This is a genomic window from Micromonospora sp. NPDC005174, from assembly GCF_040608495.1.
Taxonomy (GTDB): Bacteria; Actinomycetota; Actinomycetes; order Mycobacteriales; family Micromonosporaceae; genus Micromonospora.
In genome coordinates this window covers 1-57,188 of record NZ_JBEXIJ010000013.1, presented here as the reverse complement: position 1 = coordinate 57,188, position 57,188 = coordinate 1, and the positions used below count along the sequence as shown (strand labels likewise).

The following is a 57,188-nucleotide window of genomic DNA, read 5'->3' as shown; positions in this document are numbered from 1 at the left end:
GCTTCGACGGCCTGGAGGTGTGCCGGCGTATCCAGGCGGTCCGGCCAGTTCCGGTGCTGATGCTCACGGCCCGCGACGACGAGACGGATCTGCTGGTCGGGCTCGCGGTCGGCGCGGACGACTACCTCACCAAGCCGTTCTCGATGCGCGAGCTGGCTGCCCGCGTACACGTGCTGCTGCGCCGCATGGAACGGGCCGCGACCCCCGCGCCACCCGCCATCCGCCTCGGTGACATCGAGATCAACGAAGCCGAGCGGCGGGTTCGCCGCGCCGGTGCTGACGTGCACCTCACGCCCACGGAGTTCGACCTCCTGCTGCACCTTGCCGGGCGACCCCGCACGGTCCTCCCCCGGGAGCGGCTGCTCGCCGACGTGTGGGGTTGGGCCGAGGGCACCGGCACCCGCACCGTGGACAGCCACGTCAAGGCGCTGCGCCGAAAGCTCGGCGCCGACCTGATCCGGACCGTCCACGGCGTCGGGTACGCCCTGGAGGTGCCCGCGTGACCGGCCGGCTCGTGGACTGGCTGGAGCGGGTGCTTCCCCGTCCTCTCGATCCGGTCCGCTCGATAAAGATGAAGCTCGGCGTGCTGCTGGTCGCCTCCTGGGCCGTGGCCATCGGCTACTTCTGGTACGGCATCGGCTGGCTCCCACCGGGCACGGCGATCACCGCCATCTGCATCGCGCTGGTCACCTCGCAGGTGCTCGCCCACGGGATGACCTCGCCGCTGCGCGAGATGACGGCCGCCGCCGGGGTGATGGCCCGCGGCGACTACACCCGTCGGGTACGCGCCACCTCCCGCGACGAGGTGGGCGAGCTGGCCCAGGCGTTCAACAAGATGGCCGAGGACCTGCACGCGGCGGACCAGCGACGGCGTGAGCTGATCGCCAACGTCTCCCACGAGCTGCGCACGCCGATCACTGCCTTGCAGGGCGTCCTGGAGAACATGGTGGACGGGGTGGCCGAGCCGGAACCGGCGGCCCTGCGCGCGGCGCTGTCCCAGACCGAGCGGCTCGGACATCTCGTCGCCGACCTGCTCGACCTGTCCCGCCTCGACGCCGGGGTGGTGCCGCTGCGCCGGGTCCAGATCGACGTGGGGGACTTTCTCGACGAGGCGGTGGAGCACGCCACCGCGAGCGCGGCCGGCGCCGGGCTGGACGTCGACTTCCGGCTCCGCGAGTTGGCGACGCCGTTGACCGTGCACGCGGACCCGTGGCGGCTGCACCAGGTGTTCACGAACCTGCTCGACAACGCGGCGCGGCACAGCCCAGCCGGCGGCACCGTCCGGGTGAGCGCCGAGGAGCACGTCGGCGAACTCCACTTCGAGGTGAGCGACGAGGGACAGGGCATCCCGACGGCCGAGCGGTCCCGGGTGTTCGAGCGGTTCACCCGTGGCGACCGCGCAGCCGACGGTGGAACCGGCCTCGGCCTGGCCATCGCCCGCTGGGTCGTCGAACTGCACGGCGGTCGGATCGCGGTCCTCGACCCGGTTCGCGCCGTCAAGGGCCCCCGGCCGGGCTGCCGCATCCAGGTCACCATCCCGAACGACAGACCACACCGAGGAGAGGTCGCATGACCACCCCTGGCAGCAATCCGCCTGCGACCACCGGCCCGGCGACACCGCCGACCGCCGGCCCGGCGACATCGACCATCGGCCCGGCGACACCGCCGACCGCCGGCCCGGCGACATCGACCATCGGTCCGGCGACGCCGCCGCCCGCCGGGCCAGCGGGACGACCGACGCCCGCGTGGCCCCAGCCGATGGCTGCCCTACCGGTCGTGCCCCGGCCACCGTCACTGATCGCGCGGCGCTGGCCCGGCCCGTCCGGGGCCGCGCGTCCGCTGGCCCTGGCGGCCCTGACGGTGGCGGCCGTCGTCGGCGCCTCGACGCTCACGGTGGTTCGCCCCGGACTCGGTTGGCTGGTGGCCGCGCTGGCCGCCACCGCCGCGCTCGGCACAGCCACCGTCGTGCGACCCCGGCCGCAGACCGCGCCGCCCACCCCGGCGACTCCACCCACCGCGACCACTCCGGCGGCCACCGTCCGTCCCGATGCCACGGGGGCATCGGGGCGGGCGGCCCAGGTCGTCTGGGCTGCCGCGACGGTCGCCCTGGTGGGCGTGGGCACGGTCCGCGCGGCCGGCTGGCTCTTCGTCCTCTGCCTACTCGGCGCCGCGGTCACCGGCACACTCGCGGTGACCGGCGGGCGGAGCCCGCTCGGAATGCTGCTGGCGGCGACGCTGCCGCCGGCCGCGACGGTACGGGCACTCCCCTGGGCGGTACGCGGGCTGCGCGACACCCGACCGGCCGGCTCGGGCATCGGCGTCGGACGGGTCCTGACCAGCCTGACCGTCTCCGCCGGCCTGCTCCTGCTGTTCGGACTGCTCTTCTCGTCGGCCGATGCGGTCTTCGCCGACCTGGTCACCGGTCTGCTGCCCGACATCTCGGTGCCCGGTGTCACCGGTTGGATGTTCCGTCTGCTGCTGATCGGCGGTGGTCTGCTCGGCGCGGCGTACCTGGTCAGTCGGCCGCCCGACCTGGAAGGGCTGCGGCCGGGACCGTCCCGTCCGGCTCACCGGCTGGAGTGGACCCTTCCGCTGGTGCTGCTCGACGCCCTGTTCGCCGCTTTCGTACTGGTCCAGTTGACAGTGCTGTTCGGCGGCGCGGGACACGTGCTGCGCACGTCGGGGCTCACCTACGCGCAGTACGCGCGGAGCGGGTTCTGGCAACTGCTCGCCGTCACCGGGCTCACCCTGCTGGTGATCGCCGTCGCCGCCCGTCGTGCACCGAAGGCCACGCGTACCGACCGACTGCTGGTCCGCGCGCTGCTCGGGGCGCTCACCGCGCTCAGCCTGGTGATCGTGGCCTCGGCGCTGTACCGGATGCAGGTCTATGCCGACGCGTACGGCGCCACCCGACTGCGGCTCGTCGTGGCGACCGTCGAGCTGTGGCTCGGTCTGCTGTTCGTGCTGGTCGGCGTGGCGGTGGTACGGCTACGGGCCACCTGGCTGCCCCGCCTGGTGATCGGCACGGCGGTGCTGGCGCTGCTCGGGTTGGCCCTGGTCAACCCGGACCGACTCATCGCCGACCGGAACGTCGACCGGTACCTGGAGACCGGCCGGTTGGACGTCGGCTACGTGGCCGACCTGTCGGCGGACGCCGTACCGGCCCTGGCCCGGCTGCCCGAACCGGTACGGATCTGCGCGCTGAACCGGCTCGCGACCGACCTGCCCCGGGACGGCCTGTGGGCGACGAACGTCGGACGGGAGCGCGCCCGCCGTGAGCTGGACAGAATCCCGGTGACCGGCCCCGCGTCGCACTGCTTCGGCCTGCGCTACCAGTGAGCGGCGACGCTTGACAATCGCGCGAGGCGGGCAAGACTGCCGGGGTGGCCAAGCAACTCCCTGACGTGGGGTCGGGCGGTGCGGTCCCGCCGCCCCGGCGGGCGCGGATCGTGTTGGCCGACATCACGCGGCAGGACACCCGCGCCGAGCGGACCCGCGCCGAGCTGGCCCAGCAGACCCAGGTCGGCGAGGCGCTGGTCCGTGGCCTGGTCCGGGCCCAGCTCGCGCTGGCGTTGCGGCTGTCGTTGGTGGTCGTCATCGGGCTGGGCGGGTTGCCCTGGCTGTTCGCCATCGCACCATCGCTCGGCCGGACCACGGTGGCCGGCGTCAACCTGCCGTGGCTGCTGCTCGGGGTGGCCGCGTTCCCGTTCCTGATCGCGGTGGGCTGGGCGTACGTGCGGCTGGCCGAACGCAACGAGCAGGACTTCACCGACCTGGTGCAGCGGCCGGAGCACTGACGTGGGCAACGACTACGTGGTTCCGGCCATCGTCGCGGTCACCCTGGTCACCGTCGGCATCGGCTTCTACGGGCTGCGGCTGGCCCGGACGACGTCCGACTTCCTGGTCGCCTCGCGGGCGATCAGTCCGACCTGGAACGCCGCCGCCATCGGTGGGGAGTACCTGTCGGCCGCGAGCTTCCTCGGCATCGCGGGCCTGGTCCTCAAGTACGGCGTGGACGTGCTCTGGTATCCGGTCGGCTTCGCCGCCGGCTACCTGGCTCTGCTGCTGTTCGTGGCCGCGCCGCTGCGCCGCTCCGGCGCGTTCACACTGCCCGACTTCTGCGAGTTGCGGTTGGGGTCCCGCCGCCTGCGCATCCTCGCCACCACCTTCGTGATCTTCATCGGCTGGCTCTACCTGGTGCCGCAGTTGCAGGGCGCCGGCCTCACCCTCGCCACGGTCGCCGGCTCCCCGTACCCCGTGGGTGCCCTTCTGGTCGCGGCCGTGGTCACCGCCAACGTGGCGTTGGGCGGGATGCGGGCCATCACCTTCGTCCAGGCGTTCCAGTACTGGCTCAAGTTGACCGCTCTCGCCGTACCCGTGATCTTCCTGGCGCTGCAGTGGCAGGCCGATGCCCGCCCGGCGGTGACGCCGCCGGACGGGCCGACGTTCCGGACCGCGACCACCGTCGTGGTCGAGCACCGCGCGACCCTCACCCTTGCCGATGGCGACATCCGTGAGGTACGCCCCGGCGACGAACTGTCCTTCGCGGCCGGCGACCCGGTGCCGGAGGTGTCCGGGGTGGCCACCGACGCGGCGGACTGGCTGCTGCCCAGCGCCGCCGGCTCGGACGACCGGGGCCTGTTCGGAACGTACTCGCTGATCCTGGCCACGTTCCTGGGCACGATGGGCCTGCCGCACGTGCTGGTCCGCTTCTACACCAACCCCGACGGCGCGGCGGCGCGCCGGACGACGCTCGTGGTCCTGGCACTGGTCGGTGCGTTCTACCTGCTGCCCACCCTGTACGGGGTGCTGGGCCGGATCTACACACCGCAACTGCTCGTCAGCGGGCAGACCGACGCGGTGGTGGTCCTGCTACCCGGCGCGGTCCTCGGCGACGGGCTGGCCGGGCGGCTGCTCGCCGCACTGGTCGCGGCGGGAGCGTTCGCGGCCTTCCTCTCCACCTCGTCGGGCCTGCTGACCAGCGTCGCAGGGGTGATCTCGACGGACGTCCTCGGCCGTGGCTCGGTGCGCGGCTTCCGGTTGGCGACCGTCATCGCCGGAGGTGTACCGGCGGTGCTGGCCCTGCACGTCTCCGGCCTGGACGTCTCACAGGTGGTCGGGTTGGCCTTCGCCGTCGCCGCGTCGAGCTTCTGCCCGCTGCTGGTGCTCGGCATCTGGTGGCGAGGGCTGACCGACCTGGGCGCGGCAGCCGGGGTGCTGGTCGGCGGCGGGGCGGCGATCGGCGCGGTGCTGGTGACCGTCCTCGGCCCGCCGCTGTCGGGTTGGCCCGCCACCCTCACCGCACAACCGGCCGCCTGGACGGTGCCACTGGCGTTCACCGTGATGGTCGTCGTGTCGATGGCGACCCGCCGTCGCGCACCAGCAGACGTAGCCGCCACCATGCTCCGCCTACACACCCCAGAGTCCCTGCGCCTCTAACCCCCTACCTCCCCGCACCCCGCACCCCCACCCCCGCACCCGCCCCCACCCCCGCACCCCGCACCCGCACCCGCCCCCGCCCCCGCCCCCGCCCCCGCGATCTTGCAGTTTCTGCGGCGACAAAGGCGACTTTTCTCGCGAACAGACAACCCAAACTGCAAGATCGGCGCGGGGAGTGCGCTCGATCCACTCGGGATTCCTGGAGTAGGGGTGTCTCGGCGCATGGGTTACCGCAATATTTCGCAACACGAGTGGATCAAGACCGGCGAGCGTCGGAGGATCATCGCGAGTCCGCCCTCTGCGGGACGGTGAAATTGGCGATCGGCGGATAACGTCGGGCCCATGACTGGTGAGCATCCCGCGCTCGTGCTGCGTGGTCTGGCAAAGCGGTTCGACGGCACGGTCGCGGTTGCCGGCGTCGATCTGGACGTACCGGCCGGCTCCTTCTACGGGCTGCTCGGCCCGAACGGCGCCGGTAAGACCACCACCCTGTCGATGGCGGTCGGGCTGCTGCGCCCGGACGCCGGGTCGGCGTGGGTGCTCGGCCAGGACGTGTGGCGCGATCCGGTCGCGGCCAAGCAGTTGCTCGGCGTGATGCCCGACGGTGTACGGCTGTTCGACCGGCTCAGCGGTGCCGAACTGCTGGCGTACAACGGGCTGCTGCGGGGGATGGACCCGGCGGTGGTCGACCAGCGGGCCGCCGAACTGCTGGACGTCCTGGCGCTCGGCGACGCCGGCCGGACGCTGGTGGTGGACTACTCGGCAGGCATGAAGAAGAAGATCGGGCTGGCCTGCGCGTTGCTGCACGGCCCGCGGGTGCTGGTGCTGGACGAGCCGTTCGAAGCGGTCGACCCGGTGTCGGCCGCGCTGATCCGCGACATTCTCACCCGGTACGCGGCCGGCGGCGGCACGGTGGTCTTCTCCAGCCACGTGATGGAGGTCGTCGAGCGGTTGTGCTCGCACGTGGCGATCCTGGCCCAGGGCACCATCAAGCGGGTCGGCACGATCGCCGACGTTCGCGGGGGCCGTTCCCTGGAGCAGGTCTTCGTCGAGGTGGTCGGCGGGCGCACCGCGACCGGTGACGAGTTGTCGTGGCTGTCCAGGTGAGCGCGGCCACCGCGCCTGCCGCGCCCGCCACTCCGGCGCGAACGGTCTCCGCGCGACACTTCGTACGGCTCAAGCTGCGGGTGATGGGCAACAACTTCCGGGGCCAGGGCTGGCGGATCGCCATGTTCGTCGGCGGGGCGCTGGTCGGCCTCTGGTTCGCGGCCAGTGGGTTCTTCCTGTTCGCCGCGCCCGGCATGACGGGCAACGGGCGGTACGCGGTGCTGGTCGCCGCCGCGGGCGGTGGCCTGCTGGTGCTCGGCTGGCTGCTGCTGCCACTCGTCTTCTTCGGGGTGGACGAGACACTGGACCCGGCCCGGTTCGCGCTGCTACCGCTGCCGCGCCGCACCCTGGTCGTCGGGTTGTTCGCCGCCGCGCTGGTCAGCGTGCCGGTGCTGGCGGCGTCGATCGCCTCGCTGGGGCTGGTGCTGACCGCGTGGGCGCTGGGCGGTTGGTCCGCCGGCCTGGTGGCCGTGCTTGGCGTACTCGCCGGGTTGTTGCTCTGTGTGGCCGCCAGCCGGGCGGTGACCAGCGCCTTCGCGAGCATGCTGCGGTCCCGCCGGGTGCGGGACCTGGCGGCCGTGCTGCTGGCGGTGACCGCCGCGCTGCTCGGCCCGTTGCAGGTCTTCGGCCTGGCGGCGCTGCGTCAGACGGACTGGAACCGACTGACCGGGCCGGCCTCGGTGCTCGGGTGGACGCCGTTCGGGGCTCCGTGGACCGCCGGTATCGACGTGGCACAGGGACGGGTGTGGGCGGCCCCGCTCAAACTGCTGATCACGGTGGCGACGATCGCTGCCCTGCTGGCCTGGTGGTCGCGGTCGTTGGAGTCGGCGATGGTCGGCTCGGCGACCGCTGGCAGGGCGCCGGCCCGACGCGAAGTCGGCGGGGGCGCGGTCGCCCAACTGTTCCCCCGGGCCACCGCCTGGGTACGGCGGGACCGGTTCGGCGCGCTTGTCGCCCGGGACGCCCGTTACTGGTGGCGGGACGCCCGCCGCCGAGCCAACCTGATCACGATCGCGGTGGTCGGCATCTTCGTGCCCGTCCTGGTCAACGTCATGGGTGGAGACTTCGCGTCCCCCGAGAACGGGGGGTTCACGGCGGCTGCCGGCGACAGCTCACCGGTCGTGGTCACCCTCTCCCTGCTCATCGTCGGCATAGTCGCCTCGGCCACCCTGGCCAACCAGTTCGGCTTCGACGGCAGCGCGTACGCCGCGAACGTCGTGGCCGGCGTCCCCGGCCGGATCGAGCTGCGCGCGCGGATGACCGCGTTCTCGCTGTACGTCCTACCGATGCTGGTGCTCGTCGCGGTGGTGCTGTCGGTGCTGCTCAGTCGACCCGCGTGGATCGGGCTCATGGTGGGCAGTCTGGTCGCCACCTACGGCGCCGGGTTGGCGGTGAACAGCTTCGTCTCGGTGCTCGGGGCGTACTCGCTGCCGGAGACGAGCAACCCGTTCGGAATGAACAGCGGCGCGGGCATGGCAAAGGGTCTGCTCACCCTGTTGGCCATGGTCACCACGGCGGTCGTCGGTGTGCCGATGGTGGTGGCCGCCGCACTGCTCGGCGACGCCTGGCTCTGGCTGGCCCTCCCGTTCGGCACGGCGTACGGGCTGGGCACAGCGCTGCTCGGCGCGTACCTGGCCGGTGACGTCCTGGACCGGCGTCAGCCGGAACTACTGGCCACCGTCACGCCACGGCGCTAGTCGACCGGGCCGCGAGAGGCTCGGGCGGCGAGGAATCCGGTCCAGGCCGACGGGCTGAACGTGAGCACCGGGCCGGACCGATCCTTGCTGTCCCGCACCAGTACGACACCCGGCAGATTGTCCGCCACCTCGACGCAGTTGCCGCCGGAGTCGGTCGACCGGGTGGAGGTGCGCCAGCGCGGCTCGATCATCGTCACGGTGTCACCTTCAGCTTCCGGATCAGGTCCAACGACGCGCCTGTGGACAATGCTTCGCCGAGCAGACTATCCCATTTGCGATCAATCAACCGGAGCGTCTCGGGGTCGTCCACGACGTGTCCGCGAGCGGCATTTTCCAGGTAGAGCACCCTGTCTCCGTCGGGCAGATCGGCGAACACGAAGCCGCCACCGAATCCGACATGCTCGCCGACGCTCAATCTGGCAAGTACGTGACCACGGTGCGTAGTAAGCCCTGGAATCCTCCCGTGTCCACGCCGCGCCGTCCAGGGTGGAGAGCGCGCGGCCCGGCCGGTGGAGGCGACGACCCGGCGGCCGGTCCTGCGTCGGGCCACCCCGGTCAGTCCCCCGAGCGGGGCGGCCCTCGCATCCACTGGGAGGAGGCAGCCGTGCTCGGGTTCAATCCTGGTCGGGGCGGGGCGCGGTGGTCGTACTCGATGAGGAACGTGGCGGCGACGGCCGTGCCGGGCGCGATCGAGCCGGCACGCGGCGGCGCGTCGTGGCGTGCCCGGGAACCTCACACCCCAACGAGCGTGATGCCTGTGGGTCATCAAGATGACTCTCAGGCATCACGCTCAGAGAGGTGTTGTCTCCTGCCGGCCGCCGGAGGTGTGGGGTGAGTCGGCCGCATCTGCCGATGCGGCCGCTGTGGCGCTGCCGGGGCTGCGGCGCGCCGTGGCCCTGCCAACCGGCGCGGCTCGCGTTGCTGGCCGAGTACCGGGACGACCGCACGGCGCTGCTGTTCTACCTGGGCACGTTGATGGCGGAGGCGGGCGACCAGCTCGCCCAGCTGAACGGGCGACCGGCCGACCTGCACGCGCGCTTCCTGGGTTGGGTGCGAGGCCGGGGCGGCACAATGTTTCACGTGAATCATGAGCCGGGTGCCGAGATCCACCACACCGATCCGTTCGCGGTGCCGACCGGACAGCGGTCACCGACCCGCCGGCTGCGGGGTCGGCTCGCCGCGCCGGTCACGCTCTGGACGGCACCCGGTCCGGCGGGGCTGACGGTCTCGTCGACACTCGTCGCGGAGGGAGAGCCGGACCGGCTGCTCGGGCTGATCGATCCGGAGTCCGACCTCTGGGCCGCCGTCGAGGAGGCGGGTCGCTTCGCCGTCGCGCCGCTCGGGCCGCCACATCGGCAGCTCGCCGATCGCTTCGCCGGCCTCTTTCCCGCGCCGGGAGGGCTCTTCGCCACCGGTTCGTGGACCGACACGCCCTACGGTCCGGTGCCGTCCGACGCCGGCGGCTGGGCGGGGTGCCGGCTCGACACCGCCCGGGAGTACGGCTGGGGGCTGCTGGTGGAGGCCACCATCGAGGCCGTCGACCTGAGCGCGGACACCATGCCGCTGCTGCACTACCGGGGGCGGTATCACGAGCTGCCGGCCTGACCAGGGGCTCTCGACGCGCGACCGGTCACCGGGGTGACGTGGGTCACTCGGCGCACCCAGCCAACCGCTCGGCGCACTCGACGACCGGCGTCGATCTCGACCTTCCTTGTCGGGGAGCGTGCTCTCTACGGTGCGCGGAACTACCCCCGACGCCTGTGAAGGTGGTGATCCATAGATGTCCACGGACACACCCGCCCCGACCGCTTCCCAGCCGGACAAGTACCTGGCCGTGCAGCAGTCGGACGAGTTCGCCGGACTGCGCCGCGCGCTACGCGGCTTCGTCTTCCCGATGACCGTCGCGTTCTTCCTGTGGTACGCGCTCTACGTCATTCTCTGCGCCTATGCCCGGGACTTCATGGGCACGAAGCTGTTCGGCAGCAACATCAACGTTGCGCTGGTCTTCGGCCTGCTCCAGTTCGTCTCCACGTTCGTGATCGCCTGGCTCTACTCCCGGTACGCGGACCGGAAGATCGACCCGGTCGCCGACCGGATCCGTGCCGAGATCGGGGAGGTGACCCATGATGACGGTCCACGCGGCTGACCTGCTCCTCGCGGCCGAGGCTGGTAACCACACGGCCCGCAACCTGACCATCACGCTGTTCCTGGTGTTCGTGGCGGTGACCCTGGGCATCACCATCTGGGCCAGCCGGCAGACCAAGACGGCCACCGACTTCTACGCGGGCGGCCGGTCCTTCTCCGGATTCCAGAACGGTATGGCGATCGGTGGCGACTACATGTCGGCCGCCTCGTTCCTCGGCATCGCCGGCATCATCGCGCTCTACGGCTACGACGGCTTCCTCTACTCGATCGGCTTCCTGGTCGCCTGGCTGGTGGCCCTCCTGCTGGTCGCGGAGCTGCTGCGCAACTCGGGCCGGTACACGATGGCCGACGTGCTGGCGTTCCGGATGCGGCAGCGTCCGGTGCGTACGGCGGCGGCGGTCTCCACCATCACGGTGTCGATCTTCTATCTGCTCGCCCAGATGGTGGGCGCCGGCGCGCTGGTGGCGCTGCTGCTCGGCATCAAGCCGGGCACGACCTTCCTCGGCATGGACGCGGCCACCGCCAAGGTGGCGACCATCATCATGGTCGGCGCCCTGATGATCATCTACGTGACCGTGGGTGGCATGAAGGGCACCACGTACGTGCAGATCGTCAAGGCGTTCCTGCTGATGAGCGGCGCGCTGCTGATGACGGTGCTGGTCCTCGCCAAGTTCCACTTCAACCTGTCCGAGCTGCTCGGCGCCGCCGCGGCGGCCTCCGGCAAGGGCGACAAACTTCTGGGACCGGGCCTGCGGTACGGGGTGGAGGTCGCCGGGAACTCCACGCAGACGTTCTACAACAAGATGGACCTGCTGTCGCTCGGCATCGCGCTGGTGCTCGGCACGGCCGGCCTGCCGCACATCCTGATCCGCTTCTACACCGTGCCGACCGCCAAGGCGGCCCGCAAGAGCGTGCTCTGGGCGATCGGCATCATCGGCACCTTCTACCTGCTCACCCTGGCCCTCGGCTTCGGCGCGGCGGCGATGGTGGGTGGTCCGGCGATCATCGCGCAGGACAAGGCCGGCAACACGGCCGCGCCGCAGCTGGCCGAGGCGCTCGGCCTGGAGTTCTTCGGCGGTGAACTGGGTGGCGCGGCCCTGCTGGCGATCATCGCGGCGGTCGCCTTCGCCACCATCCTGGCCGTGGTCGCCGGGTTGACCCTGGCCTCCTCGTCCAGCCTGGCGCACGACTTCTACGCGAACGTGCTGAAGAAGGGCGAGACGTCGGAGCGCCAGGAGGTACGGGTCGCCCGGATCTCCGCCCTGGTGATCGGCGCGATCTCCATCCTGCTGTCGATCTTCGCGCAGAACCTCAACGTGGCGTTCCTCGTGGCGCTGGCCTTCGCGGTCGCCGCCTCGGGCAACCTGCCGGCGATCCTCTACAGCCTGTTCTGGCGGCGGTTCAACACCTCCGGAGCGGTGTGGGCGATCTACGGCGGTCTGGTCTCGGCCGTGGTGCTGGTGTTCTTCTCACCGGTGGTCTCGGGCGCGGCGACGTCGATGTTCCCGGACCACGACTGGCAGTGGTTCCCGCTGTCCAACCCGGGCATCCTGTCCATCCCGTTCGGGTTCCTCTGCGGGTTCGTCGGCACGCTCATCTCCAAGGAGCACGACGAGGACAAGTACGCGGAGCTGGAGGTCCGCGCCCTCACCGGCGCCGGCGCCCACTGATCGACGTACCGGCCCCCTGTTGACGCCACGCGTCAACAGGGGGCCTCTCGCTGTTCAGGAGGGTCGGTAGGCTGACCGGCATGAAGGTTGCTGAGCGCTTCGGTTCCGGTCACCGCGTTCTCGTCACCGGCGGCGCCGGGTTCGTCCCGTCGCACCTGGTCGACTCCCTGATCGCCCGGGGCTGCACGGTGGTGGCCCTGGACAACTTCGTCACCGGGTCCAAGGAGAACGTCGCCCACCTGCTGGACCGGCCAACCTTCACCCTGGTCGAAGCCGACCTCTCCGACGGCCTGCCGACGCACCACCCGGCGCTGGCCGAGCGCTTCGACGCGATCCTGCACATGGCCTCGCCGGCCAGCCCCACCGACTTCGCCCAACTGCCGGTGGAGATTCTCCGGGTCGGCTCGGTGGGCACCCTGCACCTGCTGGAGCGGGCGGTCGCCGACGGTGCCCGGTTCCTGATGGCCTCCACCTCCGAGGCGTACGGGGACCCGAAGGAGCACCCGCAGCGCGAGACCTACTGGGGCAACGTCAACCCCATCGGCGTCCGTAGCGTCTACGACGAGGCCAAGCGCTTCTCCGAGGCGGCCACGATGGCGTACCACCGGTACCGGGGGCTGGACGCCGCGATCGTGCGGATCTTCAACACGTACGGCCCGCGGATGCGCCCGGACGACGGTCGCGCCATCCCCACCTTCATCTCCCAGGCGCTGCGCGGCGAGCCGATCACCGTGCACGGCACCGGCAACCAGACCCGGTCGATCTGCTTCGTCGAGGACCTGGTGCGGGGCATCCTGCTGCTGCTCGACTCGACCGAGACCGGCCCGGTCAACTGCGGCACCGAACACGAGATGTCCATGCGTCAACTCGCCGAGTTGATCGTGTCGCTCTCCGACAGCAGCTCGCAGGTGACGTACATCACGCGCAGTTCGGACGACCCGGAGATGCGCCGCCCCGATCTGACTCTCGCCCGTGAACTGCTCGGATACGAGCCGACGGTGACGCCCGAAGACGGCCTGCGACGCACGATCGAGTACTTTCGGGCGCGGCTAGGGTAACCAGCTCCCGGCAGGCCGCCGATCGCTGAGTGTCACCTGAGGGCGGTAGTGGCTCCCGCTACGTACCCTGAGTTGCATGTCAGCGACCCCTGCCGGCGTTCCTCACCCGCATCTGCACCGCAGCGCCGGGCGCGCCTCGGTGCCCGGCCCCGACCGGGGCGCCTCCGGACGTGCGCGTCCGACAGAGGCGCGCTGGTATCCGTCGTACGACGAGCAGCAGCCCGGCCCGGGCGGGCCGTCGGGGCCCACGAGACCTGGCGGGCCCGGTGGCGCCGGCGGGCCGGGACGGCGTGGCCCCCGGCCGCGGTGGGGCCGGATCGGGCTGGTGGCCGGTGTCGCGGTGCTGGTGCTGGCGCTGCTCGGCGGCCTGGGCGCGTGGCTGTACGCGCGCAACCTCAACAACGATCTGGCCCGCACCGACCCGTTCGCGCAGATCACCGGCGGTCGGCCGGCGAAGCCCGTCGACGGCGCGTTGAACATCCTGCTGGTCGGCAGCGACTCCCGGGACCCGGACGCGCCGGTCGACTCCAAGAGCCAGTGGCGGGCCGACACGATCATCGTGATGCACATTCCGGCCGACCACCAGCAGGCGTACCTGGTCTCCATCCCGCGCGACCTGTACGTGCCGATCCCGGAGAGCGCCGGCGCGGACTGCGGCTCCGGCCAGCGCGCGAAGATCAACGCGGCGTTCGCCTTCGGTGGTCTGCCGTTGGCGGTCCGCACCGTGGAGTGCTTCACCGACGTCCGGATCGACCACGTGATGGCGATCGACTTCGGCGGCTTCAAGGAGGTCACCGACGCCCTCGGCGGCGTGGACCTGAAGGTGGAGCGGACGATCACCTCGATCCACAAGCCGTACCGGACGTTCACCAAGGGCACCAACCACATGGACGGCTCGGAGGCGCTGGACTGGATCCGGCAGCGTAAGCAGTTCCCCGAGGGTGACTTCGCCCGGATGCGACACCAGCAGGAGTTCCTGCGGGCGCTGATGGACAAGGCGGCGAGCACCGGCACGCTGGCGAACCCGAAGAAGCTCAATGATTTCCTCAAATCGGTGACCGCGGCGGTGACCGTCGACCAGGACTTCTCGTTGACCGATATGGCGGTGCAGTTCCGCAACCTGCGGGGTGAGAACCTCACGTTCCTGACCAGCCCGAACTCGGGCAGCGACACGATCAACGGCGAGTCGGTGGTGGTCTCGAACCGGGAGAAGGCACTGGCGATGTACCAGGCGATGTCGGCCGACACCATGGCGGACTGGGTGAAGGCCAACCCGCCGAAGAGCACCGACGGCGGCTGAGCACCGGGGCGGCACGGGCGGTCGGCCGGACGCGAGACGGACTCACCGTTTCGGCCATCGAGTGGAGCCGATCGCCCGGTTGACTGAGCCTGTCGTCCTGATTGAGTGCAGATGAACTCGCAAAGTCGAATTGATGTCCGTACAGTGGTGCCGCCCCCTCCTGATCACGAGCTGGAGCACGAATGCCGGTTCAGGCCAGCCGTCGCCCTCCGTCCACCAGATCCGCCGCGCCGAGCGGCCGGATCGCCGCGTCCATACCGGTGCAGCCAGGCCCGTCCGGCGGTGGTCCGGGCGGTCGTCCGCCGGGTGGTGGCGACAAGCGGACAGGCGGCAAGGGGCCGTCGAAGAAGCGTCCCCGGCGCAAGGACCCGCTCTGGGCCCGCCTGACCGTGATCTTCGGTGCGGTGCTGATGCTCAGCAGCGGGGTGGCCATCGTCGGCACGAAGGTGCTGATCGGTCAGGCCACCGGCGACATCGCCCAGCGCAACCTGCTCGGCGACGCCAGCAAGTCCGACGCCGAGGGTGGCGCGAGCCTGGACGGCCCGATCGACATGCTGCTGCTGGGCGTGGACGCCCGGGAGCGGTGGGCCGCCGACGACGTCCGGTCGGACAGCATCATCATCCTGCACATCCCGGCCTCGCACGACCAGGCGTACCTGATCTCGATCCCCCGGGACACCGAGGCGCAGATCCCGCCCTTCAAGAAGAGCGGCTTCGCCGGCGGCACCGACAAGATCAACGCCGCGTTCCAGGCCGGCGCCCGCAACGGTGGCGGCTGGGAGGGTGGCGCCCAGCTGATGGCCCAGACGATCAAGCGCCTCACCGGCGTCAGCTTCGACGGCGCGGCGATCATCAACTTCGGTGGCTTCAAGAACGTCATCGACACGCTGGGCACGGTCAAGATCTGCGTCAGCCACGAGGTCAAGTCGAAGCACATGTCGTTCGTCGACGGCAAGCCGATGTGGAACGCCGACGCCAAGAAGACCGGCAAGTCGATGACCCCGGTGGTGCACAAGAAGGGCTGCCAGGAGATGGAGGGCTGGGCCGCCCTCGACTACGCCCGGCAGCGCTACGGCCTCCCCGGCGGCGACTACGACCGGCAGCAGAACCAGCAGCAGCTGATCAAGGCGATGGCCCGCAAGGCCACCGACGGCGGCATGCTGACCAACCCGGCCAAGATGAACTCATTGATCAAGGCGGCCGGCAAGGCCTTCGTCCTGGACACCGGCGGCGTGCCGATCGAGGACTTCATCTTCACCATGCGTGGGGTCACCGCGAACGAGCTGACGATGCTGAAGACCAACAACGGCAGCTTCAACGGCAACAGCAACAACCGTGAGGCGTTGAACGCGGAGACCATGCAGATGTTCGAGGCGGTCAAGCAGGACAAGCTCGCCGAGTTCGTCTTCAACCACCCCGAGGTGATCTCCGGCCGCAAGTGACGGTGGCGCGGCTCTCACGCAACACACCCAGCAGGGGGTCCTCGATACGGAACGAGGACCCCCTCTGCGCGAGTTCGACCCGGAGGCTCGGGTTCAGGGCTTGGTCAGCAGTTGAGCACGCCCTGGGCGAGTTGCAGGAGGTGATCGGCTGTTGGCTGTTCGGGCATGTTCTGCATGGTGGGGAACTCACGCAGGTTGGTGATCGCGTCGACCCAGTGTTGTTTCTGTTCGATGGTGAGTCGGTCGCGGTTGCGTTCGATGAAGGTGTTGGCGTCGGTGAACCGTCCTGCCTTGATGTCGCCGATGACGGTGAGCACGGATGCGCTGATGTCGGTGGTGCCGACCGCGGTGACCATGGCGGCCAAGCGTCCGGTGCTGAGGCCGCCGTCGAGGTCGGCGTCGAGCAGTCCGACGGTGTCGAGGTTGCCCACGGCGGTGAGCAGTGTTGTGGGCTGGTCCGCCGGGTCGGCCAGGGCGTAGTCGAAGACGATGTCGGCGTGGCCTGTCGCGCCGAATTCGAGGACCGGCGCGTAGCGGCTCAGGTCCGGCTGGTCGGGTACCCGTTCGATCATCTGCTCGACGCGGGCGAGGTTGTCGCGCATCTGCTCAGGTGACCAGCGTTGCCGAGCGGTGTCGAAGACACGGCGGGCGGTGGCGAGGTCAGCGGCCCAGATCAGCTCACCGAGGGTGTCCTCGACCCGCGCGACCGCCGAGGTGGGACGGGAGAGTGTGACAGCGCTGCGCAGGACATCCGCGGTGATCCCCGGCCAGAGATGCACGGAGGCGGCCGTACGCTCGTCTCTCCGGGAGGCGGTTGCCTTCCAGTACATGTCGAGACCGATACCCGCATTGTCGGGCCGTTGCGTGGTCGGGTGCAGGATCGTGGCACCGTACTGCTGCACCACGGTCAGCAACTCGCTGGTGATCATGGCGCGGGCGACCACCACCGGTAGTCGGTCGCGTTGAGCGAGCTGCTCGAGCATGTAGTTCAACCCGGCGACGTCGGACGCGAGCGCGGGCTTGCCGGGATGCGGGGCGCCGAGCACGACCACGGGGTGATCGACATTGGCCACCTGCGCCAAGTCCATGATCAACTTGCGCAGCGCAGGCGCGGCAGACTCGCCGATCACGTACACGTTAGGGTGCTGCTCGGTGACCCCATCGGACAACCGCACCGACCAACTCGGCGGTAGGGTGACCGCGGCAATCCCGTCAAACGGATAGACGGCGCGTTCGCTCAAATGGGCCACTCCGTCATCGTCGACGAAACCGTCGATCTCGTCGTTCACGACGTCCCAACCGTCGTCATAGTCGGGAGTGAACAGCACCCAACTCTCGCCCCCAACGGTGAACAGCTGCCTCTGGCCGCCGGGCGGCTCAACGAACAGATCCCTGGTCGGCGCGACAACGTCTCGTCCGAGGGCCGTGGCGAGCTGGCGGGCGAACCCGTCCGGCAGCTCACCGGCCCTGCAGGAGAGCAACGCCACCGGCGCGCCCGGTGGGAGCCGCCGATCCAGCAATGGTGCCAACTGCTCGGCGGTCAGACGCACCTCCCGCACCGAGCCGCCATCCATTGGCGTCGAGGCAGCAGCATCCTGCCCCACACCATCCAGATCGCGCACCGGCACCCGGACCGTCCCGTCCACTGCCGGGTGAACCACCACCGGCACACTGGCACCCTCGCCGAGAAGCTCAATGTCGCCGACCTGCGCCAATTCATGATCAGGCAACAGAGCCCAGCCACCACGAGCGCCTGGCAAGGGCTGCCACATGACCGGCTGCGCGTCATCACCCAGCCATGAGCCATCCCCGACCGAGTCCACACGGGACACCCCCGCCAGATCCCCCTGCGACAGTTGCGGTTGCTCCGAACCGAGGAGGAGACCGAGGCGCCGGCCGGTAGTCGTACCGGCGACCGGAGCCGAAGGCACAGGACCGATGGTCCGTAGTTCGCCTAACACCGACTCCAATTCCTGCGGGCCGAATACCCTACCGAGAGGCCGGGCAATCGGGAAACCGTCGGCATTGCGGGTGAGCAACTCCCATCCGCTCGCCGACAGCCATCCTCCTCCCCCGGATATCGCCTGGACCGACCACTGATTGCCCCTCGGCTGGACCACCGACACACCAAGAGTCCTGGGCAACATCCCGAGATGGTCGACCGGTGTCCTTGCGAGTGCGATCACGACCCCGTGGGCAATGGCCGGCGTCCCAGCACCGGCTGGCTTCCATTGTTCCAGCAAGCTTGAAAGCGCAACGGGGTTCGCAGGTCGGAATTCCCCGATCATTGGCTGGTAGACGAAGGTGGGTTGACGCATATTGCGCTCGGCGATCGGCGAAAGCATTTGCCACTCGCGTTGGTCAGGTATCTGCCTCGGAAAGAAGAGACCGTCGCGGTAACTCTGGCGCACCGTGATCGGCATCTGCCAGGCGGTACGCCGCCATAACTCTCTCACGCGCAGGCGGGCTGCCGTCGCTTCGGCCGGCAGCAACTCCAGTATTCGCTCCAGGGCAGCTGCGTCTTCTGAATTATCCAGGTCCCAGCGTAGGAAGTGTTCACCCAGTGCCGAATACTGAGGAACACGATTGGAAGGCCCGGTGGCTCTGTCCGCCAAGGAACGGCTGAGTTCGGTGCGCAGCTGCACTCCACCGAGACTCAGATCGCCGTCGAAGATTCTGACCTCAATGTGGTCGTCCTTGCCGGGCCGATTCGCCGCGTGGGCATCGGAAAGCGGCGTAGCGTTGAGAGCGATGTCGCGGTTGTTGACCCCGCCGTCGCGGCGAAGGTCAAAGTAGGGCCACACGGGTTGCTCGTTGAACCGCGCGGGTGGGGCGAGCGGCGCGGCGTAAAGTGTGCCGCGGTGCAGGCGCTGGCCTGGCATGGTGGCCAGCCGGTACAGGATATCCTGGTGCCCCCGAAATGCGTCGATCAGCCGTTGCATGACAGCCACGTCGCGTTGGTAATCTCCAACGCCGAGGTGCACGTGGCCCCCGACCTTGGCGCTCGACCTCCCGCCGTGGCGGCGGATCACGGCGAGCGCCAATGCGACATCGCGCCAGAGTCGCGAGCGCTCTTCATCGGAAGCTCGCTGGTACGGAAGGATCGGCGACACCAATTCACCAGAAACAGAGCCGTCCAATTCGAGATTCCAGCCGGACCGTCGCGAATTGTAGCCCTCGTCTCGCGCAGAGTGTGCGGCCCTGACAAGCGATTGCTTAGTCAATCCCAAGGCACGCAGGTCATTGACCATCCGGCCTCGACGTACGGCAACCTCCTGCTCAGGCATCCCAGGCGCCAAGGCGAATTCCAACTCCAGCCCGAATGACCTGATCGACTCACCGGCCGGTCGCTCCAGCGAGGCAGGCAACGTCGAATCGCGAACCATCCACCAGACAAGTTCATCCTCGGTGGGCAGGAATCGCGGGTCGTCCATGTCCCGACCCAGAAGTCCCCAGGGGTCCGTTGTGTAGTGGCGGGGTTCAGTCGGCCGTTGCGCGCCGACCGACACCCATTGCCCGGGCTTCCTCTGGCTGTTCACAGCCGCCAGATCGCCCTGAAACAGCGCCACTCTGTTGCCGGGCGCCGGCACGAACGCCTCCCGGCCGGTATCGCGGAACGCGCGGCGAAGTTGGTCTAGCACCGCCTCACCAGCCTCGCCGTGAGGTGTGTTGATGATGATCCGCACCGGCCTGCGAGGCTTGTTACGTCCTCCGGGGAGGAAACCCAGCCGCCGCTCGTTACGCGTCAGCTCGTCGATTGGCCCTACGTCCACCCCCCTGTCCGTGAATCGAAGGAAGAGCGTCCGCACGTCGAGCCGTGCGTCCGCCACCGCCTGGAAAGGGACCGAACCATCAGCCGCCACCAGCCCGACCACGTGTCCACGCATCGGATTCGGTCGCGCCCGTTGATCTGCGAGCGACTGCGGTGCTGTCGAACTACTGCCCGTCAGCTGCGCCTGTTGTGGCCCCAGGGTCGGCTGCCTGGCACCGAACAGTTGGTGGTCGTACTGTCGATCCACGCCTCGCCGTGATCCGCCGAGCATCCGATCGGACAGACCGCCGGAAAGGATGCGTTCAGCCACGGCGCTGACGATCCCGCCGACGTCGGTCTGTCGTATCGGATGCGCGTCGCGGGCGTCGAGAATCACCGCGGCCGAGGCATTGCGGTTCTGCCGGACCAGCAGCTCATTGACGCTGACAACCAGGTGCTGGTCCGCGCTGGACGGGTCCGCCGCAGGCATCCGTCGCGCGGGTAGCAACCGGACCGTGACTGCGTGCTGGTCCACGCCAGCACCCGAGGTCGCGTCCGTCGTCGCCGAAGGCGTCTGCGGTCCGCGGCGGACAACGTCGACGGTGACCGTGTCTCGGTGTAGACCGAGCTCCGCGAGGCCCCGCCGGATGAGGGGCATCAAATGATCAAGTACCGCTTGAACACGAAGAGCCGGGGACGGCGCGGCGGCGTTGCCGGCATCTGGCGTAGTTCTGCTCCAGCCACCGTCGACCTGAACGTCGATTGGACCGCTCCGACGCGCGGCGGCGACGGTTCGGGCGGAAAGGGTGGCCAATAGGTCTCGGGTAGCGGCGTCCAGGTAGGCACCGTCTCCTGAGGGGTCCGACTGCACCGACACGATCACCGGAGGGACGTCCACGGCCTGCGACGTGAGCGTCGACGGCGCGATGTCGTGCGACAGCGGAATGAGCGCCAGACCGGTCGTGTCCAGGGGCAGCCGCCCCAGACGACCCGTTTGGGGGTCGACGACGGCGACTCCGCGCCCATCGCGGATGCCGACGAACACGTGGCTGACCTGACCCTCAGGTCGGCGCACGGCGATCAGCGCCCGCGACTCGGGGGCAGCCGCCCGCAGTGCCTCCACGGCCGCCTCAATGGTCGGAATTTCGTACACCCGGTGCTGATCATCGGCCAGATCCAGCACCTGCTGCTGATAGTTGAGCAGGTCGCCGCCGTCCAACGGCTCGGTGGTGGCCGTCTCATAGACCCGCCCCTCGCGCAACGAGAGGTCCAGGGAGAGCGCGGCCATGATGCAGTTGGTCGCGTACTCGCCGCCGGCGGCACGACCCGGGTTGATCTGTCCAAGCCAGGGGTACGCCGTGCGCAGTGACTCGTTGGTGTAGTCCGACGGCACTTCCCGTGTCTCGACGTCGGCGCCCGCAGAGCCGAAACGTGTGGTTCGCATGTCCCACGCCCGCGTCTGAGTGGTTTGTTGCTCCGCCGGAGGCTCCAGCCACAACACCACGGTGCGCTGGTTGGCGGCGGCCGCAGCGCGTTGCGCGGGGTGCGGGCTTCCGCTGACACCATCGCCTCTGCCCTGGTGCTGGACGGTGATCAATGAGCGCGCCAGGCCTACGCCGTCCAGGTGCTCTCGCGCGGACGCCGCGAGAGCTTCGGCCACGGCTTTCGCCCGTTGCGCTCCGGCGTCGCTTCCGCTTTTGTTCCCGCCGCCCTCCACGAGGACATTCGCTGAAGCGCCGCTGGCGACAATTCGCTGCACGATCCGCCGCGCGATCTCTTCCACCTGGGAACGATGATCACCGATCAGCTCACTGCTGCGTCGCTTGAACGGGAACGAGCCGGTGATGTGTTGATCATTATCGGCTGCAGTCTGGGCGGCTGCCGTGGAACGGGCAACGTGACGGATATGCGTTTCCAAGCGGCTGAGATACTGCTCGATATCAGCCACACCGCTATATCCGCTGCGCCCGTAGGCGCGGAGTTCCATCAAAATGAGGCGATCACCGGCGCGGGCCAAGTCCGCCGCGCTGACATGGGTGCGAATGCCGAGAACCTTGTCCTGAGTGAGCTCGGGATTACGCGGCGACGGCGGAAGTAGCACGTTGTCGATAAGACTACCCAGACTATAGGTGTCATCCGCTCCCAGCACGGTTCGGCTGAAGAGGCGGCCACCTTCGGTCTGGCTCAGATACAGTCGAATTTGGGGAAACGCTGACAAGGCGTGCGCGGTGAGCTGGTTCCTCACACGGCTCGCATTTGCCTGCACCCAGTCCTGCGCCCGTTCGGAAAGTAGACCCCGGATGGCCGTCAGGGAAGTTCGGGAGGCCGCCAGCAAATAATTTTTGACCAACTGCCGCCGAGATTCCGCATACTGTTCGGAGAGGTCCAGTATGGGAGCGAGAACGTGCGTGTACGCCAGGGCCGACAGACCGCGAAGCTCCATTATGTCACGCGCCAACGAAGAATCGCTGACCTGCGTCCAGTTACCGGTCGCGTTGGGGGCGCTCATAGCCGCTCGGTAGAGCGCCGACACCTGATCGGCGAAGCCAAGCGCCGCCCCGACTAGCGCCTTGCGGCTTATATCCCAGGTGTGCTGCTCACCAAATTTCAGCAACTGATACACGCCCGCCAGCGGAACACCTACTGTGTACTGCATATACATGTTGCTTAGTGGATCATCCGAACCGTCGATAAAACTTTGAGTGCCTCTTAAATTGTAGACGTCGAGAACGTCGCTATCTACGGCCTGGAATCCGTTGCTCTCACTGAACAACGTCTTCAGCCTGGGGTACCCCTTAACGTCAGCCATCCGCTGCAACGTCCGCGTAAAATCGCGCCACACCTCGTCGCGTCGCCGGTGGCGAGTCTCTCCGTCGAGAACGTTGTACGGCTTTGACACCAACTCGATGATGGTGTTGGAGCCAGAGGACTCAAGGTGGATGTCGAAATTGGGCGAGGTCGCAATCTCCTGAACGCCTTCGTCTTTGACTAGCCTGACCGGAGCAGAGGTCCGGTACGCTGTTTCCGCTTCAAATCCGATGGCGCCGGCGCGGCGGTCGGGTGACAACACGGTGAGCGGATGTTCGTTCGGGACTTCGATGTTGTCGGTGAGGGGCAGGAAGGCGACATCGGTGATCACCTGCGGGGGCCGGGCGGGGCCGCCGCGCTGACCGTCGAGGAATCTGACGCCGTACGGACCGTGCACCACGTTGAAGGCGTGTGGCGCGCGGGCGTCCTCGCCGTAGATCAGCACGAGGCCACGGGCACCCCGCGGGGCGGCGGCCATCAGGTCGTGGACGGCTTCGAGGCTCCCGGACGAGTAGGCCCGGCTTTCCCCGTCGGGCAAGCCAAGCCTCTGCGCCTGATAGTTCGCCAGGTAGGTCTCCGGCAGTCCCCGATCTTTCGGTCCGGTCGCGGTGTCCACGCCGCTGGCCTGGTGACCATGGCCGTCGATCAGCGACAGATCGACGGCGATCGTGGTGATCACGCAGTTCAGCGTGAAGGCGTCAGCAGTCGGAGCCGCCTCCCGCTCAGGATTGACGCTTCTCAGCCAGGGATACGCCAGCGCGGAACCGTCGACCAGGGCGGTCGCCTTCTCCGACACGTCCGCGTGGGCAATGCTCAGCGCGGCCGGACGCCGAGGCAGAGTCGCGGCCCGCACGCCCGACGAGGTGTCGTGCAGGAGCCCGACGCCGCCGGGAAACCGCAGTGCCAGCACGGTCGTGGCGGTATCCGCGCCAGGCGCATCGACGGTGACCAGCCTGGCCTCGCCGAGCTCCAGGGCCGCCAGTGCCCGCCACAGCCCGATCACCCCGCCCTGCACGAGCGACGCATCCTCGGTCGAGGCGGCCAGTTCCTCGACACCAGCGATCCCGCCGACCTGGTCGGTGAGGGTGTCGAGCATCAGCGGTGGTATACCCAACTCGACCTTGTCGGCATCGATAAATCGGACCTGGCTGGGCATCGGTGGGCCGATCAGCAGCTGCGACAGGCTGGCGTCGAGCTCACGGCGAGTCGCCGAATGTTGGGTGAGTAGGTGCGACTCCGGCAACACCAGTACGTAATCCGCAACGGCCGGGGTCTGCGCGGAGCTCCCTTGAGCGTCGATCGCCAATATCCGCTCGTCTTCCTCCCCGGCGAGCGTGTTGTCAGAAACAAGAACGGGCAGGCCCAGTGCATTTGCACGAGCGAACGCACCGGCCTTGTCGAGTCCCACGGCGACCGACAGCGCCGACCCGTCCACCATCCGTGCCAGCACGCCCGGCGGTTGCGCCAACAGCATGTCCCGGACCGCTGCGGAGTTGACCGATTCCTGTGCCACGTGCAGCAGGTGCGCGCCGGGCACTGACTGGGCGTCGAACACCTCGGGCGGCACCGAGCCCTGTTCCAGGCTCACGTACATGCCCTGCGGTAGCCACGTGGCCACGAATTCGCGACACTCGAGCGCCATCGTTACTCCTGCTTGCCCATATGTGAAGGAACGGCCGGCCGATCCTCGACGGCCACCAAACCCTGCGCCACCCAGAGGCAGTTGACAGATTCGTAGCCACCGTTACTGAGAGTAAGCCGAAGGTCCAGACGAACAGTTGATTCATCAATATGATCGGTTACGCTCTGTGATCGGCGTAGTGCCGCAGGACCAAAGTGTTCTGCCGTGCTGCCTTAGATCTGCGCGTATTCGCCATCGACTACGGCAGGGAAAGTAACCGAGAGTTTTCACCCAGCCGCGTTCGCGTAAAGCCCGACGATCGCCCCCTCACGTTCCGTAGCCTGAGGTGAACAGACCTCATGTATCGGCTGCGGGGAGACGGTCACGTCCAGGTGGGGGCGGAACGCGGCCGGCCGGGCACACCCGGCCGGGCCACACCGCGCCCGCTGGCCACGCTTCCTGCTCGGCATCGGCCTCGCCCTCGTCCTGCTGGCCGGGCTCGCCGTGGTCGGCCTCAGGACACTGACCCACCGGTACGACCGCACGGTGACCAAGGAGCAGTTGCTCGACGCCGACGCCCGCACCGACCGGACCGACCTGGACGGGGCGCTCAACTACCTGCTGATCGGCACCGACCGACGCGCCGGCAGCAGCGAACCGGACCAACGCTCCGACACCATCCTCATCGTGCACGTGCCGGCCGGGCGGCGCGAGGCGTACCTGGTCTCCATCCCGCGTGACCTGCTGGTCGCCATCCCGCCCGCGAACGGCTTCGGCGGCGGCCCCGACAAGATCAACGCCGCGTACGAGCACGGCGGCGGCGGGCCGGCCGGCACCCGACTGCTCTCGACCACCCTGAGCCGGCTCACCGGCATCCGGTTCGACGGCGCCGCGCTCATCGACTTCTCCGGCTTCCGGAAGGTGATCGACCTCCTCGGTGGGGTGCAGATGTGCGTCGACACCGAGGTCCGCTCGATCCACACCAACCGGGTCTTCTCGACCGGCTGCCAGCGGATGGACGGGGCACAGGCGCTGGACTACGTACGACAGCGCTACGGCCTGCCCGGGGGCGACTACGACCGACAGCGCCACCAGCAGCAGCTCCTGCGGGCGATGCTGGACAGCGCCGGCGACGCCGACCTGCGCAACAACCCGGTCAAGCTGGACCAGGTGCTCCGCGCGGTGGGTGGCTCGTTGACCGTCGACACCAACGGCGTACCCCTGGAGGATCTGCTCCTCGCGCTCCGCGCGCTGCCGCCCGACGGGATGCGCGGCGTCCAGGTGCCCTCGTCGCCGCAGACCATCGACCAGGTCTCGTACGTGGTGCTCGACAACGGCGGGAACGGGCTGTTCGAGGCGGTCCGGGGCGCCCGCGTACCGGCCTGGGCACAGGCCAACTTGCGCTGGGTGACGCGGTTGTGACAGTGGCGACGGCCGGGTCGGTGCCGATCCGGCCCGCGAGGATCTAGTGTTGCTTCCTGTGTTCGGACCCCAGGTTCCCACCGTGCCCGTGACCGAGATCACCGACGACACCTACCTGCTCGACGTGCGGGAGGCCGACGAATGGGCGGCCGGCCATGCCCCCACCGCCCACCACCTGCCGATGATGGAGCTGCCCGCGCGACTGGCCGAGGTGCCCACCGACCGGGACATCGCCGTCATCTGCCGCTCCGGCGGACGTTCCGCCCAGGTCGTCGCCTACCTGGTCAACAACGGCTGGGGGCAGGTGCGCAACGCCGACGGCGGGATGCGCCAGTGGGCTGCGGTCGGCCGAGGAGTGGTCGACGCGAACGGGCAGCCCGGCCAGGTCATCTGAGGCGGGCGGGATGGGCGGACCACTGGTCTTCGCGCACCGCGGCGCCTCGTACGACCTCCCGGAGCACACCCTCGCCGCCTACCTGCGCGCCCTCGACGAGGGCGCCGACGGGCTGGAATGCGACGTCCGGCTGACCCGGGACGGGCATCTGGTCTGCGTACACGACCGCCGGCTGGACCGTACGAGCAACGGCCGCGGCCTGGTCAGCGCGCGCACCCTCGCCGAGTTGGAGGCACTGGACTTCGGCTCGTGGCATCCGGGCAGCGCCCCGAGCGGTGACCTGCCGCCGGACGAGTCACACACCCGGCTGTTGACCCTGACCCGTCTGCTCGACGCGGTGCTCGCCGCCGGGCGGCCGGTGCGGCTGCTGGTGGAGACGAAGCACCCGTCCCGCTACGGCTCGCAGGTGGAGCGGCGGCTGGTCGACCTGCTGCGTCAGTACGGACTGGCCGATCCGGCACCGGACGACCCGGTCCAGGTGACCGTCATGTCGTTCTCACCGCTGGCGGTGCGGCGGGTCCGGGAGCTGGCCCCGGCGCTGCCCACGGTGCTGCTGCTGGAGGTGCTTCCGCCCTGGCTCCGGCTGGGCCGGCTGCCGTTCGGCGCCCGCATCGCGGGGCCGGGCATCGGCCTGCTCCGGGCCCGCCCCCGCCTGCTGCCCGCGCTGCGCGCCGCCGGCAACCAGGTGTACGTCTGGACGGTCAACGACCCGGCCGACATGGAGATGGTGTTGGCCGAGGAGGTGGACGGCATCATCACGGACCGTCCGGCGCACGTCCTGGCCCGGCGGGACCGCTGATCGGGCCGCGACGCCGAGCCGGCCGTCCGGCGTGCCGACCGCCGGCAGCACCTACGCCTACGCCTGAGCGACGACCGGGGGTGCCGAAAGCCGGGCCGGCGGGGCACACTCGGCACATGCCGGAGCGTATCGATTTTCCCGCTCTTCTCGCCGGCCACACCGTCGTGATCGAGATGATCAACGCTGGGGAAGCGGGCCTACCGGTCCTCATCCAGCTACTCCGGTTGACCCAACCGGCGCTGGGCGCGAGCGGAATGGCGTTCGTCGAGTTCGGTCCCACCGGCGGGCGGGTGATCGCGGCGACCGGCGCGGCGGAGTGGGCGGTCGGCCGCCCGCTCGCGGTGGACGACCCGGACACCGTCCGTCTGCTCTCCGGCCCCCGGGTGAGCCAGGTCCGGGTTACCGACCTGAGCGGCAAGCTCGCCGCCGAGCTGGCCGGCAGCGGACTGCGCCGGATGGTGGTCGGCCGGGCCGAGATCGGCGGTCACACCGCCGGCAGCCTGCACGCCTTCTATCCGGGCGACGACGAGCCGGGCGCCGAGCAGCAGGGAGTGATCGCGTACCTCGCCTCGTGCGTCGCGCACATGTACGGCGACCAGAGCGGGCTGCCGGTGCACGGCGACGGGCCGGTGGTGGCGGCACTCGCCGACGGGCTGGCGGTGGTCGACCGGGACGGCCACGTCCGGCTGTGGAACCCGGCCGCCGTGCAGGTCACCAGTCGGACGGCAGAGCAGGCGTTGAACGGGCCGTTGCCGTTTCCGCTGCCACCTTCGGGCCAGGTCCGCGACCACCGGCTGCCGGACGGGCGCTGGCTGCGCATCACCTCCGGTGACCTGCCCGGCCCGGGCGCGCTGCGGGTGGTCACCTTCCGGGACATCACCGACCAGCAGCGCCGCGATCACGACCGGGAGCTGTTCGTCGCCGTGACCAGCCACGAGCTGCGCACGCCGGTCACCGTCATCAAGGGGTACGCCGACACCCTCACCGACCACTGGGAGTCGCTGACCGACGCCGACCGGCGGCAGGCCGCCCGGGTGATCGGGCAACGGGCCAACGAGCTGGCCCGGCTGGTCGACCGTCTGCTCTCCTCGGCGGCCGAGACGGGACCGGGGGACGAACCGCCCACCCCGTTCGACCTGGGTGAGGCGCTGCGCGCCGCCATCGTGGACCTGCCGGCGGAGCTGCGGCACCGGCTGACGCTGCGCCTGCCGGCCGACCTGCCCAAGGCGCTCGGCCACCGTCCCAGCCTGGCGACCGTACTGACCGAGTTGGTGACGAACGCCGGCAAGTACTCGCCGCCGGGCTCGCCCATCGAGGTCACCGCCGGGGTCGACGGCCAGTTGGTCGCGTTCCGGGTGAGTGACCGCGGCATCAGCATCCGGCCGCAGCACGTGGAACGGGCGTTCGACCGGTTCTGGCAGGGCGAGTCCGGTGACCGACGCGGCTATCCCGGAGCGGGGCTCGGCCTGTATCTCGTCCGCCGGATCGTTGAACAACAGAATGGATGGGTATCCCTACGTCCGAGGACCGACGGCGGTACGGTCGCAGAGGTGCGCCTACCGCGCGGTTGACCAGCGGTGGCACGACGTGGAGGCGACGGTGGCAGCGGCAGCGGCGAGGGACCGGGCGTGGTGCGTGGTGGTTCCCCATCACCCCGTCGGCGCACGGCTGGCCCGGCATCGGCTCGCCGACGATCTGGCCGACGTCGTACCCCCGGTGCTCCTCGCGGATCTCATCGCGGTGCTCGCCGAGCTGGTGGGCAACTCGGTCCGGCACGCGCGTCCACTGCCCGGCGGCGTGGTCCGGGTGGCGTGGCGGCTGCGGCCGTCGGGCGAGGGCCCACGGATCCAGCTGCGGGTGACCGACGGCGGCGCGGGCACCGGCCCCCGTATCCGCATCGCCGGCCAGGACGCGGCGGACGGGCGCGGCCTGCACATCGTGGCCGGCCTGGCGACCCGCTGGGGCGTCGAGCGTGACGGCATGGGCCAGCGCGTCTGGGCGGAGTTCGACCTGACCTCGACGACCCAACCCGATCTGGTCGCCACAGCTTGACCTGAGGCAGTAAGCCCGGTGGCGAACCACGTGTGAGTGGCCCGCCACCGGCGAGTCCCGAACGACCCGGCTACCGGTTCGCCTTCGCGTCAGACTCAACTACCTCGCAGGTGGGACCTTTCACCAATCAGGGTGCTTCGTCATGGTTCACCTCCTCAGGACCACACCGCGCGCCGACATCACCGCATCTAGTGATCCACGGATGAGGCGCGGGTATGTCAATTTTGATCTTATCAGCATCAGCATCAGCACGGCATGTGCGCGGGAGGGGCGAACCCGAGCCCCGGAGGTGGCGCATCCGAGTTGGAATGAAGTGACAGTTCACTCCACTATGCAAGCCTGATGCCACCAACCGCCCCTCGGATACCTAGGCGAATATCGCATGTTGCGCTTGTTCAGGAATCGCGAGTTCGTCGCGCTCGTCGGCACCGAAGTACTCTCCGTTGTTGGCGATCAGTTGTCCAGGGTGGCGCTGGCGTTGCTGATATTCGAGCGGACCGGATCGGCGGGGCTGAGTGGCCTGACGTACGCGATGACATACCTGCCCACTGTCGCCGGTGGACTCCTGCTGTCGCCCCTTGCCGATCGACGGCCACGTAGAAGCGTCTCAGTAGCGATCGACGCCCTGCGGGCGGTGATTGTGCTGACCATGGCACTCTCGGGCCTCCCGCTCGCTGCGTTGTGCTGCCTGGTTGCCGCATCGTCGTTTTTGTCTGGCCCCTACACAGCGACCCGTCTGGCGCTTCTCCGCGATGTCCTGCCACGAGAGCAGTACGGGCCGGGCATGGCGCTTCGGCAATCACTCTCACAGGGCGGGCAACTCGTCGGTTTCTGCTCCGGTGGCTTCATCGCCACAGCTTTCACACCAACGGTGTGTCTCCTCGTCGACAGCCTGACCTTCATCGCGGCAGCGTTGATCGTCCGCGCGTCGGTCACCTTCCGTCCCGCCGTTGCGACCGCCGGGGCAACGGGCACTGTCACCACGACTTTCGGCACGATCTGGCGCTCGCCGGCTCGACGAGCGATCTTTTTGTCCACCTTTATGGGACTTTTCCTCACGGCACCGAAGGCGCTTTCTGTGCCATGGGCGTCCGATCTGCACCTGAGCAACCGCTGGGTCGGCCTCTTCATGGCCGCAGAAGGGTTGTTCTCTGTGGTCACGCTCGCGATCTTCGCTAGGTTCGTGACCGCCGACCGGTACGCAAGACTGTTTCCGATCGCCTGCCTCGTCCCCGGCGTACCGCTGCTCGCCGCACTTACCATCCGCGATCCCTATCTGACCGTGCTCGCCTTTGGAGTAAGCGGGGCGGCGTGGTCCGTCCTCGTCGTCATAGCGGCGTCCTCGCTGGCCGAGTTGCTTCCCGACGACCAACGGGGTCGGGGCATGGGAATCGCCGCTTCAACGAACGCGACGGCACAGGGAGTGGGCGCGTTCATTGCCGGGCTCGCCGCGGACGAGATCGGTGTGGGCCTCTCCATCACACTCCTCGGTATCCTCAGCATCCTTTTCGCGTTCGCACCCGCGACCCTATGGAACCGTGCCGCGGTCCAGACGAAAGCGTTCGCCGGCTGAGGTCCGACCCGGCGACCATTTCGACCACATTGGCGTGCTAACGGGTAACCCCTGGTCGGCGTCGACTACTGCCGCTCTGGTACTAGGCTGTGACGCCGTGAGCAAGCGTCGAAAGAGCCAGCGAGTAGCCAGCGACACCACTCCCCGCCGGGACAAGGTGCGGGACATCTTCGTGCCGCGACCGTTCGAAGGGCTGGTCGACGAGTCCGAGTGGATCGCGCTGCGCGAGCTGGTGCCCGCCGCGTCCGCCCCGCTGCGACTGGCGCCCGCCCTGGTCGAGGAGTTCGGCGACCGGTCGGTCACCCTGGCCACGGTGCTGCCGATGGCCACGCCGGCCGTGAGCAAGCCGGACGGCCAGGTGCTCATCGGCCTGCAGCGGCACCAGCAGTCCGGCGACGTCTCCCGAGACCTGGCCGACGCGTTGCTCAGCGCCCTGCGGGCCGAGCCGGGCGGTCAGGTGTCCGTGCCGCCGCTGCCCGGCCCCGGACCGCGACTCCAGGACATCCTCGTGGATGGTCCGCTGGAGATCACCATGCACGACGGGTTCGAGTTCTGGCTCGATCCTGGCGCGGCCGACGATCCGGGCGTCCAGGCGTCCCTGGAGCGGGCCAACGCCGCCATCTACCCGACCGTGCGGATGACCTCCGCGAAGGCCGCGTACTGGTGCCGGGTGCCCGAGAAGTCACACGTGCGCTGGGTGCTGCCGGACGACGAGGATGCCGCCCTCGACGCGCTGGCCCGGCTCGGCGCCGCCGGCACGCTGACGCTCGGCGACCAGACCAAGTTCGCCGGGATGTTCCGCGCCCACGGCCGGCTCGTTCCCGTGTGGGACCTGCCGGAGGAGACGCCGGCCGCCGAGTGGGAGGACCCGGTCGCGCAGTTCGCCAAGCGGTACGCGGAGGCCCTTGCCAGCACCGAGGTGTTGGACGCCGCCGGCCGCCGCGCCCGCCAAGGGCTGCTCGGCCGTCAGCTCACCCTGCGCTGACCCCGCCGCGCAGCGGTTCGCGGTCCATCGGACAGGACATGCAGCGGGGGCCACCCCGGCCGGAGCCCAGCTCCGAACCGGCGATCGGGATGACCTCGATGCCGGCCCGCTCCAACTGGGCGTTGGTCTCGGTGTTGCGTTCGTAGCCGACGCACAGCCGGGGCGCCAGGGCGAGGGTGTTGTTGCCGTCGTCCCACTGCTCACGTTCGGCGGTGACCGGGTCCAGGCCGGTGTCGATGACCCGGAGCTGGTCCAGGTCCATCGCGTCGGCGGCGGCCCGCAGGAACGGCGCCGGGCCGTCCACCCGCGGGTCCTCGCCGTCCGCGCCGGCGATGACGGTGTACGCCGAGAGGGTGCTGGCGATGTTCGGATACATCAGTACGGCGTCGACGTCAACCATCGTGCAGACGGTGTCCAGGTGCATCGTGGCGCGTTTCTGGGCGATCGGCACGACCAGGATGGCGTGCGCCAGCCCGGCGGCGAAGACCTGCCGGCCGAGACGTTCCGCGCCCGCCGGGGTGGTCCGCTCGCCCACGCCGACCGCCAGCACGCCGGGTGCGAGCAGCAGCACGTCCCCGCCCTCCAGATGTTCGAGGTCGGGGCGGTAGACGAACTCGGTGCCGGCGAACCGTGGGTGGTGTCGGTAGATGGCGTCGGTCAGGCTGGTCTCCCGACGGCGGGCCGGCATGGCGAGGCTGGTGACACCGACGCGGTCGCCGATCCACAGCGACGAGTCCCGGGTGAAGAGCAGGTTGGGCAGCGGGTCGATGACGAAGTCGTGCCGGTCCATCAGGGTGTAGACGAGCCCGCCCGGCCGCTCCGAGCTGATCCGCAGCTCCTCGTGGGCCAGTCCGGCGGTGAGGACGTCGGCCAACGCGACCGGGTCCAGATAGGCCAGGTGGTCGGCGACCCTGGTGCGCAGCGTGTCGCCGAGCCGCCGCGAGCGGAGCACCTGCTCGGTCAGTTCGGCGCGAGCGTCCTCGACGGCCAGTGTCTCGGCCAGCAGGGTGGCGAGGTAGAGCACCTCGACCCCGCGCTCGCGCAGCGCGGCCGCGAAGGCGTCGTGCTCCTCCTGTGCGCGGCCGACCCAGGGGATCGCGTCGAACAGGAGCGAGTCGTTGTTGCGGGGGGTCAGCCGGGCCAGTTCCGGGCCGGGCCGGTGCAGCAGCACGGTGCCGAGCCGGCCGACTTCACTGTCGACGTAGTGGGTCACCACCGCAGCGTAGGGCAGGGTTTGGCGGCATCCGAGAAAAGAACTGTGGATGAATATGGCATTCATCCACAGTCACTCCGGCGCTCCGGCTTGCAGAACACCGGGAGTGGCAACGTAGGGTAGTGAGAAGATAACTTCGAGGGACCTTTTGCCGGAGGTCGACGACGATGACTGTCTTTCCCGCACGACGAGCCGTACCGACCGCCCGGGCACTGCCGCCCATCGCGGTGCCCCACCCCCGCGTCGAGGCGCCAGGGGCTCTCGAACCGGTCCGCCCCACACCACTCGAATGGGCCCGCCGGCGTCGCGCCGAGCGGGGTGCCCGTCGGTTGGAGGCGGCCGGTGCACGGGCGCTCGGCCAGCTCGACCACCTCGGGCCGTCCTGGCACGTCATCGAGTGGCCCCGCACCGACGTGGCGGACGTCCTGCTCGACCGCTCCCAGGAAGACCGCGCCGGGTTCCTCGCCATCGGGCCGAGCGGTCTGTTCGCGGTCACCATCGCCGACCACGGCCGGGCCCGGGTGCTCGTCGCCGGGGACGTCGTGCAGATCAACGGTAAGCGGCCCCCGTACGTCACGGAGGCCCGGCGCGACGCCAAGCGGGCCAGCAAGGCCCTCTCCGACGCGGTCGGGTTGACCATCCCGGTGACGCCCGTGCTGACCTTCGTGGGTTCGGGCGTGATCAGCGTCTACGGACTTCCGAAGGACTGCCTCATGGCCACCCACCGGGAACTGGACCGGCTCCTCGTGGCCGGCGGCAACCGGATCAGTCCGACCACCGCCGAGAAGCTGGCCCGGGTGGCACAGCACCCGAACACGTGGCTGAACGGCACTTACCGTCCATCGGCCGACTACCGGTGGTACGAGGAGGGCCGAACGGCCGCTGACAAGGCGGCCCACCGCCGGTAACGTCACCGGCGACGCCACGCGGCCCCGGTCCCCCACCGGCCCCCGCGCCGTCGCCGGCCGCCCGGGTTCTCCGCTGCGGCGCGGTGACCTGGCTCGCTCGGTGATTCCGTCGTCGACCGGCTAGCGTGGACATTCCGTCGTTGTACATAGGAGGCGCGGTGGCCCACGTCGAACTCTCGCTCTCGGAAGTGTTGGTGCCGTCGGCGCGAGCCTCGACAGAGCTGGAGTTGGACAATGTCGGCCAGTGGTCCTCGACGGTCGGCCGGGCCGACGAGCCCTGCCTGCTGATCGACGCCGACACCCGCGTGGTGGCCATCTCCACGGCCGGCTGCCAGCTGCTCTGCCTGGGCGAACCGGCCGGCCTGATCGGGCGCCCGCTGCTCGACGGCGGCCTGCACCTCCTGGATTTCACCGCCAATCGGGGCGAGCTGACCGAGGCCGAGATCGACAAGATCCCGCCCCTGCTGGCGCTCTCCTCCGGCCGCCTCGCCCGTGGACTGCTGCGGGTGCAGGCCGCCTCCGTCGGCTGCCCTGACGCGACCGTCGACGCGATCTCCACTCCGCTGCTCACCGACGGTGCCGTCGCCGGATCGCTCACCTTCTTCTCCGAGGTTTGACCAGCGGCGGGATGTGTCGTTCGCCGCACGCGGCGAAGCCCGGATGGGCTGGGATCCACGCCGTAAGGTGCCCTCATGCTCGATATCGCTCTACTGCCCGGGAAGTACGCCGTGTGCCGGCTGGGTGCCGGCACCGCCCTCCCGGACGTGTTGTCGAGCGGACTGGGCCGCGCTGACGTGGTCACGGTGAGCTGGACCGCCGACGGGATCTCGCTCATCTGCCCTGCCGACCGGGTGCCCGCCGACGCCGTGGTGGAGACCACCTGGCGTTGCCTACGCGTTGCCGGCCCGACGGGCGTGGCTGGCACGGGGACGCTCGCGGCGCTTGTCGACCCGCTCGCCGCGGCCCGGGTCAGCGTGGTCACCTTCTCCACCTTCGACACCGACTACGTGCTCGTGCCGGCCGTCCGGCTGACCGAGGGCACCGCCGCGTTGGAACGCGCCGGACACCGCATCCTCGGCTGACCTTCACCCGGCCGGCCGCTCCCCCTACGATGGGCTCGGCCACCCCGGCCGCGACGTGTCCCGATGTCCCGAGGATCGGCCCGTGCCGTTCACCCCACCCCGTCATCCCGCTGCCCCCGGCGCCGCCGCACCCGCGGCGGCCGCGCTGCTGGCGCTCCTCGCGCTCGGAGCGCTGACCGGCTGCGGGGCACCTCCCGAGCTGCGCGACCCCGCCGGTGTGCCCACCGGGGCCGGCAGCCCGACGGCGTCCGGCCCGACCGGCGTCCCGACGGGCACACCCTCGTCCGCGCCGACCGCGCCGCCCCCCACCACCGGCTCGGCCACTCCGGACCCCGGCCTGGTGGCCACGGCCTGCCGGAACGGGCCGACCGGGCAGCGGGTGGTGCAGTTGCTGCGCGGTCGGGCGTCGGTGCTCCCGGACAACGTCGGGGTCCGGGTCCGCAGCGGGCCGCTGTGCGCCGGCGACTGGCAGTACACCGTGCTGGAGGTGACCGGGCACGAGGAGCTCCAGGTCGTCACCCAGGGTCGGCCGGAGGCCCTGGAGCTGATCACCGCCGGCACGGACGTGTGCACCATCGAGGTCCGGGCCACCGGGCCGGTCGGCATCCGTACGCTCGCCTGCGATGCTGCTTCGACGCTCGGGCCGGGTGCGTAGTCTGGGCGGCATGCCCGGAACACCGCCTACGCGCTTCGTCTACCTCGGCCCCGAGGGGACCTTCGCCGAGCAGGCCCTGCGCACCATCCCCGCCGCCGAACACGGCACCCGTACGCCGGCGCGCAGTGTCGGGGAGGCTCTGGACAGCATCCGGGCCGGGGAAGCCGACGCGGCGCTCGTACCGCTGGAGAACTCGATCGGCGGGGCGGTCGGCGTCACCCTCGACGAGATGGCCGAGGGCGAGCCGCTGGTGATCACCCGGGAGGTGATCCTGCCGGTCGAGTTCGTTCTCGCCGCGCGTACGGGTACCGCGCTGTCGACGGTCCGCTCGATCGCGGCACACCCGCAGGCGTCCACCCAGTGCCGGGGCTGGCTGCGGAACCATCTGCCCGACGCTACGGTCGTCGACGTCCTCTCCAACGGCGCGGCAGCGGCCGGTGCCGGGTCCGGCGAGTACGACGCGGCGATCTGCGCGCCGATCGGGGCGGCCCGGCACCGGCTCGCGTTGCTCGCCGACAAGATCGCCGACCATCCGGACGCGGTGACCCGTTTCGTGCTGGTCTCCCGTCCCGGCCCACCCCCGCCGCCGACCGGCGACGACCTCACCTCGCTGGCCGTCTACATCGCCCACGACCGGGTCGGCGCGCTGCTGTCGGTGTTGATGGAGCTGGCCGTACGGGGGGTGAACCTGACCCGCATCGAGTCCCGCCCGACCGGGGAGGCGCTGGGCCGGTACGTCTTCTTCCTCGACTGCACCGGGCACGTGGCCGACGTACGCCTGGGTGAGGCGTTGCAGGGGCTGCGCCGGGTGTGCGCGGACGTCCGTTTCCTGGGGTCCTATCCCCGACACCGTTGGGTCGAGGCGGGCGAGCGGCGGGTGCCCGCGCCGGCCGGCCTCTCGGACGTCGACTACGCCGACTCGACGGCCTGGTTGGCCCGACTGCGCGCCGGCGAGATGAGCTGAGCGGGCGGGGAGCCGGGCCCTGCGGGCGCGCCCGGTAAGCGCGCCCCTTCCGGGTCGGCGCTCAGCTCAACAGACCCCCGAGCAGACCACCCTCCTGCTGCTGCTGCTGACCGCTGCCCATGACGGGCGGCTCCTCGGACGGCTGCACCACCACGAAGCCCTGACCCGCGAAACTCATCGTGAACGACTCGCCGGTGCGGCGACCCAGCAGCGTGCCGAGGCCAAGCTGCTCGGCCCGGTGGTAGCCGGTCTGGAGGTTGGCCGACCAGCAGACGGCAGCCTGTGGGTCGACGTACGTCGGGGCGTCCACGTTGAGCACCACCGGGGTGCCCTTGGTCGTGATCGCGATTCGGCCGTACCCGCTGAACACGCAGTTGAACAGCCCCGACGAGGAGGCCATGCCGGCGCCGCCGACCATCCTGATGTCGTACTGGAGGGTCGAGTCGAACGCGAGCACGCTGGAACCGTTGATGGAGAGCGCGTCGCCCGGCTCCAGGTCGATGATGTGCACGTCCTTGGCCAGCTCGGCGAGGAAGACGTCACCCTGGCCGGTGACCTTCATCAGCGGGACGCCCTCGCCGGTCAGCTTCTGCTTGAGGAACTTGCCGAGGCCACCCGAGCCCAGGGCCTGGAACTGGACGTTGCCCTGGTAGGCGACCATCGAGCCGACCCGGGCCATCGCCTCGCCGTTGAGCTCGATCTTCAACATCTTGGAGTTCTGCAGGCGCATGCCCGCCTGCGCCGACTCCTTCTCCAGGTTCTCCGCCGAGAACAGCTCGCTGCGCATGAAAGGTGCCTCCTGAAAGGGTCGTGGTCGCTGCACCGACCGTAGGTGACCACGGCAACCGGAGGCGATCGGTTCAGCGAGGCGCGTACGGGACCCGCCGCGTCAGCCCCAGCCCAGGGCGTGCAGCCGGGCGTCGTCGATGCCGAAGTGGTGGGCGATCTCGTGCACCACGGTCACCGCCACCTCGTCGACGACGTCCTCGTCGGTGTCGCAGATCCGCAGGATCGGGTGCCGGTAGATGAAGATCCGGTCCGGCAGTACGCCGGAGTAGTCCCAGCCCCGGTTGGTGAGTGCGTGCCCCTCGTAGAGACCGAGCAGGTCGGACTCACCCGGGGGCGGGTCGTCCTCGACCAGGATCACCACGTTGTTCATCAGGCCGAGAAGTTCCTCGGGCACCTCGTCGAGGGCGTCAGAGACCAGCTCCTCGAAGCGCTCGCGTGTCATCTCCACCGGCACGCCGTTCATTCTGCCCGACGCGGGACCGCTCGGCCGGGTCGCGCTCGGCGACCCGGGCCGGGGTCACGTGTGCGGGTCGCCGGGTCAGGAGGCCAGGCGGGCGGTGAGGGTGATCTCGGCGCCCGGCGAGAGCAGGCGGGAGATCGGGCAGTTGGCCTTCGCGGCCTCGGCGAGCTTGGTGAACTCGGCCTCGTCGACGCCGGGCACCTGGCCGACGGTCTCGAGGTCGATCCGGGTCACGCTGAACCCGGCGTCGGTCTTGTCCAGGTGGACCTTCGCGGTGGTCTCGACCGAGGTGGGCGTCGTGCCGGCGTCGGCGAGGGCCTTCGAGAACGCCATCGAGAAGCAGCCCGCGTGCGCGGCGGCGATCAGCTCCTCGGGGTTGGTGCCCTCACCCTCCTCGAAGCGCGACTTGAAGGAGTAGTTGCCGGAGAGGCCGCCCTTACCGGTGCGGACGGTGCCCGAACCCTCGGTGAGATTGCCCTGCCATTGTGCGGAAGCGGTACGGATAGGCATGTTGAGAACGCTAGCGGAAAGGTGACCAGCGGGCGACCGACCGGCACCGACGACCGCCCTGCGATTCCCGTCACCCCGGCCGGCGACGCCGACGGATCGTGGCGACCATGGGCGGACCCGCGGCGTCGACGACAGCGCCGCCGCGAAGGGCTGTGCCATGATTCGACGCAGGCCCGTGACCGGCGGAGGGATGGCCGATGCCCGAGGATCTGCCCATTCCGCGCCAGGGCGAGCCGTCCGACGCGCCGGCCGTGATCGAGTGGGGTGGCGACGAGCCCGCGCGGGCTCGTCGATTCGGTAACCCCCTGGCCGGCCTGACCCGGGATCCTCGCCTGCCGCTGCTGCTGGCCGGCCTCGGCGCGGTCGCCGGGGTCGCGTCGATGCTCGGCGAGTGGGTGGTGACGACCATGCCCAACGCCGGTCCCGACGGGACCAGCACGATCGAGGTGCCTGCCGGCGTGTCCGAGGTCGGCGGCTTCGGGATCGCCTATCTGGCCGGACTACTCGGCCTGGCCTGCGCCGTGGCCCTGGCGTTGGGGGGTACGGCGACGGTCCGTACCAACGCGCGACTCGCCGGGATCACGCTGGCCGGCGCGCTGCTGGCGTTGCTGGTCGCCGCCACGGCGACGTTCGACGACCTCAGCGAGCGGACCCTGCTCTACTCCGCCCAGGAGGGCTTCCGGGTCGAGTACGGCCGCGGCCTCGTGCTGGCATTCGTCACGTGTGTCCTCTTCGCCGCGGCTCTGCGCCTGGCGTGGGCCGTTCCGGCCAGCACGTCCGCCGGGCAGCCTGACGATGACGCTAGCGCCGACGTGCCTGCGATGCGATCCTGGCGCCGCCATCGGGACCCGGTGCCGGGCGACGGTGGCCTACCCGCGCCCGCCGACCTGACGGTGCAACCGGCCACCCCCTTCGCCCGCCCCGAACACTCGTCCTGAGCGCCCGCACGCCATGCCACCCCGGGGTAGGGGTGGACACCTTCCGGGTGCCGTGCGTTGGTGCCCGATTCGCCGGGAAGCCATGGTTGCGACCCGTTCCGCGAGGTACGGTTGCTGCCCGCCGTCACGCCGGGTCTCCACCAGGACCGCACGGTTGGCTGCGACGGCGGTGGGCGAAGGAGGAACGATGACCCGCCCGGGACTGCCCAAGCTGATCGCGACCGACCTCGACGGGACGCTCGTCCGCAGCGATGACACCGTCTCCGCGTACACCCATGGGGTGCTCGACCGGGTGCGGGCCGCCGGAATTCCGGTGGTCGGCGCAACCGGACGCGGCCCCCGACTGACCGAGCTGACGCGTAACGACATCCGCGCCGCCGACTTTCTGGTGATGGCCGGCGGCGGACGTGTGGTCGACCAGAGCGACCCGACGGGCCCGGTGGTGCTCCGCGACGAGCGCCTGCCCGCCGAGGTGCTGGCCCGGCTGCTCGCCGATCTGGAGGCCGAGGTCGGCCCGCTGACCGTGATGGTCGAGGCGTCCGACGAACACGACGCCCCGCTCTGGGGTGACTACCACGAGAGCTGGCCCTACCAGGACCGGTTCGAGGCGCGCAGCCGCGCTGAATGCCTCTCCTGTGACGTGATCAAGGCGTTCGCCCGGACCGCCGACCACCACGTCGACGAACTGCTGGCGGTGGCCCGTCGGATCGTCTCGCCGCAGGTCGCCACGCTCACCCAGGCCGGGCTCGGCTTCATCGAGATCTGCCCGCCCGGGACGGACAAGGCGACCGGGCTGACGGTGGTGGCGCAGAGTCTCGGCGTCGACCCGGCTGACGTCCTGGTCTTCGGTGACATGCCCAACGACCTGCCGATGTTCGAGTGGGCTGGCTGGTCGCGGGTGGCGGTGGCGAACGCGCACCCGGACGTCCGCGCCGCCGCCGACGAGGTGACCCTGCGCAACGACGACGACGGGGTGGCGGTGTACCTGGACCGGCTACTGTCCCGGTGATGGGAGACACCCCTCGGCTGGTAGCCACCGACATCGACGGCACGCTCATCCGCGACGACCACACGCTCAGCCCCCGCACCGCCACCATGCTCGCGCGGCTCACCGCGCGAGACACGCCGGTCGTCCTGGTCACCGGCCGCCCGGTCCGTTGGCTGCAGATGGTGTACGACCAGCTGGACGCGCCGCTGCCGGCGGTCTGCGCCAACGGTGCGGTGGTCTACGACCCGGTGCGGGACGAGGTGCTGCGGGCCGATCCGCTCGCGCCGCAGCACCTGGCCGAGGTGGCCGAGCGCCTGCGGGCCGAGGTGCCCGGTATCCGCTTCGCCGTGGAGATCATGGACAGCCGCGAGATGCGGCACGAGACGGAGTACCCGCTGCGCTGGGACGCCGACTCGAACGCCATCCGGCCGATCGAGACGCCGGAGGAGTTGCTCTCGCTCCCGGCGGTGAAGCTGCTCGCCCGCGCTGGCGAGCAGGATCCGGACGCGTTCGTCGCGGTGGTGGCGGCGGCGCTGGTGGGGCTGGCCGAGGCGACGCACTCGTCGTCGTCGGGCCTGGTGGAGATATCCGCGGCCGGGGTGACCAAGGCGGCCGGGCTCGACTGGTACTGCGACCGGCTCGGTGTGGCCGCGGCGGACGTGGTGGCCTTCGGCGACATGCCCAACGACGTGCCGATGCTGAGTTGGGCGGGGCGCGGCGTGGCGGTGGCCAACGCGCACCCCGCCGTCCTCGCGGTCGCCGACGAGGTGACCGGTACGAACTCCGAGGACGGCGTGGCCGCGTACCTCGAGAAGGTCTTCGGGGTCGAGTGACCCGTCAGAGGTACTGACCGGTGTTGTGACCCTCACCGCCGCCCGGCTGGCCGATGCCCGGGATGCCGGGGACGACGCCACCGGGGCCGCTGGGCAGCGCCTGGCGGCCGCCGCGCATCTGCTCCAACTGGACCCGAGCGGCCATCTGCTGGGCGACCAGGGCGGCCTGGATGCCGTGGAACAGGCCCTCCAGCCAGCCGACGAGCTGGGCGTGTGCGATGCGCAGCTCGCTCTCGCTGGGCGCCTTGTCCTCGGTGAAGGGCAGCGAGATCCGCTCCAGCTCGTCGCGCAGCTCGGGCGCGAGGCCCTCCTTCAGCTCGACGATGGAGCGCTCGTGGATCTCCCGCATCCGGTGGCGGCTGGCGTCGTCCAGCGGGGCGGCCTTGACCTCCTCCAGGAGCTGCTTGATCATGCTGCCGATCCGCATCACCTTGGCCGGCTGCTCGACCAGGCGGGTCGGGTCCTCGCCCTGCCCCTCCTCGGTCTGCACGGTGCCGATCGGCCGCCCGTCCGGACCGACCACCACCACGGTGCCGGAGTGGCCGGAGTCGTCGGGGCCGGGCTGGTCGTTCTGCTCAGCGGTCATGGGGTCCATCTTCACCCAGGCGGCGTGACCCATGCCGCCCGGGACCGACTCCCAGGACCGAACCACCCGCGCGGGGCGCGCTACCGTCTCGCCATGCCTGCCGACCCACGCGCCGTGCTGACCCGGCCCGCGCCGGCGGCGGACCTGACGGTGGCCTACGGCGACCACCCCGACCAGATTGCCGACCTGCGCCGCCCGGCGGGTGGCGGCCCGGCCCGACCGCTGGTCGTGGTGGTGCACGGCGGTTTCTGGCGGGCCGAGTACGACCGACGGCACACCGGGCCGCTGGCCGCCGCGCTGGCGGCCCAGGGGTACCCGGTAGCGCAGTTGGAGTACCGACGTACCGGGCAGCCGGGCGGTGGCTGGCCGGGCACGTTGACCGACGTCCTGGCCGGGGTCGCGGCGCTGCCGGAGTTGGTCGCCGAGGCTCTGCCCGGCCGGGTGAGCGCGTCCGCGCCGATCCTGATCGGTCATTCCGCCGGTGGCCACCTGGCGCTGTTCGCGGCGGCCAGCGCGCCGTCGACGGTGCGGGGGGTGCTGGCCCTGGCTCCGGTGGCCGATCTCGCCGAGGCGTACCGGCTGGATCTGGACTCCGGGGCGGTGGCCGCGCTGCTCGGCGGCGGCCCGGCGGAGGTGCCGGAGCGATACGCGGTAGCAGATCCACGATCATTGGTACCGATGCGGATACGCACAGTAGTTGTGCACGGCTCTCTGGATCAGCAGGTACCGGCCTCGCTGAGCCGGGATTTCGTCACAGCGACTCGTGCCGCAGGATCCGATATTTCCCTTGTCGAGCTGCCCACATGCGAGCATTTCGGGCTGATCGACCCGGAGTCTCCGGCGTGGCCCCGGCTGCTCGATGCATTGCGGTCCTTGCACGATGATCACTAGCCATTGACGCAGCGTCGCCCGAGCAGGTAGAACGCCGGTGGGGCGCTGTTCGCCCTGCAACGCTCCTGGGAAGGAATTCGGTGTCGCAGATGAATCGCAGGCGGGCGCTCCAACTGTTGGCCGCGCTCGGTACGACCGGATTCGCCGCAGCGTGCGGCTCCGACACCGACGCCCAGCCGACGCCCACCAAGGGCCCGATCAAGATCGGTCTCATCGCACCGAAGGCCGGCGGCTTCAAGTCCATCGGTGACGACATCACCAACGGCTTCCAACTCTTCCTCGACCTGCACAACCAGCAACTGGGCGGCCATCCGGTCGAGCTGCTGACGGCCGACGAGGGTGAGACCGCCAAGACCGGTAAGGCCGCCGTCGACCAGCTTCTCAAGCAGAACGTGCTGGCGCTCACCGGCGTGGTCAACTCGTCGGTGATGGTCGGCATCCGCGACACCGTCGAGGAGGCCCGAATCCCGCTCATCGGGTCCAACGCCTCGCCGAGCAGCCTGCAGAGCGTCGTCTACATCTGGCGTACCTCGTACGTGCTGGACGAAGCCGGGCGGGCGCTGGGCCGCTACCTGCGCGACCAGCTACCGGCGAACGGCCGGATCGCGATCATCGTGCCGGAGAACGTGGGCAGCCCGGACGTCGTGCGCGGCTTCCGGCAGGAGTTCGGCCCCACCGACCCGCGCATCGCGGACCCGGTCACCAACACCAACCCCACCCCGAACCCGGGCAAGACCACCTACGCGGCGGACATCGAGAAGGCCCTGCGTAAGAACCCGACCGCCGTGTTCTGCTTCTACGCGGGCGCGGCCGCCGTGGAGTTCATCAAGCAACTGCGCGACCAGTTCTCCGGACCCGTCTACGCCCCCGGCTTCCTCACCGAGGGCTCCGTGCTGGAGAGCCTGGACCGGGACGCGCTGGGCATCCAGACCGCCCTGAACTACTCGGCCGACCTCAACAGCACGTCGAACCGGGTCTTCGCCTCGGCGTACCGCAAGAAGCACCAGACCACCCCGACCACCTACGCCATGGCGTCGTACGACGCGGCACAGGTGCTCGACCAGGCGATCCAGCTGACCGGCGGGGCGCCCACCCCGCAACAGGTCAACCTTGCGCTGGGCCGGATCGGCCAGATCGACAGCCCGCGCGGCATCTGGCAGTTCAACCAGCCGCGTACCCCGCAGCAGAAGTGGTACCTGCGGGAGGTCCAGCGCGACGGTCAGGTCATGTCGAACGTGCTGATCAACGAGCTGGCCACGCTGGGCTGAGCGCCCACCAGGCGAAGCAGCAGGGGCCGGCCTCCGACGGGAGGCCGGCCCCTGCCGTACGCGGCAGTGTTCGGGTCAGTGCCGCAGTTCGGCGATGCAGCACTTCACGCTGCCGCCGCCCTTCTTCAGCTCGGCCAGCTCCACCGGGACCGGGGTGTAGCCGGCCGCCTTGAGCTTGCCGGCCAGCCGGGTCGCCTCGCTGTTGAGCACCACGTTCGCGCCGTCGCTGACCAGGTTGAGCCCGAAGGCCATGGCGTCCTCGTCGTCGGCGATCACCGCGTCCGGGAAGAGCTGCGTGAGGACCCGCTGGCTCGCCGCGGAGAACGCGCCGGGGAAGTACACGACGTTCGCGTCGTCGAGCGCGGCGAGCGCCACGTCCAGGTGGTAGAAGCGGGGGTCGATCAGCCGCAGCGACACCACCGGCCGTCCCAGCGCCTCCTGGGCCTCCGCGTGTGCCGGGATCTCGGTACGGAAGCCGTGCCCGGCCAGGATGAGCCCGCCGTGCGCCTCCGGCACGTACGCGAAGTCGCCCTCGCCCTCGTTGGTCTCGCTCGGCGCGACGAACCGCCAGCCCTGCTGCTCGTAGAACGCGTGGTGCGCGGCGGCCTCGCCGGTCCGCTGCTCGTGCTTGAACCGCGCGCCGTAGACGCTGCCGTCGACCACGAAGGCGCCGTTGGCGGCGTACACCATGTCGGGCAGCCCCGGCTCCGGCCTGAGCAGGTGCACCTCGTGGCCGAGTCCGACGAGCGTCTCGCGCAGACGGTCCCACTGCTTGACGGCCAGTTCCCGGTCCACCGGGGTGGTCACGTCCATCCACGGATTGATCGCGTACTCGACCGCGAAATGCTCGGGCGAGCACATGAGATATGTCCGCTTTCGCGGGACTCGCTGCTGGTTCACGGTCACCAACAGTAGGTATCGTTGAACTTTCGTAACAGCCACAACCATTGCTTTTCAGAGGCGGAACGTTGCAGATAGACGCCGTTGACCAGCGGATCATTGCGTTGCTCGTCGCTGATGCCCGTGCCTCGTACGCCGACATCGGCACCCGGGTGTCACTCTCCGCCCCGGCGGTCAAGCGCCGGGTCGACCGACTGCGCGCCACCGGCGTCATCCGGGGATTCACCGCCGTCGTCGACCCGGCGGCCGTCGGCTGGACCACCGAGGCGTTCGTCGAGCTGTTCTGTGCCGGCCGGACCACCCCCGCGCAGATCGGCGTGGCCGCCCGCCGTCACCCCGAGGTGGTCGGCGCGTACACCGTCTCCGGCGAAGCGGACGCGCTGGTGCACCTGCGGGCCGCCGACATCGCCCATCTCGAGGCGGCACTCGAGCGACTACGCGCCGAATCGTTCGTGACGTCCACCCGCAGCACCATCGTGCTGTCCCGGCTGGTCGAATCCCCCGGCGTCGGGCCGTCCACCGGCGCTTGACCTCAACCGAGGTTCAGGTGTTGGACTCGTGGCTTCCTGGCACGACACGAGGGAGATTCCATGCGGGCGATCTGGTTACGTGAGTTCGGCGGTCCCGAGGTCCTGACGCCCGGCCCGGCGCCGGACCCGACGCCCGGCCCCGGCCAGGTGTCGATCGACGTCGCGCACGCGAACGTCACCTTCGTCGAGACGCAGCAGCGCTCGGGGCGGCCCGGGCCGAACCGGTACACCCCGCCGATGATCCCTGGCAACGGTGTCGGCGGCATCATCACCGCCGTCGGACCGGACGTCGACCCGGCCCGCATCGGGCAACGGGTGGTCACCGCCACCGGCGGCGCCGGCGGATACGCCGAACAGGTCGTGGTGGACGCGTCCGCGCCCATCGACGTGCCGACCGGGCTGGCACTGGACGCGGCCGTGGCCCTGCTCGCCGACGGGCGTACCGCCACCATGCTCGTCGAGGCGGTCGGCGTCCGTGACGGCGACCGCGTGCTGGTCGAGGCCGCCGCCGGCGGGGTGGGGAGCATGCTCGTCCAGATCGCGACGCGGGCCGGCGCACGCGTGGTCGGTGTGGCCGGCGGACCGCGCAAGGTGGCACTGCTACCCGGGTTGGGCGCCGAAGTGGCGGTCGACTACCTGCAGCCGGAGTGGGCCGACCGCGTCCGCGAGGAGGTGGGCGAAGTCGACGTGGTGTTCGACGGCGTCGGCGGTGCGGTGGCCCGGACGGCGTTCGAGCTGCTGACCCCGGGCGGCCGGATGATCAGCTACGGGTTGGCCAGCGGCGAATGGTCCCCCGTGACGCCGGATGCCGCCGCCGAACGCCGGATCACGCTGATCCGGCCGGACGTGCCACCCGCGCGACTGCGGGCGTACACCGTCGCGGTCCTGGCGGACGCGGCGGCCGGGCAGCTCCGGCCGCTCATCGGCCAGCGCTTCCCCCTCGAACGGGCCGCCGACGCGCACGCCGCCATCGAGGGGCGGGCGACGGTCGGCAAGACCCTGCTCGACGTGAGCTAGAGATACATCCCGGTGCGGTGCTGGGAATCGTCACCGCGGACCGACTTGTCGCCCTCGCCGAAGAAGCGCTTGCCCCCGAACTCGCCGTGGAGACGATCGTCCAACTCGTCGGCGAGACCGGTCATCACCTGCACCGCCAGCATGAGATGGGTCGCCTGGAAGTTACGGCCGAAAACCGGGATCGAGGCCCAGACCGTGTCGTCGGCGCAGTACAGCCGACCGATCGGCATCCGGTTGGTCAGCTCCGACAGCTTGACGTAGAGCCGTTCGGTCGGCTCGACCTCGGTGAGGATCGGGGAGAAGACGTCCACCAGGGGCGGGTTGTCCCGCACCCGTACGAAGACCATCGCCGAGCCGGCCCGGATGGTGATGTCGCCGTCCGAGTCGATCTGCAACTGCTCGGCGTCGGACTTCAGCATCGTGGACACCACGGTGCGGACGCGCTCCGGCAGGTCGAGCACGTCGTCCCGGTCGGCGGCCGCCTCGGCCAGCGCCTCCTGGAGGTCACTCTCGACGTCGGCGTCCGGCCCGAACTCGCTGCGCGCCGTGCCCAACGGCTCCACGGCCAACGGCTCACCCTCGGCGTCGTGCACGAGGTAGACGAGGAAGGCCGGGTGCGGTGCGCCGTACACGTCGCGCAGCGTCCGGGACAGCAGCGGAGCGATCCGGTTGACGTCCGCCGCCGTGCCGTCCAGGCCGAACGAACCCCCGGAGCCGGCCACCACGCCGGGCGGAGACCAGCCGAGCGCCACCATGTCCGCCACCGCGGCGCGGTCCAGCCGGTAGCCCTGCGGCAGGGCCGCGTTACCGACCGCCCGGGCGGAGAGCCCGCCGTCGTCGGCCGCGTCGACGCTGATCGAGTAGACGGCGTCCCCCGTACCGGAGGCGGTGGGGTCGAGGGTCAGTTCGAGGTGCGCGCCGGCCGGCAACTCCCGCAGCCGCAGGGCGAGCATCCGGGAGAACTCCCGCCATGCCTCCGTCACCTTGGCGCGCAGGTCGGTGGTGCTGGGTCCGTCGAGCAGGATCGACTCCGCCGGCTCGGATGTACCGCCGGGCTCTCCGTCCGACGCCGAGGGGTGGTCAGCCGTCATGATCGCCTCCGTCCGTTCCGATCACCCTACCCACGCGCTCCGGACGTCGAATCAGCCCGGACCGGGATCGGACACCGGCCGTCGTCCCGCACCGGAGACGGCCACGTCCTCCGTGCCCGGCGCGGCAGGTCAGGACGTGGGATCGGCGAGTTCGGCGTCCAGCCGGACCGGCCAGTCGGCCGCGAGAGCGCTGAGCCGGGCCGCCGCATCCGCCGGGTCGGCGCCGCGACCGACAGCCACCCCGAGGAGGTACGCGCTGACCGGCGCACCGGGTCGCACCACCTGGTGGGCAACGTCGCGGGCCAGGTCCAGCACCGCCGACACGGGCACCTCGGTCGGGTCCAGACCCACCTCGGCGCAGACCGCCGTGACCCAGTCGTCCAACACCGTCATCGCACCCACTCCTCCGCCCGGCGTACGTCCTCGTCAGTGTCGCAGTCGAACCACGGCGGTGGACCGTCACCGGCCCACGGCACCTCGCGGATCGCCAGACCGGCGAACAGCGCCCGCATCGAGGCACCGGCCAGACTGCCGCCCCGTTCGGCGGCCAGCCGCAGCAGCCCGGCCCGCAGCGCCTCGACCCGCCACACCCCACAGAGTGACTGCCGCCGGCCGTTCGCGTCGACGAAGCACACCCCGTCAGCCGGCCACTCGCGGTCGGGGACAGCGCCGACTCGCCGGCCGGACGGGTTGTCAGCCGGGGCTCGCTGACTGGACAGGCTGCCGGCCGGGGCGGCGGATGCCGGGCTGCCAGCCAGGGCTTGCGGGCTGGACAGGCTGTCGGGTCGGGCAGCGACGGGCGGGGCGAGGTGGTCGAGCAGGTCGCCGATCGCGGCGCGGGTGAGCAGCGGCAGGTCGGCGGCGAGCAGCGCGACAAGCGTCGTGTCGGGGTCGAGCAGCGCCAAGCCGGCCGCCGTCGCGGCGACGGGTCCGCCTCCGGGAGGATCCTCGCGGGTCACCCGTACGCCGTCCGTGACGCCGCCACCGGGACCGACCAGCACGCGGGGCGCGGCGTCGCCGACCGCAGCCAGCACCCGGTCACGCATCGATCGGCCGCCGACCGGAAGCGCGGGCTTGTCCACCCCGCCCATCCGTCGGGCGGCCCCACCCGCGAGCACCACGGCGGCGTACGTCCCCACCCGGTCACGGTAGCCGTGCCGACGCTCGACCGCCCGGTGTCGGCGCGTACCTGGCGCGGTCTGCCCGCTTGCTCACGGTGCCCGATGACCGGCGGCCGTGCGGGCGTGCCGGTGTGGGGTGCAGGATGGCGGGATGGGACGGGCGACTGACCGACGGCGCGTACTGCGGATCGACCTGGACGCGGCCGACGGGCGCGCAGCCGTCCGGCGGCCCGACAACCTCTCGGTGGAGGAGCCGCTGGAGATCCGGGTCGGCCCGGCCGGCCCGGGTCGACGCAAGCCGCTCGCCGTCACCATGCGCACCCCCGGGGACGACCTGGACCTGGCGATCGGTTTCCTGCTGACCGAGGGGCTGATCCGCTCGACCGACGATGTGCTGACCGCGCAGCTCTGCGCCGGCGCGGAGACCCCGAACACGTACAACGTGGTGGACGTGGTGCTCGCCCCCGGCGCGCCGGAGCCGACCACCGACCCGTCCCGGAACTTCTACACGACCAGTTCCTGCGGGGTCTGCGGCAAGGCCAGCATCGACGCGATCCGGACGCGGTCGCTGTTCGACGTCACGGCGGACCCGCTCGCCGTGCCGGCCGCGCTCCTCGCCGAACTGCCCGACCGGCTGCGTGCCGCCCAGCGCGCCTTCGACCGTACCGGCGGGTTGCACGCGGCAGGACTGTTCACGTCGGCCGGTGAGCTGGTCGTGCTCCGGGAGGACGTCGGTCGGCACAACGCCGTGGACAAGGTGATCGGCTGGGCGGTACGGGAACGCCGCCTGCCGTTGGCCGGGCATCTGCTGCTCGTGTCCGGCCGGGCGAGCTTCGAGCTGACCCAGAAGGCGTGGATGGCGGGCCTGCCGTTGCTGGCCGCGGTGTCCGCGCCGAGCACTCTCGCCGTCGAGCTGGCCGAGGAGGCGGGGATGACGCTCGTCGGCTTCCTGCGCGGCCCGACGATGAACGTCTACGCCGGGGCGCAGAGGATCACGGTCGACCAGGCGGCCTGACCCGAGCGGTGGTCCACACCAGTTCGCCGATCTGGGGCCATCCAGACGCCTCGAAACCCCCACCTCGCCGACCTGGAGTCGATCAACGCAGGACGCCGCCGCCTGCTCGGGGGCTCGCGAGCCGGGGCGCGGAGCGCGCGGGTCAGCGGCGGCCACGTCGGCGCCGCTTGCGGGGACGGACCACGCCGGGCATACCGACCGCAGGCCAGCCGTCCAGCTCGGAGGGTGGCACCCCGCGCCGGAGCAGGTCGTCCAGGAGCAGGGCCAGCGAGTAGTCGGGGTGCAGGCTCAACGTCCGTTCCAGCGCGACCGCCGCCAACGCCCCCTGCCCCGCCCGCCAGGCCGCGAACGCCAGCAGCGCGCCCGGTGCGGCGGTCAACTCCGGCTCGGCCCGGCGCAGCACGTCGGTCCAGAGGTCGATGTCCCGGTCGCGGCCGTCGGTGCGTTCCCAGGCGTGGTCCCGCACCGGCAGGTGACTGAGCAGCAGGCTGAGCCAGGCGAGCTCGTCGTCGTCGAGCCGTTCGCCACGCCGCTGTCGACGTTGCGCCTCGCGGACGGCCGCCACCCCGGCGGAACGCAGTGCCCGCCCGCCGAGGAGGTCGCTGGTGGGGGCCTGCCCGATCAGCTCGACCAGTCGTCGTTCGGCCCGGACGGTGGCCGCGTGCAGGGCCTCGCGGGCCGGGCCGTCGACCGGCGACACCTGCGCCACGAGGGCCGCCCGGTCGGGGAGCGCGACCTGGCCGGCGAACACGGCCGACGCGGTCACCGGATTGGCCTGCGGGTCGTAGCGCCGACCCTCGGGCGGGCAGCAGTCCGCCTCGGTACACAGGTAGGACCACCACCGGCCGTCGGTCACCCGCAGCGCGTCGAGCACCTTCAGGCCGGCCGCCGTCAGGGCGGCTCGCACCGCGTCCACGCTCGGGGTCACCTTCTCGGGTGGCCCGTAGCCGACCACGGTGGCGGCCTCCGCCCCCTGCCGGTGGATCACACCGGCCAGGTGTCGGGCGCGGTCGACCAGGTCCGCCGAGGGGTCGGGCAGATCGGCGCGGGCGGCGAAGATGATCTGCCGGCCGCGCAGCGCCACCGCGACCACGCTGTCGGCGGGGTGGAAGCCGAGCAGGTACGGCACGGCGGCGATCAGGTCGGCGGGCGAGCGGACGGAGAGCTTCGCACGGTCGGTCGAGGTCATGCAGGAAGGCTGCGTCCGAGCCGCGAAGCCTTCCAGACCCTGTGGATGACACGCGGTCTGTCCACAGCTACGGAACGTATTCATGCAGGTGGGCGTCATTCGGTGTGCCGACAAGACACCGCAGTGTCATGGGCAGCGGCTACCGTGCGCTGATGGACCTGGCGTACCTGCGCGCGAACCCGGCACACCTGCCGACGTTCCGGACCCATCAGCGGCTCCGGGAGACGCCGGTCGCCGGTGGCAACATCTGCGCCGCCGCCCGGCTCACTCTGGACGACGGCCACTCCGTCTTCGCCAAGTCCTGGCCGGAGAGGGCCGACCGGCCGGCGCCCGAGGGCTTCTTCGCTGCCGAGGCCGCCGGGCTGCGGTGGCTGCGGGAGGCCGAGGCGATCGGCGTACCCGAGGTGATCGTGGCGTTGCCCGACCTGTTGGCGCTCGACTGGGTGGAGCCCGGCGAGCCGACGCCGGAGGCCGCCGAACGCTTCGGTCGGGAGCTGGCCGCCCTGCACCGGGCCGGCGCGCCGACCTTCGGGGCGCCGTGGGCCGGCTTCATCGGCGCCCTCGGGCAGGACAACACCCCCGACGACGGTCCCTGGTCGACGTGGTTCGCGCGGCGCCGACTCAACCCCTATCTGCGCCTGTCGGTTGACGGCGGTGCGTTGACCAGCAGCGATGCCGCGCTGATCGAGCGGGTGATCGGGCGGATCGGTGAGTTCGGCGGGGACGAGCCGGCGGCTCGCATCCACGGCGACCTGTGGCCGGGCAACGTGCTGTGGGGCCTCGACGATCGGGCCTGGCTCATCGACCCGGCGGCGCACGGCGGGCACCGCGAGACGGACCTCGCCCAACTCGCGCTCTTCGGTGGTGTCGCGCACCTCGACCGGGTGCTGGCCGCGTACCGGGAGGACTGGCCGTTGACCGATGGCTGGCGCGATCGGGTGCCTCTTCATCAGCTGCATCTGCTGCTCGTGCACACCGCACTGTTCGGTTCCGGCTACCGCGATGCGGTTGTCCAGGTCGCCCGAGCCGCCCTCAGCGGCGTCGAGCGCGCTACGGTCGACCGGTGAGTGTCGCCCCAGGCGCCGACGGCGTCCTCGTCGACCGGTACGGCCGCGTCGCGCGCGACCTGCGCGTGTCGCTCACCGACAAGTGCAACCTGCGGTGCACGTACTGCATGCCGGCCGAGGGGCTGCCCTGGTTGGCCGGCCCCGACCTGCTCACCGACGAGGAGATCGTCCGGCTGGTCCGGGTGGCCGTCGAGCAGCTCGGCGTGACCGAGGTGCGCTTCACCGGCGGGGAGCCGTTGATCCGACCCGGCCTGCTCGGCATCGTGGCCGCGGTGGCCGCCCTCGACCCCCGTCCCCGGATCTCGCTCACCACGAACGGCATCGGCCTGGACCGGCTGGCACCCGCGCTGCGGACGGCCGGCCTGGACCGGGTGAACGTCTCGCTGGACACACTGGACGCGGCCCGCTTCACCCAGCTCACCCGCCGCCCCCGCCTCGACGCGGTGCTGGCCGGGCTCGCCGGGGCGGCGGCCGCAGGCCTTGAGCCTGTGAAGATCAACTCGGTGTTGATGCGCGGGGTCAACGAGGACGAGGCGCCGGCTCTGCTCCGCTTCGCACTCGAGCACGGTTACCACCTGCGGATCATCGAGCAGATGCCGCTGGACGCGCAGCACGGCTGGGACCGGAGCACGATGGTCACCGCCGAGGAGATCCTGGCGAGTCTCCGTACCCAGTTCGATCTCAGCCCTGATCCGGCCGAGCGCGGCGCGGCACCGGCCGAGACCTGGTTGGTCGACGGCGGCCCGGCCCGGGTCGGCGTGATCGCCAGCGTCACCAGGCCCTTCTGCGGCGACTGCGACCGGACCCGGCTGACCGCCGACGGTCAGGTCCGCGCCTGCCTGTTCGCCACCGAGGAGTCCGACCTGCGGGCGGCGCTGCGCAACGGCACCACCGACGACGAGTTGGCGCGGCGGTGGCGCACCGCGATGTGGGGCAAACGCGCCGGCCACGGCATCGACGATCCCACCTTCCTCCAGCCGACCCGGCCGATGTCCGCGATCGGGGGCTGATCCGTGGAGCCGAGGCCGTTGACCGTCCGCTATTTCGCGGGGGCGCGCGCCGCCGCCGGCCGGTCCGAGGAGGTCACCCCCGCCGGCCGGTCACTCGACGACCTGACCGCCGAGCTGGCCCAGCGGCACGGCGACCGTCTCGCCGCCGTACTGCGCGTGGCCAGTTTCCTCGTGGACGGCGTCACCTGCCATGATCGTCGGGCACCCCTGCCGAGCGGGGCCACGATCGATGTCCTGCCGCCGTTCGCGGGCGGCTGAGGGGGGCGCACATGTTGGCGGTTCTGGGGTTCATGGGCGTCCTGGCGCTGGTCACCGGCCTGATCCACCTCTATCTGTGGAAGCGTCTGATCCGGGACACCACCACGCCGGGTCGCTGGCGGCGGGTCGGCGGGATCGCCGCCCTCGTGCTGGCGGTTCTCGTACCGGCCACCCTCGTCGGGACGCAGGCCGGCTTCTACTGGCTCGCCTGGCCGGGCTACCTGTGGCTCGCCGTCATGTTCTACCTGCTGGTCATGCTGGTCGTGCTGGAAGTGCCGATGCTTGTCGCGCGGCTGGTGCTGCGCCGCCGGGTGACCGCCGCCGAGCCGACCGCCGCCGCGCCCGAGCCGGTGCTGGTCGGAGCCGCCGGGCCCGCCGATCCGCCGGCCAGCGGCGCGGTAGCGGCACCGGACCACGACCCGGGCCGCCGCCTGCTGCTGGCCCGCGGGGCGGCCATCTTCGCCGGTCTCACCGCCACCGGCATCACGGGGTACGGCGTCCGCACGGCGCTCGGTCCGCCCCACCTCGACCGGGTGCAGATCCCCCTGGCGAAGCTTCCCCGCAGCATGGACGGCCTGCGTATCGCCACCGTCTCCGACATCCACCTGGGCCCCCTGCGGGGCCGGGCGCACACCGAACGGATCGTCGCCGCGATCAACCGCCTCGACGCGGACCTGGTCGCGGTCGTCGGCGACCTGGTCGACGGCTCGGTCGCCGAGTTGGGCACGGCCGCCACCCCGCTGCGGGACCTGCGCTCCCGGTACGGCAACTTCTTCGTCACCGGTAACCACGAGTACTACTCCGGGGTCGAGGAGTGGGTCCAGGAGGTGGACCGGCTGGGCCTGCGGGTGCTACAGAACCGTCGGCAGGAGATCCAGGCCCGGGGCGGTGTGCTCGACCTGGCCGGCGTCAACGACCTGAACGCGGACCCCAAGGGCACCGGCCTGGCCGCCGGACCGGACTTCGAGGCCGCCCTCGGTGACCGCGACCCGAACCGTCCGGTCGTCCTGCTCGCGCACCAACCCCTCGCCGCGAAGCAGGCGGCCCGCTACGGCGTCGACCTGCAACTCTCCGGGCACACGCACGGCGGCCAGGTGGTGCCGTTCAACCTGGTCGTCAAGCTTGAGCAGCCGGTGGTCAGCGGCCTCGGTGAGGTCGACGGCACCAAGGTCTACGTGACCAACGGCGCCGGTTTCTGGGGTCCGCCCGTGCGGGTGGGGGCCGAGCCGCAGATCAGCCTCGTGGAGTTGCGCTCGGCATAGCGGACGTCACGTCCGCGCGTGGCGGAAGGCGGGCCGCGTAGCGGGCGTGACAGGATGCGGCGTGCCTCCGTTCAGCGCCGTACCCCCCGGTGGCCTCCCTCCCTTCGTCGCGGACCTGCACATCCACTCGAAGTACTCGCGCGCGTGCAGCCGCGACCTGACCCTGCCGACCCTGGGTTGGTGGGCGCGGCGCAAGGGCATCGCGCTGCTCGGCACCGGCGATTTCACCCACCCCGCCTGGTACGACCACCTGGTCGAGACGCTGCGGCCGGCCGAGCCGGGGCTCTACCGGCTCGACCCGGAGGCGGAGCGCGACATCGCCCGCCGGCTGCCGCCACGACTCGCGGGCACGACCGACGCGGACGCGATCCGGTTCATGCTGAGCGTGGAGATCTCCACGATCTACAAGCGGGACGACCGCACCCGCAAGGTGCACCACCTGATCTACCTGCCCGACCTGGAGGCGGTGGCCCGCTTCAACACCGCTCTCGGCCGGATCGGCAACCTGGGCTCCGACGGCCGGCCGATCCTCGGTCTGGACTCGCGGGACCTGTTGGAGATCACCCTGGAAGCCAGTCCGGACGGTTACCTCGTGCCGGCGCACATCTGGACGCCGTGGTTCTCCGCACTGGGCTCGAAGTCCGGCTTCGACGCGATCGCCGACTGCTACGCGGACCTGGCCGACCACATCTTCGCCGTGGAGACCGGCCTCTCGTCCGACCCGGCGATGAACTGGCGGGTCGGCAGTCTGGACGGCTACCAACTCGTCTCCAACTCGGACGCGCACTCGCCGCCGGCTCTCGGCCGGGAGGCGACCGTGCTGACCGCCGAGCGGAACTACTTCGCCATCCGCGAGGCCCTGCGCACCGGCGACGGCCTTGCCGGAACCATCGAGTTCTTTCCGGAGGAGGGCAAGTACCACGCGGACGGGCACCGACTGTGCGGAGTCACCTGGTCGCCGGAACGGACGAGGGCCGCTGGAGGGCTCTGCCCGGAGTGCGGCAAGCCGCTCACCGTGGGTGTCCTCAGCCGCATCGAGGAGCTGGCCGACCGAGCCGAAGGGCACCGGCCGGCACACGCCCGGGACGTCACCCACCTGGTGCCGCTCGCCGAGATCCTTGGCGAGATCAACAAGGTGGGCGCCCGGTCGAAGAAGGTCGAGGGGCGACTCAACGAGCTGCTCGCCGCACTCGGCCCCGAGTTGGAGATCCTGACGACGACGCCGTTGTCCGACATCGCGCAGACCGGCGGTGAACTGCTCGCCGAGGGCATCGGGCGGCTACGGCAGGGCGACGTACGCCGGGTTCCGGGGTACGACGGCGAATACGGGGTGATCACGCTGTTCGATCCTGCGGAGTTGGGTGCGGGCACGGCACAGGAGACGCTGTTCGACGTACCCGTGCCGGCGCAACGACGGCCGACGGAGCCGGCGGCTCGCGCGACGGCCAAGCGCCCGGCGGCGGCCAAGGCGGAGCCGAAGCGCAAGCCGGCCCCGCCTCCCGCGCCACCGATCGCGCCGCCGCCGTCACCGCACGAACCGTTCGAGCCGATGCTCTCCGGGATGGAGGAGGTCGGCACCGGCCTGCTGGACCGGCTGGACGCCATGCAGCGGGTGGCGGCGTCCGCTCCCGGCGGACCGCTGCTCATCGTGGCCGGCCCGGGTACCGGCAAGACCCGGACGTTGACCCACCGGATCGCGTACCTCTGCGCGGAGCTGAACGTCTTTCCCGAGCACTGCCTCGCGATCACGTTCACCCACCGCGCGGCCGAGGAGTTACAGCACCGCCTCGACGGGCTGCTCGGCCCGGTCGCCGAGGACGTCACCGTGGGCACGTTCCACGCGTTGGGGCTGACCATCCTGCGGGAGAACGCCGACGCGGCGGGCCTTCCGGCCGGTTTCCGGATCGCCGACGACGCCGAGCGGGCGGCGGCGAGGTCGGAGGCCGGCGACGATCTCGCCGGCTACACAGCGCTGCTGCGCAAGCAGGACCTGGTCGACCTGGACGAGCTGGTGAGCGTCCCGGTGGAGCTGTTGCGAACCGACCGGAAGCTGGTCGAGCGGTACCGGGACCGCTGGCGGTGGATCTTCGTCGACGAGTACCAGGACGTCGACGCGGTGCAGTACGAGCTGCTGCGGCTACTCAGCCCCGCCGACGGCAACCTCTGCGCCATCGGTGACCCGGATCAGGCGATCTACTCCTTCCGGGGTGCCGACGTCGGCTACTTCCTGCGCTTCTCACAGGACTTCACGGACGCCCGGCTCGTCCGGCTCAACCGCAACTACCGCTCGTCGGCGCCGATTCTGGCGGCCGCCGTGCAGGCCATCGCGCCGTCGTCGCTGGTCCAGGGTCGGCGACTGGATCCGGCACGGCTCGACCCGGAGGCACCGCTGGTCGGCCGGTACCCGGCGTCGTCCGTGGCCGACGAAGCCGACTTCGTGGTCCGGACGGTCGACGAACTGGTCGGCGGGCTGTCCCACCGATCCCTCGACTCGGGTCGGATCGACGGCCGGTCCACGACGCTGTCGTTCTCCGACATCGCCGTGCTGTACCGCACCGACGCGCAGGCCGCCCCGATCGTGGACGCCCTGACCCGGGCCAACATCCCCGTGCAGAAGCGCTCGCACGACCGGCTGCGGGACCGGCCGGGGGTGGCGGTGATCGCTCGCGAGCTGCGGCACGCCGACGGGTTGGCCGGGTCGCTGGCGGCCCGGGTACGGCTGGCCGGCCAGGTGGTCGCCGAGCGGTTCGCGGTGCCCACCCTGGACGGCACGGGTGGCGCCGTCCGCCCCGAGGACGTCCGCTCCGCGGTGGACCTGCTGACCCCGCTGGCGCAGCGCTGCGGCGACGACGTGGAGGCGTTCCTGTCGCAGTTGGGCACCGGCGCCGAGGTGGATGCGCTCGACCCGCGTGCGGAGGCGGTCACCCTGCTGACGCTGCACGCCGCGAAGGGCCTCGAATTCCCGGTGGTGTTCCTGGTCGGCGTCGAGGACGGGCTGCTGCCGCTGCGCTGGCCCGGTTCGGCGCCCGACGAGGACGCCGTCGCCGAGGAGCGCCGACTCTTCTTCGTCGGCCTGACCCGGGCCCAGGACCGCCTGTACGTCAGTCACGCCGCCCGCCGGACCCGCCACGGCAAGGAGCGCGACTGCACACCCTCGCCGTTCCTCACCGCTGTCGACCCGGGCCTGTTCGAGCGGTTCGGCGAGACCGAACCCCGCCGCCCCAAGGACCGCCAGCTTCGCCTGATCTGACCCCCTCTGCGGTGGACCTTCCGTCGATCATGAAGTTGTTGCCTCGACACGCCGATACGGCTGGCAACAACTTCATCCCCGACAAGCCGGAGAAGCTGGCGAAGTTCCGCGACCGCGACGCCATCACCTT

Annotated in this window: 51 protein-coding genes (1 of these 51 running past the window's edge); 38 read left to right on the top strand and 13 right to left on the bottom strand. The window is 70.6% G+C overall.

What is annotated here, in order from left to right:
* The 7 genes from ABZU91_RS16540 to ABZU91_RS16510 all read left to right on the top strand — a co-directional run.
* Nucleotides 1–503 carry the 3' portion of a response regulator transcription factor gene (locus ABZU91_RS16540; RefSeq protein ID WP_355240438.1) on the top strand. 175 nt of this gene lie to the left of the window's left edge, so the window shows 503 of its 678 coding nt (coding positions 176–678); its start codon lies beyond the left edge, outside the window; it ends in the stop codon at nt 501–503.
* A gap of 68 nt (nt 504–571) precedes the next feature.
* Nucleotides 572–1,573 (top strand): ATP-binding protein, encoded by a 1,002-nt coding sequence (locus ABZU91_RS16535; protein WP_355240702.1) that lies wholly within the window; start codon nt 572–574, stop codon nt 1,571–1,573.
* The gene (locus ABZU91_RS16530) at nt 1,570–3,339 is read left to right on the top strand and encodes a DUF4173 domain-containing protein (protein ID WP_355240436.1); all 1,770 of its coding nucleotides are present in this window, start codon (nt 1,570–1,572) and stop codon (nt 3,337–3,339) included. The genes ABZU91_RS16535 and ABZU91_RS16530 overlap by 4 nt, the downstream gene beginning before the upstream one ends.
* 44 nt (nt 3,340–3,383) lie before the next feature.
* Nucleotides 3,384–3,797 carry a hypothetical protein gene (locus tag ABZU91_RS16525; protein ID WP_355240433.1) on the top strand — a complete coding sequence of 138 codons (414 nt, stop codon included), beginning with the start codon at nt 3,384–3,386 and terminating at the stop codon, nt 3,795–3,797.
* 1 nt (nt 3,798) lies between these two features.
* Entirely contained in the window at nt 3,799–5,439 is a 1,641-nt protein-coding gene (locus tag ABZU91_RS16520) for a cation acetate symporter (protein ID WP_355240430.1), read from the top strand.
* Nucleotides 5,440–5,781: 342 nt separating this feature from the next.
* Complete coding sequence (locus tag ABZU91_RS16515) at nt 5,782–6,546, top strand: ABC transporter ATP-binding protein (protein WP_355240427.1); 765 nt, start codon at nt 5,782–5,784, stop codon at nt 6,544–6,546.
* On the top strand, nt 6,531–8,243 hold the full coding sequence (locus ABZU91_RS16510) for an ABC transporter permease (RefSeq protein ID WP_355240424.1): 1,713 nt from the start codon (nt 6,531–6,533) through the stop codon (nt 8,241–8,243). The genes ABZU91_RS16515 and ABZU91_RS16510 overlap by 16 nt, the downstream gene beginning before the upstream one ends.
* On the opposite strand, the gene ABZU91_RS16505 is transcribed toward ABZU91_RS16510, so the two are convergent.
* Complete coding sequence (locus ABZU91_RS16505; protein WP_355240421.1) at nt 8,240–8,440, bottom strand: DUF397 domain-containing protein; 201 nt, start codon at nt 8,438–8,440, stop codon at nt 8,240–8,242. The two genes, ABZU91_RS16510 and ABZU91_RS16505, sit on opposite strands and share 4 nt — an antisense overlap.
* Nucleotides 8,437–8,658, bottom strand: coding sequence for a Scr1 family TA system antitoxin-like transcriptional regulator (locus tag ABZU91_RS16500; RefSeq protein ID WP_355240418.1), 222 nt, complete (start codon nt 8,656–8,658; stop codon nt 8,437–8,439). Before ABZU91_RS16500 ends, ABZU91_RS16505 begins: the two co-directional genes overlap by 4 nt.
* A 437-nt stretch (nt 8,659–9,095) precedes the next feature.
* Here ABZU91_RS16500 and ABZU91_RS16495 point away from each other — a divergent pair, with 437 nt between their 5' ends.
* The 6 genes from ABZU91_RS16495 (at nt 9,096) to ABZU91_RS16470 (ending at nt 15,858) form a co-directional block, all read left to right on the top strand.
* The gene (locus tag ABZU91_RS16495) at nt 9,096–9,848 is read left to right on the top strand and encodes a flavin reductase family protein (RefSeq protein ID WP_355240699.1); all 753 of its coding nucleotides are present in this window, start codon (nt 9,096–9,098) and stop codon (nt 9,846–9,848) included.
* Between the two features lie 175 nt (nt 9,849–10,023).
* Entirely contained in the window at nt 10,024–10,389 is a 366-nt protein-coding gene (locus ABZU91_RS16490; protein WP_355240415.1) for a DUF485 domain-containing protein, read from the top strand.
* Nucleotides 10,370–12,058, top strand: coding sequence for a cation acetate symporter (locus ABZU91_RS16485; RefSeq protein WP_355240696.1), 1,689 nt, complete (start codon nt 10,370–10,372; stop codon nt 12,056–12,058). Before ABZU91_RS16490 ends, ABZU91_RS16485 begins: the two co-directional genes overlap by 20 nt.
* Nucleotides 12,059–12,138: 80 nt before the next feature.
* Nucleotides 12,139–13,116 (top strand): NAD-dependent epimerase/dehydratase family protein, encoded by a 978-nt coding sequence (locus ABZU91_RS16480; RefSeq protein ID WP_355240412.1) that lies wholly within the window; start codon nt 12,139–12,141, stop codon nt 13,114–13,116.
* A 76-nt stretch (nt 13,117–13,192) separates the two neighbouring features.
* Nucleotides 13,193–14,416, top strand: a complete 1,224-nt coding sequence (locus ABZU91_RS16475; RefSeq protein ID WP_355240409.1) for an LCP family protein — start codon at nt 13,193–13,195, stop codon at nt 14,414–14,416.
* Between the two features lie 182 nt (nt 14,417–14,598).
* Complete coding sequence (locus ABZU91_RS16470; protein WP_355240406.1) at nt 14,599–15,858, top strand: LCP family protein; 1,260 nt, start codon at nt 14,599–14,601, stop codon at nt 15,856–15,858.
* Nucleotides 15,859–15,962: 104 nt separating this feature from the next.
* On the opposite strand, the gene ABZU91_RS16465 is transcribed toward ABZU91_RS16470, so the two are convergent.
* On the bottom strand, nt 15,963–24,011 hold the full coding sequence (locus ABZU91_RS16465) for a toxin glutamine deamidase domain-containing protein (protein ID WP_355240403.1): 8,049 nt from the start codon (nt 24,009–24,011) through the stop codon (nt 15,963–15,965).
* Between the two features lie 486 nt (nt 24,012–24,497).
* Between ABZU91_RS16465 and ABZU91_RS16460 the strand changes: the two genes are divergently transcribed.
* From ABZU91_RS16460 to ABZU91_RS16430, 7 genes are all read left to right on the top strand, one after another.
* Nucleotides 24,498–25,460, top strand: a complete 963-nt coding sequence (locus ABZU91_RS16460) for an LCP family protein (RefSeq protein ID WP_355240693.1) — start codon at nt 24,498–24,500, stop codon at nt 25,458–25,460.
* Between the two features lie 58 nt (nt 25,461–25,518).
* Entirely contained in the window at nt 25,519–25,854 is a 336-nt protein-coding gene (locus tag ABZU91_RS16455; protein ID WP_355240400.1) for a rhodanese-like domain-containing protein, read from the top strand.
* A gap of 10 nt (nt 25,855–25,864) precedes the next feature.
* A complete protein-coding gene (locus tag ABZU91_RS16450) occupies nt 25,865–26,653 on the top strand; it encodes a glycerophosphodiester phosphodiesterase family protein (protein WP_355240397.1) in 789 nt (262 codons plus the stop codon).
* Nucleotides 26,654–26,769: 116 nt separating this feature from the next.
* Nucleotides 26,770–28,224: an ATP-binding protein gene (locus ABZU91_RS16445; protein WP_355240394.1), complete on the top strand. Its 1,455-nt coding sequence runs from the start codon at nt 26,770–26,772 to the stop codon at nt 28,222–28,224.
* A 64-nt stretch (nt 28,225–28,288) separates the two neighbouring features.
* The gene (locus tag ABZU91_RS16440; RefSeq protein ID WP_355240690.1) at nt 28,289–28,705 is read left to right on the top strand and encodes an ATP-binding protein; all 417 of its coding nucleotides are present in this window, start codon (nt 28,289–28,291) and stop codon (nt 28,703–28,705) included.
* Nucleotides 28,706–29,087: 382 nt separating this feature from the next.
* The gene (locus ABZU91_RS16435) at nt 29,088–30,278 is read left to right on the top strand and encodes an MFS transporter (protein ID WP_355240391.1); all 1,191 of its coding nucleotides are present in this window, start codon (nt 29,088–29,090) and stop codon (nt 30,276–30,278) included.
* A 97-nt stretch (nt 30,279–30,375) separates the two neighbouring features.
* Nucleotides 30,376–31,263, top strand: coding sequence for a DUF5926 family protein (locus ABZU91_RS16430; protein ID WP_355240388.1), 888 nt, complete (start codon nt 30,376–30,378; stop codon nt 31,261–31,263).
* Here the strand turns inward: ABZU91_RS16430 and ABZU91_RS16425 are convergent.
* Nucleotides 31,250–32,479 carry an arginine deiminase gene (locus ABZU91_RS16425; protein ID WP_355240385.1) on the bottom strand — a complete coding sequence of 410 codons (1,230 nt, stop codon included), beginning with the start codon at nt 32,477–32,479 and terminating at the stop codon, nt 31,250–31,252. The genes ABZU91_RS16430 and ABZU91_RS16425 overlap by 14 nt on opposite strands.
* A 164-nt stretch (nt 32,480–32,643) precedes the next feature.
* On the opposite strand from ABZU91_RS16425, the gene ABZU91_RS16420 reads away from it, so the two are divergent.
* The 5 genes from ABZU91_RS16420 to pheA all read left to right on the top strand — a co-directional run bounded on the left by ABZU91_RS16420 (nt 32,644) and on the right by pheA (nt 36,085).
* On the top strand, nt 32,644–33,384 hold the full coding sequence (locus tag ABZU91_RS16420; RefSeq protein WP_355240382.1) for a hypothetical protein: 741 nt from the start codon (nt 32,644–32,646) through the stop codon (nt 33,382–33,384).
* A gap of 158 nt (nt 33,385–33,542) precedes the next feature.
* On the top strand, nt 33,543–34,001 hold the full coding sequence (locus ABZU91_RS16415) for a hypothetical protein (protein ID WP_355240379.1): 459 nt from the start codon (nt 33,543–33,545) through the stop codon (nt 33,999–34,001).
* Between the two features lie 75 nt (nt 34,002–34,076).
* Nucleotides 34,077–34,466 (top strand): ACT domain-containing protein, encoded by a 390-nt coding sequence (locus ABZU91_RS16410; RefSeq protein WP_355240376.1) that lies wholly within the window; start codon nt 34,077–34,079, stop codon nt 34,464–34,466.
* Between the two features lie 148 nt (nt 34,467–34,614).
* Complete coding sequence (locus ABZU91_RS16405) at nt 34,615–35,121, top strand: hypothetical protein (protein WP_355240687.1); 507 nt, start codon at nt 34,615–34,617, stop codon at nt 35,119–35,121.
* A 10-nt stretch (nt 35,122–35,131) separates the two neighbouring features.
* A complete protein-coding gene (gene pheA / locus ABZU91_RS16400; RefSeq protein ID WP_355240373.1) occupies nt 35,132–36,085 on the top strand; it encodes a prephenate dehydratase in 954 nt (317 codons plus the stop codon).
* Nucleotides 36,086–36,146: 61 nt separating this feature from the next.
* Here the strand turns inward: pheA and ABZU91_RS16395 are convergent, their stop codons facing one another.
* The 3 genes from ABZU91_RS16395 to ABZU91_RS16385 form a co-directional block, all read right to left on the bottom strand.
* Nucleotides 36,147–36,872 carry an AIM24 family protein gene (locus ABZU91_RS16395; protein ID WP_355240370.1) on the bottom strand — a complete coding sequence of 242 codons (726 nt, stop codon included), beginning with the start codon at nt 36,870–36,872 and terminating at the stop codon, nt 36,147–36,149.
* A 102-nt stretch (nt 36,873–36,974) separates the two neighbouring features.
* Nucleotides 36,975–37,322: a metallopeptidase family protein gene (locus ABZU91_RS16390; RefSeq protein ID WP_355240367.1), complete on the bottom strand. Its 348-nt coding sequence runs from the start codon at nt 37,320–37,322 to the stop codon at nt 36,975–36,977.
* 90 nt (nt 37,323–37,412) lie between these two features.
* A complete protein-coding gene (locus ABZU91_RS16385) occupies nt 37,413–37,844 on the bottom strand; it encodes an OsmC family protein (protein WP_355240364.1) in 432 nt (143 codons plus the stop codon).
* Between the two features lie 197 nt (nt 37,845–38,041).
* Here ABZU91_RS16385 and ABZU91_RS16380 point away from each other — a divergent pair, with 197 nt between their 5' ends.
* From ABZU91_RS16380 to ABZU91_RS16370, 3 genes are all read left to right on the top strand, one after another.
* Nucleotides 38,042–38,782: a hypothetical protein gene (locus tag ABZU91_RS16380; protein WP_355240361.1), complete on the top strand. Its 741-nt coding sequence runs from the start codon at nt 38,042–38,044 to the stop codon at nt 38,780–38,782.
* 187 nt (nt 38,783–38,969) lie between these two features.
* Nucleotides 38,970–39,791: an HAD hydrolase family protein gene (locus ABZU91_RS16375; RefSeq protein ID WP_355240358.1), complete on the top strand. Its 822-nt coding sequence runs from the start codon at nt 38,970–38,972 to the stop codon at nt 39,789–39,791.
* Nucleotides 39,791–40,603 (top strand): HAD family hydrolase, encoded by an 813-nt coding sequence (locus ABZU91_RS16370; protein WP_355240355.1) that lies wholly within the window; start codon nt 39,791–39,793, stop codon nt 40,601–40,603. The genes ABZU91_RS16375 and ABZU91_RS16370 overlap by 1 nt, the downstream gene beginning before the upstream one ends.
* A gap of 4 nt (nt 40,604–40,607) precedes the next feature.
* Here ABZU91_RS16370 and ABZU91_RS16365 read toward each other — a convergent pair whose 3' ends face one another.
* Nucleotides 40,608–41,222, bottom strand: coding sequence for a bacterial proteasome activator family protein (locus ABZU91_RS16365; protein ID WP_355240352.1), 615 nt, complete (start codon nt 41,220–41,222; stop codon nt 40,608–40,610).
* Between the two features lie 60 nt (nt 41,223–41,282).
* Here ABZU91_RS16365 and ABZU91_RS16360 point away from each other — a divergent pair, with 60 nt between their 5' ends.
* Together ABZU91_RS16360 and ABZU91_RS16355 are read left to right on the top strand one after the other, a co-directional pair.
* Nucleotides 41,283–42,080: an alpha/beta hydrolase gene (locus ABZU91_RS16360; RefSeq protein WP_355240349.1), complete on the top strand. Its 798-nt coding sequence runs from the start codon at nt 41,283–41,285 to the stop codon at nt 42,078–42,080.
* An 80-nt stretch (nt 42,081–42,160) separates the two neighbouring features.
* Entirely contained in the window at nt 42,161–43,348 is a 1,188-nt protein-coding gene (locus ABZU91_RS16355; RefSeq protein WP_355240346.1) for an ABC transporter substrate-binding protein, read from the top strand.
* A gap of 75 nt (nt 43,349–43,423) precedes the next feature.
* Here ABZU91_RS16355 and ddaH read toward each other — a convergent pair whose 3' ends face one another.
* Nucleotides 43,424–44,257 (bottom strand): dimethylargininase, encoded by an 834-nt coding sequence (ddaH, locus tag ABZU91_RS16350; RefSeq protein ID WP_355240343.1) that lies wholly within the window; start codon nt 44,255–44,257, stop codon nt 43,424–43,426.
* 59 nt (nt 44,258–44,316) lie between these two features.
* On the opposite strand from ddaH, the gene ABZU91_RS16345 reads away from it, so the two are divergent.
* Nucleotides 44,317–44,778 (top strand): Lrp/AsnC family transcriptional regulator, encoded by a 462-nt coding sequence (locus ABZU91_RS16345; RefSeq protein ID WP_354814963.1) that lies wholly within the window; start codon nt 44,317–44,319, stop codon nt 44,776–44,778.
* A gap of 60 nt (nt 44,779–44,838) precedes the next feature.
* Complete coding sequence (locus ABZU91_RS16340; RefSeq protein ID WP_355240339.1) at nt 44,839–45,795, top strand: zinc-binding dehydrogenase; 957 nt, start codon at nt 44,839–44,841, stop codon at nt 45,793–45,795.
* Here the strand turns inward: ABZU91_RS16340 and ABZU91_RS16335 are convergent.
* From ABZU91_RS16335 to ABZU91_RS16325, 3 genes are all read right to left on the bottom strand, one after another.
* Nucleotides 45,792–46,886 (bottom strand): hypothetical protein, encoded by a 1,095-nt coding sequence (locus ABZU91_RS16335; protein ID WP_355240336.1) that lies wholly within the window; start codon nt 46,884–46,886, stop codon nt 45,792–45,794. The two genes, ABZU91_RS16340 and ABZU91_RS16335, sit on opposite strands and share 4 nt — an antisense overlap.
* 129 nt (nt 46,887–47,015) lie before the next feature.
* Entirely contained in the window at nt 47,016–47,279 is a 264-nt protein-coding gene (locus ABZU91_RS16330) for a DUF6457 domain-containing protein (protein ID WP_355240333.1), read from the bottom strand.
* Nucleotides 47,276–48,025, bottom strand: coding sequence for an NTP transferase domain-containing protein (locus ABZU91_RS16325; protein WP_355240330.1), 750 nt, complete (start codon nt 48,023–48,025; stop codon nt 47,276–47,278). Before ABZU91_RS16325 ends, ABZU91_RS16330 begins: the two co-directional genes overlap by 4 nt.
* 133 nt (nt 48,026–48,158) lie before the next feature.
* Here ABZU91_RS16325 and fdhD point away from each other — a divergent pair, with 133 nt between their 5' ends.
* Complete coding sequence (gene fdhD / locus ABZU91_RS16320) at nt 48,159–49,022, top strand: formate dehydrogenase accessory sulfurtransferase FdhD (protein ID WP_355240327.1); 864 nt, start codon at nt 48,159–48,161, stop codon at nt 49,020–49,022.
* Between the two features lie 142 nt (nt 49,023–49,164).
* Here the strand turns inward: fdhD and ABZU91_RS16315 are convergent, their stop codons facing one another.
* Complete coding sequence (locus ABZU91_RS16315) at nt 49,165–50,211, bottom strand: DUF4192 domain-containing protein (protein WP_355240324.1); 1,047 nt, start codon at nt 50,209–50,211, stop codon at nt 49,165–49,167.
* 152 nt (nt 50,212–50,363) lie between these two features.
* On the opposite strand from ABZU91_RS16315, the gene ABZU91_RS16310 reads away from it, so the two are divergent.
* The 5 genes from ABZU91_RS16310 (at nt 50,364) to ABZU91_RS16290 (ending at nt 57,058) form a co-directional block, all read left to right on the top strand.
* Nucleotides 50,364–51,278, top strand: coding sequence for a fructosamine kinase family protein (locus tag ABZU91_RS16310; protein ID WP_355240321.1), 915 nt, complete (start codon nt 50,364–50,366; stop codon nt 51,276–51,278).
* On the top strand, nt 51,275–52,288 hold the full coding sequence (gene moaA / locus ABZU91_RS16305) for a GTP 3',8-cyclase MoaA (protein WP_355240318.1): 1,014 nt from the start codon (nt 51,275–51,277) through the stop codon (nt 52,286–52,288). The genes ABZU91_RS16310 and moaA overlap by 4 nt, the downstream gene beginning before the upstream one ends.
* Before the next feature lie 3 nt (nt 52,289–52,291).
* On the top strand, nt 52,292–52,546 hold the full coding sequence (locus ABZU91_RS16300) for a MoaD/ThiS family protein (protein ID WP_355240315.1): 255 nt from the start codon (nt 52,292–52,294) through the stop codon (nt 52,544–52,546).
* An 11-nt stretch (nt 52,547–52,557) separates the two neighbouring features.
* Nucleotides 52,558–53,808, top strand: a complete 1,251-nt coding sequence (locus ABZU91_RS16295) for a metallophosphoesterase (RefSeq protein ID WP_355240312.1) — start codon at nt 52,558–52,560, stop codon at nt 53,806–53,808.
* Nucleotides 53,809–53,869: 61 nt separating this feature from the next.
* A complete protein-coding gene (locus tag ABZU91_RS16290; protein WP_355240309.1) occupies nt 53,870–57,058 on the top strand; it encodes a UvrD-helicase domain-containing protein in 3,189 nt (1,062 codons plus the stop codon).
* Nucleotides 57,059–57,188: the final 130 nt, after the last annotated feature.

Excerpts from the sequence above, each read along its gene's own strand:
- ABZU91_RS16365 (WP_355240352.1), bottom strand. The coding sequence starts at position 41,222 with ATGGGTCACGCCGCCTGGGTGAAGATGGACCCCATGACCGCTGAGCAG.
- ABZU91_RS16385 (WP_355240364.1), bottom strand. The coding sequence starts at position 37,844 with ATGCCTATCCGTACCGCTTCCGCACAATGGCAGGGCAATCTCACCGAG.
- ABZU91_RS16530 (WP_355240436.1), top strand. The coding sequence starts at position 1,570 with ATGACCACCCCTGGCAGCAATCCGCCTGCGACCACCGGCCCGGCGACA.
- ABZU91_RS16380 (WP_355240361.1), top strand. The coding sequence starts at position 38,042 with ATGCCCGAGGATCTGCCCATTCCGCGCCAGGGCGAGCCGTCCGACGCG.
- ABZU91_RS16470 (WP_355240406.1), top strand. The coding sequence starts at position 14,599 with ATGCCGGTTCAGGCCAGCCGTCGCCCTCCGTCCACCAGATCCGCCGCG.
- ABZU91_RS16485 (WP_355240696.1), top strand. The coding sequence starts at position 10,370 with ATGACGGTCCACGCGGCTGACCTGCTCCTCGCGGCCGAGGCTGGTAAC.
- ABZU91_RS16480 (WP_355240412.1), top strand. The coding sequence starts at position 12,139 with ATGAAGGTTGCTGAGCGCTTCGGTTCCGGTCACCGCGTTCTCGTCACC.
- ABZU91_RS16310 (WP_355240321.1), top strand. The coding sequence starts at position 50,364 with ATGGACCTGGCGTACCTGCGCGCGAACCCGGCACACCTGCCGACGTTC.
- ABZU91_RS16445 (WP_355240394.1), top strand. The coding sequence starts at position 26,770 with ATGCCGGAGCGTATCGATTTTCCCGCTCTTCTCGCCGGCCACACCGTC.
- ABZU91_RS16495 (WP_355240699.1), top strand. The coding sequence starts at position 9,096 with ATGCGGCCGCTGTGGCGCTGCCGGGGCTGCGGCGCGCCGTGGCCCTGC.
- ABZU91_RS16535 (WP_355240702.1), top strand. The coding sequence starts at position 572 with ATGAAGCTCGGCGTGCTGCTGGTCGCCTCCTGGGCCGTGGCCATCGGC.
- pheA (WP_355240373.1), top strand. The coding sequence starts at position 35,132 with ATGCCCGGAACACCGCCTACGCGCTTCGTCTACCTCGGCCCCGAGGGG.
- ABZU91_RS16335 (WP_355240336.1), bottom strand. The coding sequence starts at position 46,886 with ATGACGGCTGACCACCCCTCGGCGTCGGACGGAGAGCCCGGCGGTACA.
- ABZU91_RS16330 (WP_355240333.1), bottom strand. The coding sequence starts at position 47,279 with ATGACGGTGTTGGACGACTGGGTCACGGCGGTCTGCGCCGAGGTGGGT.
- ABZU91_RS16435 (WP_355240391.1), top strand. The coding sequence starts at position 29,088 with ATGTTGCGCTTGTTCAGGAATCGCGAGTTCGTCGCGCTCGTCGGCACC.
- ABZU91_RS16465 (WP_355240403.1), bottom strand. The coding sequence starts at position 24,011 with ATGTACGTGAGCCTGGAACAGGGCTCGGTGCCGCCCGAGGTGTTCGAC.
- ABZU91_RS16450 (WP_355240397.1), top strand. The coding sequence starts at position 25,865 with ATGGGCGGACCACTGGTCTTCGCGCACCGCGGCGCCTCGTACGACCTC.
- ABZU91_RS16475 (WP_355240409.1), top strand. The coding sequence starts at position 13,193 with ATGTCAGCGACCCCTGCCGGCGTTCCTCACCCGCATCTGCACCGCAGC.
- ABZU91_RS16315 (WP_355240324.1), bottom strand. The coding sequence starts at position 50,211 with ATGACCTCGACCGACCGTGCGAAGCTCTCCGTCCGCTCGCCCGCCGAC.
- ABZU91_RS16360 (WP_355240349.1), top strand. The coding sequence starts at position 41,283 with ATGCCTGCCGACCCACGCGCCGTGCTGACCCGGCCCGCGCCGGCGGCG.
- ABZU91_RS16340 (WP_355240339.1), top strand. The coding sequence starts at position 44,839 with ATGCGGGCGATCTGGTTACGTGAGTTCGGCGGTCCCGAGGTCCTGACG.
- ABZU91_RS16420 (WP_355240382.1), top strand. The coding sequence starts at position 32,644 with ATGACTGTCTTTCCCGCACGACGAGCCGTACCGACCGCCCGGGCACTG.
- ABZU91_RS16370 (WP_355240355.1), top strand. The coding sequence starts at position 39,791 with ATGGGAGACACCCCTCGGCTGGTAGCCACCGACATCGACGGCACGCTC.
- ABZU91_RS16515 (WP_355240427.1), top strand. The coding sequence starts at position 5,782 with ATGACTGGTGAGCATCCCGCGCTCGTGCTGCGTGGTCTGGCAAAGCGG.
- ABZU91_RS16395 (WP_355240370.1), bottom strand. The coding sequence starts at position 36,872 with ATGCGCAGCGAGCTGTTCTCGGCGGAGAACCTGGAGAAGGAGTCGGCG.
- ABZU91_RS16295 (WP_355240312.1), top strand. The coding sequence starts at position 52,558 with ATGTTGGCGGTTCTGGGGTTCATGGGCGTCCTGGCGCTGGTCACCGGC.
- ABZU91_RS16410 (WP_355240376.1), top strand. The coding sequence starts at position 34,077 with ATGCTCGATATCGCTCTACTGCCCGGGAAGTACGCCGTGTGCCGGCTG.
- ABZU91_RS16490 (WP_355240415.1), top strand. The coding sequence starts at position 10,024 with ATGTCCACGGACACACCCGCCCCGACCGCTTCCCAGCCGGACAAGTAC.
- fdhD (WP_355240327.1), top strand. The coding sequence starts at position 48,159 with ATGGGACGGGCGACTGACCGACGGCGCGTACTGCGGATCGACCTGGAC.
- ABZU91_RS16375 (WP_355240358.1), top strand. The coding sequence starts at position 38,970 with ATGACCCGCCCGGGACTGCCCAAGCTGATCGCGACCGACCTCGACGGG.